Source organism: Oxalobacteraceae bacterium OTU3CINTB1, from assembly GCA_024123955.1.
Lineage (GTDB): Bacteria > Pseudomonadota > Gammaproteobacteria > Burkholderiales > Burkholderiaceae_D > Rugamonas.
Map to the genome: position 1 here is coordinate 6,559,727 of CP099652.1, position 57,671 is coordinate 6,617,397.

At 64.4% G+C, this 57,671-nt stretch carries 47 protein-coding genes (1 of these 47 cut by a window edge); 5 read left to right on the forward strand and 42 right to left on the reverse strand.

Annotated features, from left to right (window positions below; genetic code table 11):
• The first annotated feature begins 8 nt into the window (after positions 1–8).
• Positions 9–887, forward strand: a complete 879-nt coding sequence (gene panB / locus NHH73_28620; GenBank protein USX26471.1) for a 3-methyl-2-oxobutanoate hydroxymethyltransferase — start codon at positions 9–11, stop codon at positions 885–887.
• Here the strand turns inward: panB and NHH73_28625 are convergent.
• The gene (locus NHH73_28625) at positions 847–4,215 is read right to left on the reverse strand and encodes an AAA domain-containing protein (GenBank protein USX26472.1); all 3,369 of its coding nucleotides are present in this window, start codon (positions 4,213–4,215) and stop codon (positions 847–849) included. The two genes, panB and NHH73_28625, sit on opposite strands and share 41 nt — an antisense overlap.
• 179 nt (positions 4,216–4,394) lie before the next feature.
• On the opposite strand from NHH73_28625, the gene tkt reads away from it, so the two are divergent.
• Positions 4,395–6,461, forward strand: a complete 2,067-nt coding sequence (gene tkt, locus NHH73_28630) for a transketolase (GenBank protein USX26473.1) — start codon at positions 4,395–4,397, stop codon at positions 6,459–6,461.
• A gap of 120 nt (positions 6,462–6,581) precedes the next feature.
• On the opposite strand, the gene tal is transcribed toward tkt, so the two are convergent.
• The 31 genes from tal to NHH73_28785 form a co-directional block, all read right to left on the reverse strand.
• Positions 6,582–7,652, reverse strand: a complete 1,071-nt coding sequence (gene tal, locus NHH73_28635; protein ID USX26474.1) for a transaldolase — start codon at positions 7,650–7,652, stop codon at positions 6,582–6,584.
• Positions 7,649–8,332, reverse strand: coding sequence for an HAD family hydrolase (locus NHH73_28640; protein USX26475.1), 684 nt, complete (start codon positions 8,330–8,332; stop codon positions 7,649–7,651). The genes tal and NHH73_28640 overlap by 4 nt, the downstream gene beginning before the upstream one ends.
• Positions 8,329–9,348: a decarboxylating 6-phosphogluconate dehydrogenase gene (gene gnd, locus NHH73_28645; GenBank protein USX26476.1), complete on the reverse strand. Its 1,020-nt coding sequence runs from the start codon at positions 9,346–9,348 to the stop codon at positions 8,329–8,331. Before gnd ends, NHH73_28640 begins: the two co-directional genes overlap by 4 nt.
• A gap of 171 nt (positions 9,349–9,519) precedes the next feature.
• Complete coding sequence (locus tag NHH73_28650; protein ID USX26477.1) at positions 9,520–10,881, reverse strand: aspartate aminotransferase family protein; 1,362 nt, start codon at positions 10,879–10,881, stop codon at positions 9,520–9,522.
• A gap of 10 nt (positions 10,882–10,891) precedes the next feature.
• Entirely contained in the window at positions 10,892–12,229 is a 1,338-nt protein-coding gene (locus NHH73_28655) for a glutamine synthetase family protein (GenBank protein USX26478.1), read from the reverse strand.
• A gap of 17 nt (positions 12,230–12,246) precedes the next feature.
• Entirely contained in the window at positions 12,247–13,734 is a 1,488-nt protein-coding gene (locus NHH73_28660; GenBank protein ID USX26479.1) for an aldehyde dehydrogenase, read from the reverse strand.
• Between the two features lie 24 nt (positions 13,735–13,758).
• A complete protein-coding gene (locus NHH73_28665) occupies positions 13,759–15,096 on the reverse strand; it encodes an aspartate aminotransferase family protein (protein ID USX29742.1) in 1,338 nt (445 codons plus the stop codon).
• A gap of 142 nt (positions 15,097–15,238) precedes the next feature.
• The gene (locus NHH73_28670) at positions 15,239–16,609 is read right to left on the reverse strand and encodes a glutamine synthetase family protein (protein ID USX26480.1); all 1,371 of its coding nucleotides are present in this window, start codon (positions 16,607–16,609) and stop codon (positions 15,239–15,241) included.
• Positions 16,610–16,733: 124 nt separating this feature from the next.
• Positions 16,734–17,492 carry a gamma-glutamyl-gamma-aminobutyrate hydrolase family protein gene (locus tag NHH73_28675; protein USX26481.1) on the reverse strand — a complete coding sequence of 253 codons (759 nt, stop codon included), beginning with the start codon at positions 17,490–17,492 and terminating at the stop codon, positions 16,734–16,736.
• An 83-nt stretch (positions 17,493–17,575) separates the two neighbouring features.
• Positions 17,576–18,421 (reverse strand): ABC transporter permease subunit, encoded by an 846-nt coding sequence (locus tag NHH73_28680; protein USX26482.1) that lies wholly within the window; start codon positions 18,419–18,421, stop codon positions 17,576–17,578.
• The gene (locus tag NHH73_28685; GenBank protein USX26483.1) at positions 18,418–19,326 is read right to left on the reverse strand and encodes an ABC transporter permease subunit; all 909 of its coding nucleotides are present in this window, start codon (positions 19,324–19,326) and stop codon (positions 18,418–18,420) included. The genes NHH73_28680 and NHH73_28685 overlap by 4 nt, the downstream gene beginning before the upstream one ends.
• Before the next feature lie 12 nt (positions 19,327–19,338).
• Entirely contained in the window at positions 19,339–20,466 is a 1,128-nt protein-coding gene (gene potA, locus NHH73_28690; protein ID USX26484.1) for a polyamine ABC transporter ATP-binding protein, read from the reverse strand.
• 93 nt (positions 20,467–20,559) lie between these two features.
• Positions 20,560–21,930 carry a glutamine synthetase family protein gene (locus NHH73_28695; GenBank protein USX26485.1) on the reverse strand — a complete coding sequence of 457 codons (1,371 nt, stop codon included), beginning with the start codon at positions 21,928–21,930 and terminating at the stop codon, positions 20,560–20,562.
• A 51-nt stretch (positions 21,931–21,981) separates the two neighbouring features.
• The gene (locus NHH73_28700; protein ID USX26486.1) at positions 21,982–24,705 is read right to left on the reverse strand and encodes a molybdopterin-dependent oxidoreductase; all 2,724 of its coding nucleotides are present in this window, start codon (positions 24,703–24,705) and stop codon (positions 21,982–21,984) included.
• A 24-nt stretch (positions 24,706–24,729) separates the two neighbouring features.
• Positions 24,730–25,968, reverse strand: coding sequence for an FAD-dependent oxidoreductase (locus NHH73_28705; protein USX26487.1), 1,239 nt, complete (start codon positions 25,966–25,968; stop codon positions 24,730–24,732).
• Positions 25,965–26,312: a nitrite reductase small subunit NirD gene (gene nirD, locus NHH73_28710; protein ID USX26488.1), complete on the reverse strand. Its 348-nt coding sequence runs from the start codon at positions 26,310–26,312 to the stop codon at positions 25,965–25,967. The genes NHH73_28705 and nirD overlap by 4 nt, the downstream gene beginning before the upstream one ends.
• 11 nt (positions 26,313–26,323) lie before the next feature.
• Positions 26,324–28,855, reverse strand: a complete 2,532-nt coding sequence (gene nirB / locus NHH73_28715; protein ID USX26489.1) for a nitrite reductase large subunit NirB — start codon at positions 28,853–28,855, stop codon at positions 26,324–26,326.
• Positions 28,856–28,872: 17 nt separating this feature from the next.
• The gene (locus NHH73_28720; GenBank protein ID USX26490.1) at positions 28,873–30,177 is read right to left on the reverse strand and encodes an MFS transporter; all 1,305 of its coding nucleotides are present in this window, start codon (positions 30,175–30,177) and stop codon (positions 28,873–28,875) included.
• A gap of 349 nt (positions 30,178–30,526) precedes the next feature.
• Complete coding sequence (locus NHH73_28725; protein USX26491.1) at positions 30,527–31,189, reverse strand: type IV pili methyl-accepting chemotaxis transducer N-terminal domain-containing protein; 663 nt, start codon at positions 31,187–31,189, stop codon at positions 30,527–30,529.
• Positions 31,189–31,995, reverse strand: a complete 807-nt coding sequence (locus tag NHH73_28730; GenBank protein ID USX26492.1) for an ABC transporter ATP-binding protein — start codon at positions 31,993–31,995, stop codon at positions 31,189–31,191. The genes NHH73_28725 and NHH73_28730 overlap by 1 nt, the downstream gene beginning before the upstream one ends.
• Positions 31,996–32,006: 11 nt before the next feature.
• Entirely contained in the window at positions 32,007–32,903 is an 897-nt protein-coding gene (gene ntrB / locus NHH73_28735; protein USX26493.1) for a nitrate ABC transporter permease, read from the reverse strand.
• A gap of 39 nt (positions 32,904–32,942) precedes the next feature.
• Positions 32,943–34,115, reverse strand: coding sequence for an ABC transporter substrate-binding protein (locus NHH73_28740; GenBank protein ID USX26494.1), 1,173 nt, complete (start codon positions 34,113–34,115; stop codon positions 32,943–32,945).
• 419 nt (positions 34,116–34,534) lie between these two features.
• Complete coding sequence (locus tag NHH73_28745; protein USX26495.1) at positions 34,535–35,158, reverse strand: ANTAR domain-containing protein; 624 nt, start codon at positions 35,156–35,158, stop codon at positions 34,535–34,537.
• A gap of 77 nt (positions 35,159–35,235) precedes the next feature.
• The gene (locus NHH73_28750; GenBank protein USX26496.1) at positions 35,236–36,108 is read right to left on the reverse strand and encodes an ABC transporter permease; all 873 of its coding nucleotides are present in this window, start codon (positions 36,106–36,108) and stop codon (positions 35,236–35,238) included.
• Positions 36,105–36,962, reverse strand: coding sequence for an ABC transporter ATP-binding protein (locus NHH73_28755; GenBank protein USX26497.1), 858 nt, complete (start codon positions 36,960–36,962; stop codon positions 36,105–36,107). The genes NHH73_28750 and NHH73_28755 overlap by 4 nt, the downstream gene beginning before the upstream one ends.
• A gap of 4 nt (positions 36,963–36,966) precedes the next feature.
• Complete coding sequence (locus tag NHH73_28760; GenBank protein ID USX26498.1) at positions 36,967–37,986, reverse strand: ABC transporter substrate-binding protein; 1,020 nt, start codon at positions 37,984–37,986, stop codon at positions 36,967–36,969.
• Between the two features lie 26 nt (positions 37,987–38,012).
• On the reverse strand, positions 38,013–38,882 hold the full coding sequence (locus tag NHH73_28765; GenBank protein USX26499.1) for a TauD/TfdA family dioxygenase: 870 nt from the start codon (positions 38,880–38,882) through the stop codon (positions 38,013–38,015).
• A 105-nt stretch (positions 38,883–38,987) separates the two neighbouring features.
• Entirely contained in the window at positions 38,988–39,542 is a 555-nt protein-coding gene (locus tag NHH73_28770) for a YceI family protein (GenBank protein USX26500.1), read from the reverse strand.
• A gap of 82 nt (positions 39,543–39,624) precedes the next feature.
• The gene (locus NHH73_28775; protein USX26501.1) at positions 39,625–40,119 is read right to left on the reverse strand and encodes a 2,4'-dihydroxyacetophenone dioxygenase family protein; all 495 of its coding nucleotides are present in this window, start codon (positions 40,117–40,119) and stop codon (positions 39,625–39,627) included.
• A complete protein-coding gene (locus tag NHH73_28780; protein USX26502.1) occupies positions 40,116–40,499 on the reverse strand; it encodes a nuclear transport factor 2 family protein in 384 nt (127 codons plus the stop codon). Before NHH73_28780 ends, NHH73_28775 begins: the two co-directional genes overlap by 4 nt.
• 261 nt (positions 40,500–40,760) lie before the next feature.
• On the reverse strand, positions 40,761–41,384 hold the full coding sequence (locus NHH73_28785; protein ID USX26503.1) for a glutathione S-transferase family protein: 624 nt from the start codon (positions 41,382–41,384) through the stop codon (positions 40,761–40,763).
• Between the two features lie 131 nt (positions 41,385–41,515).
• Between NHH73_28785 and NHH73_28790 the strand changes: the two genes are divergently transcribed.
• Entirely contained in the window at positions 41,516–42,439 is a 924-nt protein-coding gene (locus tag NHH73_28790; protein USX26504.1) for a LysR substrate-binding domain-containing protein, read from the forward strand.
• 39 nt (positions 42,440–42,478) lie between these two features.
• Here the strand turns inward: NHH73_28790 and can are convergent, their stop codons facing one another.
• From can to NHH73_28840, 10 genes are all read right to left on the reverse strand, one after another.
• Positions 42,479–43,156, reverse strand: a complete 678-nt coding sequence (gene can / locus NHH73_28795) for a carbonate dehydratase (GenBank protein USX26505.1) — start codon at positions 43,154–43,156, stop codon at positions 42,479–42,481.
• A gap of 104 nt (positions 43,157–43,260) precedes the next feature.
• On the reverse strand, positions 43,261–44,394 hold the full coding sequence (dnaJ, locus tag NHH73_28800) for a molecular chaperone DnaJ (protein ID USX26506.1): 1,134 nt from the start codon (positions 44,392–44,394) through the stop codon (positions 43,261–43,263).
• Between the two features lie 127 nt (positions 44,395–44,521).
• Positions 44,522–46,477 carry a molecular chaperone DnaK gene (gene dnaK / locus NHH73_28805; protein USX26507.1) on the reverse strand — a complete coding sequence of 652 codons (1,956 nt, stop codon included), beginning with the start codon at positions 46,475–46,477 and terminating at the stop codon, positions 44,522–44,524.
• Positions 46,478–46,598: 121 nt separating this feature from the next.
• Complete coding sequence (grpE, locus tag NHH73_28810; GenBank protein USX26508.1) at positions 46,599–47,138, reverse strand: nucleotide exchange factor GrpE; 540 nt, start codon at positions 47,136–47,138, stop codon at positions 46,599–46,601.
• Between the two features lie 280 nt (positions 47,139–47,418).
• A complete protein-coding gene (hemH, locus tag NHH73_28815; protein USX26509.1) occupies positions 47,419–48,528 on the reverse strand; it encodes a ferrochelatase in 1,110 nt (369 codons plus the stop codon).
• 172 nt (positions 48,529–48,700) lie between these two features.
• Positions 48,701–50,671: a hypothetical protein gene (locus tag NHH73_28820; GenBank protein ID USX26510.1), complete on the reverse strand. Its 1,971-nt coding sequence runs from the start codon at positions 50,669–50,671 to the stop codon at positions 48,701–48,703.
• Between the two features lie 97 nt (positions 50,672–50,768).
• Positions 50,769–52,709: a hypothetical protein gene (locus NHH73_28825; GenBank protein ID USX26511.1), complete on the reverse strand. Its 1,941-nt coding sequence runs from the start codon at positions 52,707–52,709 to the stop codon at positions 50,769–50,771.
• 289 nt (positions 52,710–52,998) lie between these two features.
• Entirely contained in the window at positions 52,999–54,651 is a 1,653-nt protein-coding gene (gene recN, locus NHH73_28830; GenBank protein ID USX26512.1) for a DNA repair protein RecN, read from the reverse strand.
• A gap of 17 nt (positions 54,652–54,668) precedes the next feature.
• Positions 54,669–55,577: an NAD kinase gene (locus NHH73_28835; GenBank protein ID USX26513.1), complete on the reverse strand. Its 909-nt coding sequence runs from the start codon at positions 55,575–55,577 to the stop codon at positions 54,669–54,671.
• A 190-nt stretch (positions 55,578–55,767) separates the two neighbouring features.
• Positions 55,768–56,661 (reverse strand): DUF3667 domain-containing protein, encoded by an 894-nt coding sequence (locus NHH73_28840; GenBank protein USX26514.1) that lies wholly within the window; start codon positions 56,659–56,661, stop codon positions 55,768–55,770.
• A 135-nt stretch (positions 56,662–56,796) separates the two neighbouring features.
• On the opposite strand from NHH73_28840, the gene NHH73_28845 reads away from it, so the two are divergent.
• A complete protein-coding gene (locus tag NHH73_28845) occupies positions 56,797–57,048 on the forward strand; it encodes a hypothetical protein (protein USX26515.1) in 252 nt (83 codons plus the stop codon).
• Positions 57,049–57,150: 102 nt separating this feature from the next.
• Positions 57,151–57,671 carry the 5' end (the start) of a sorbosone dehydrogenase family protein gene (locus tag NHH73_28850; GenBank protein USX26516.1) on the forward strand. The gene runs 814 nt beyond the window's last position, so 521 of the gene's 1,335 nt are visible here — the first part of the coding sequence; the start codon lies at positions 57,151–57,153; its stop codon lies off the right edge, out of view.

Below are 57,671 nucleotides of genomic sequence, written 5' to 3' on the forward strand. Positions count from 1 at the left end.
GAACCACCATGTCTGGTTATTTGCAAGGAAACGAACTGGCCGCGAGCCAAAAGCCCGCCGCCACCACCTCACCTGCACCGGCCAAAGCGGCCGCCACCAAGGCTGTCACCGTCCACACGCTGGCCAACCTGCGTTCGACGGGCGAAAAAATCTCCATGCTGACCTGTTACGACGCCAGCTTCGCCTCGCTGATGGACCGCTGCGGCGTCGAGATGCTGCTGATCGGCGACTCGCTCGGCATGGTCTGCAACGGCCACCAGTCGACGTTACCGGTCACCGTCGCCGAAGTGGCGTACCACACGGCGTCTGTCGCGCGCGGCAGCAAGTCGGCGCTGATCGTCGCCGACCTGCCGTTCGGCGCCTACGGCACGCCGGAAACGGCCTACGCCAACTCGGTGCAGCTGATGCAGGCCGGCGCGCACATGGTCAAGCTGGAAGGCGGCGCATGGCTGGCCGACACGGTGCGCTTCCTGACCGAGCGCGGAATTCCGGTTTGCGCGCACCTGGGCCTGACGCCGCAATCGGTGCACCAGCTGGGCGGCTACAAGGTGCAGGGCAAGACCACCGACAGCGCCGACCTGCTCAAGGCCGACGCATTAAAACTGCAGGCCGCCGGCGCCTCGGTGCTGGTGCTCGAAGCGATACCGTCGGCGCTGGGCAAGGAAGTCACCGACCTGCTGGCGATACCGACGATCGGCATCGGCGCGGGTCCCGACTGTTCGGGCCAGGTGCTGGTGATGCATGATTTGCTGGGCGTCTTCCCTGGCCGCAAAGCGCGCTTCGTCAAGAACTTCATGGAAGGGCAAACCAGCATCGACGCCGCCATCAGCGCGTATGTCGCGGCGGTCAAGGATGGCAGCTTCCCGGCGCTGGAGCACTGCTTCTAAGCGGAGCCGTGGCCTGCGGGGCGTGCGGGATCGCCACCGCCCCCACGCCGGCCATGAAATCGGCGGCGCCGACCATCGGTAACTCCCCGCACACGGCGCCGAAGAAAGCCTTTTCGCGCCATACATCGGCCGCGCCAACCATGTAGAAGTACTGCTGCGCGCGCGTCAGCGCCACGTTAAGCAAATTCGCCTTGGATGCCGCCCACTGCGCCGACCCGGCATGTTCGGGGTCCACTCCCAGCACCATCACCACCACCGCCTGCTCCTTGCCCTGGAAGGTGTGCACCGTTCCGACGCTGGTCTTGCACCACTTCTTCAACGCGGCGGGCTTCGGCGGCTTGTCCGGCCAGTCGACTTCCTGCAAGCGCTTGCGCACCGCGTCCCTGACCGCCTTGAACGGTGAAATCACATATAGCGCCGGCAGCGTGCCGCTGCGCCGGTACAACTCCACGATCAAGCCGGCGACAAACTCGATCTGCGCCGGCACCACCTGCTTGAACGCGGCCGGGCCGCCGATATCGATCCAGGCGCTTTCCCCCATCGGAATCTCCAGCGGCGCAGGGGTGCGCCGCGGCTCCTCGATCACCATCTTGCTGCCATATGCGATCAGGTTCGCCAGCTTGAACATCGGATCGGCGCAGCGCCTGTGCACCCGCAGCGGACTGCCGATCCACAGTCCGGGGCCACCCTCCTCCGGCGCCAGCGTACCGTGGCGGTTGGCGTCGTCGGCCAGCCGCTGCACCGAGACCTTGTCCGGCGCATAAGCCTCGCCGGCGGTGTGCGGCGAGCGCTTGGACAGGGCCCGGATCAGCGCCAGCGGAACCGTGAACACCGGCTCGATCTGGCGCGGATCGCCCACCACCACCGCGCGGCGCGCGCGCCACAAGCCGCCCACCGCCGCCTGCGGAACCGCCTGGCCCGCCTCGTCGATGAACAGCCAGCCGATCGAACCGGCCCCCATGCCGCGGAACTGCCGCGCCAGCGAGGCGAACGTGGTCGATACCACCGGCACCACCATGAACAGGCTTTGCCAGATCAAGGCGACGTTGGCGTCATCGTCCGGACGAATATTCGTCAACAGGCGCGGGATCGCGAACAGGTTGCCCCCGAATCCGCCGTCCTTGCGCCCCACCTCCGCCAGCCAGGCCTCGTGCAGCGCCAGCGCGGCGGCAAAGAGCGCCGAGCGCAAACCGGCGACCGCCGGGTCGTGCCACAGTCCCTTGATTTGAAAACCGTCGCATTCCAGCTCCTCGGCGCAAGCCGGCAACTCGAAACCGTAGCGCTCCTGCATCGACGCCAAGCGATGCTTCCGCTCCTCCCAGATCCGCAAGCGCTCCGACACGGCGTCGCGCGCCGCTTGCACGGCGCCGGCCGCCCGCGTTGCGGCATCGGCGCATGCCGCCTGCTCCGCCCTGGCGGCGCTCACCTGCGCCAGCACCTCGCGCTGGGCGGCAGCGTTGGCGGCGCATTCGCGGCGGTGCAGTTGCGCCGCTGGCAGCTGCAGCCAGCGTGACCAGAACACGGGCGACTGCCGATCGAGCAAGCGCTCCTCCTCGCGCAAATGCGCCTGCCGCTCTAACAGTGCTTGCAGCCGGCGCCCGGTTTCGGCTTCGTCGGCTGCAGCCCGCGCGGCGCCCGACGTGGCCGATGCCAGCGCGGCCTCCGCGTCCGCGCAGAACTGCCCGCGATCCACGCCCAGCTGCTCACGCCACAGATCGGCGCATTGGGCCAGCCGCGCCACCTCGCCCTCGACGCGGGCTTCCAACTCGCGAAACGCGGAAGCGGCCTGCCGGAACGACGGTCCTTTGTAGGCCGCCAACCACTGGTGGATGTTCTGGCAGCGCGGGTCTGGTTGAACCTTCTCGTTCCAGTTCTTATCGTAGAATTTGGAGACAAAATGCCGACGATTGGCGCTGTTTCCCAACGCGCAGGAGATCAGGCCCCACGGCGCGATCTCCGGCGACGGATGGAAATAGCCCTTCTTGTCTTCCGCCGCGAGGCGGTAGGCCACCGAGCGCAGATACTCGACATGGCGCCAATCTTCGCCAAGGGATTTGAGCTTGGGCAGATCGCTCGATATGTTTTCGACAGCGGCGTTGTTGGACGAGGCGACCACCATTTCAAACCCGGTCAACTCCGGCTTCAGGCAGGCGATCCACGTCGAATCGCCGTTGCGGAAATGGACCTGGGTTTTACGCGGCAAGAAGGCGTCCTTCGCCACCTCGCAGCGTGACAACACCGCCGCGCGGCGGACGATATTTTCCGCGAACAGCTCGCGCAGCAAAGTGGTCTTGCCCGTGCCGGGCGGGCCGTTGACGGCGAACAGGCCGCCGTCGAGCAGCGCCTCGAGTCCGGTGTTGATCGCAAACTGCTGCATCAGGCTCATACTGTGCGCCGGTTGGCTTAGCCAGTGCCCGCGATTGGCAAGCGCGGGATGCAATTGCCGCAGCAGCGCGGCGCGGCCTTCCGGCGTATAGACGTCGATGCGGCGATCGTGCGCCAGCGGCTCCAGATACGCCGCCAGCATCGGCACCTCATCCTCGCGCAGCGACCGCATCGCGCGCTCAAGGTCTTCGATGTAAAAGCTGTTGAGGATATCGATCACCGGTTCGTCGGCGACCGCGTCATCGTCGTCAGAGGCGTCCTCCGTCACTTCGCCGATGGCCTCATCGCTCCCAGGCTTCTCTTTCGGCTTCGGCCCGATGCGCACTTCGAGCAGCAGCGGTTGCGCGGCGGCGGGCGAAAAACCGGCCCAGTCGGCAAACAGCGCGCACAGGCGCGCCATGTCGATCCCGCTCAACGGCGCGCCAAAGGCACGCTCGGCGTCGAAGTCCGCCAGACGGTCCTTCAGCTCGCACAGCGACAAATTGAAGGCGTCCAGCGTCAGACCGTCGGTCCCGTGCGATGCCATGCGCCCGAGGGCCCACGGCACCGTCGACACCGACAACGGATCGAACATCGGTTCGCCCCCCGCCCCCAACGCCACCCGGGCGAAGCAGGTGCGTCCCTCGCCGAGGCCGCGTTGCTCATCCTCGTCCGCTTCCGCCGCCGACAGCGCGGGCAATGCCCGCTTGCACACCGTGGCGATCTCGGCGCGATCGAACAGCCCGAGATACAGCTGAAAGCCGGTGACACGCATCGTTGGCGGCGCCTCGAAGCGGGCGAAGTAATCCGGCGGCAGGCTCGCGAGTTGCTCGGGACGGATAAAACGCAACCTCGACTTGTCTTCAACGTCGGTGACTTGATCCAGATCAAACGGAACAAAGAATTCGATCGTATGCCAGTAATCAAGAATGTCGATCAATTTTTGCCGCGATGATTGAGTCATGGAAATCCTTGAATGCGCCGCACGGTATTGAAACAGTATCGCAGGGGGAACTCTCGGTCAACCGCCACGGCAGTGTGGCATGCCGCACAGAGAGGATGTCACGGCAGAGCTAGTCTGGGTGAGGCGGCCGCCCCATTCCGGCGTCGGCCTCCTTTGTAATCCGCTACGAGGAGTCATGCATGAACAACACCGATCAGCTCAGCGTCAACACGCTGCGCTTCCTGGCCGTCGACATGGTCCAGCAAGCCAACAGCGGCCACCCCGGCCTGCCGCTCGGCGCCGCCCCCATGGCCTACGTGCTGTGGACGCGCTTCCTGAAACACCACCCCGCCGATCCGCACTGGTTCGACCGTGATCGCTTCGTGCTGTCGGCCGGCCACGGCTCGGCCCTGCTCTATGGCCTGCTGCACCTGAGCGGCTACGACCTGTCGCTGGAAGACCTGCGCCAGTTCCGCCAGTGGGACAGCCGCACGCCCGGCCACCCGGAGCGCGGCCACACGCCCGGCGTGGAGATCACCACCGGCCCGCTGGGCCAGGGCTTCGCCAACGGCGTCGGCATGGCCATCGCCGAGGCCAGCCTGGCCGCGCGCTACAACCGCGAAGGCCACAACGTCATCGACCACCACACCTACGGCATCGTCAGCGACGGCGACTTGATGGAAGGCGTGGCCTCGGAGGCGGCCTCGCTGGCCGGCCATCTCAAACTGGGAAAATTGATCTACCTGTACGACGACAACCAGGTCACGCTGTCGGCCGGCAGCGATATGACCTTCAGCGAAGACCGCGCCGCGCGCTTCGCCGCCTATGGCTGGCATATCCAGACGGTGGACGACGCCAACAATATCGAGGCGATCGAGCAGGCACTGGCCACCGCCCGCGCCGAGGTGCACAAGCCGTCCCTGATCCTGGTGCGCAGCAATCTGGGATTCGGCTCGCCCAACAAGCAAGACAAGATCGACGCCCACGGCTCGCCGCTGGGCGCCGACGAAGTGGCGTTGACCAAGCGCGCGCTGGGCTGGCCGGAGCAGCCGCCGTTTTTGATTCCCGACGGCGCGGCCAGTCCCTTCACCAACGGCGGCGCGCATGGCGCGCGCCACCAGGCCGAATGGATGGACCGTCTGGCCGCCTACGAGCGCGCCTTCCCCGACGAGGCGCGCGAACTCAAACAGCTGATGCAAGGCGGCGCAGGCGCCGGCGCGCTGCCGGCAGGCTGGGACGCCGACATACCGGTGTTCCCGGCCGACGCCAAGGGCGTGGCCACGCGCACCGCCGCCGGCAAGGTGGCCAACGCCATCGCGGCCAGGCTGCCGGCGCTGATCGGCGGCTCGGCCGACCTCGATCCGTCAACCTTCACCGCGCTCGCCGGCTTCGGCGACTTCCAGCCGGACGGCATGGACGAGAGCACCGGCGACCGTCAGGGATCGAACGGCGGCGGCTGGAGCCGGCGCGGACGCAACCTGCACTTCGGCGTGCGCGAACACGCGATGGCGGCCATCAGCAACGGCATCGCCGCGCATGGCGGCGCGCTGCCGTTCAACGCCACCTTCTTCGTGTTCTCGGACTATATGCGGCCGGCGATACGGTTGTCGGCGATGATGGGATTGCAGGTGGTGTACGTGTTCACGCATGACAGCATCGCGCTGGGCGAGGACGGCGCCACGCACCAGCCGATCGAGCATCTGGCCAGCCTGCGGGCGATACCGGGGCTGGTGGTGATACGGCCGGCCGACGCCAACGAGACGGCCGCGGCGTGGAAGGTGGCGGTGGAATCGGCCGGCAGGCCGGTGGCGCTGGTGCTCACGCGCCAGCATGTGCCGACCCTGGACCGCGAGCGGCATGCGGCGGCGGAGGGCTTGCGGCGCGGCGCGTATGTGGTCAGCGAGGCGGCCGGCGGCAAGCCGGAACTGGTGTTGATCGCGACAGGATCCGAAGTGGATCTGGCGTTGCGGGCGCAGGCGCGGTTGCTCGAGGACGGCGTGTGCGCGCGCGTGGTATCGATGCCGAGCTGGGAGTTGTTCGAGGACCAGCCGCAGGCGTATCGCGACGAGGTGCTGCCGCCGGAGCTCGATGCGCGGCTGGCGATCGAGGCCGGCGTGGCGCAGGGCTGGCATCGCTACGTGGGGCCGCGCGGAAAGGTGCTGTCGATCGAGGGTTATGGCGCGTCGGCGCCGGGTGACAGGCTGCTGAGGGAGTATGGGTTCGGGGTCGAGAATGTGCTGCTGATGGCGCGGCAGGTGCTGGGCTGACGGAATCGTTCAACCCGCACTGCGGCGAATTGGGGTCGTACCCCGTACGGGGTACGACCCCGCCCTGTGCGGGTTGGCGGCCGGCTCAATCGACCGGCGCCGGGTTCCACAACATAGGAGTTACCGACCGCTCTTCTCCGCGATCACCTCTAACAGCTTCGCCCACGACTTGCTGAACGCCTCCGCGCCTTCTCGCTGCAAGCGTTCCGCCAACTCATCGCCATCAATGCCGGCATCGGCGAACTTCGCAATCACCTTCTCCGCATCGCCACCCTCCGGCGGCATGCTGCCATTGACGATGCCATGATCGGCAAAGGCCAGCAAGGTCTTCTCCGGCACCGTGTTGATCGTATTCGGCGCCGTCAGCGACGTCACGTACAGCACATCCGACGCCTCCGGGTCCTTGGTCCCGGTACTAGCCCACAGCAGCCGCTGGGCCAACGCACCCCGCTCCGCCAACAGCTTCCATCGCTGCGACGCCAGCAACTCGCGATACGCCACATAGGTGCGGCGCGCCATGGCGATCCCCAGCGTGTTATTCGAGCCCTCCGGCCCCTCGTCCTTCACAGCGGAATCCCATCTGCTGACAAACACAGACGCCACCGAAGCCACCTTCGGATCGAGCCCCTTTTCAAGCCGGCGCTCGACGCCGCGAATATACGCCTCGGCCGCCGCCAAATACTGCTCCCGCGAGAACAGCAAGGTCACATTGACCGGAATTCCGGCGAAGATCGCCTCCTCGATCGCCTTCACCCCTTCCGGCGTGCCGGGGATCTTGATGAACGCGTTGGGACGGTCCAGGCGCTTGTGCAGCGTCTTCGCTTCGCGCAGGGTGCCTTCGGCATCGTGCACCAATAGCGGCGAAACCTCCATCGACACCCAGCCGTCATGTCCTTCCGACTCTTCGTACATCGGCAGGAACAGATCGGCGGCGGCGCGCAGATCCTCCAGCGCCAGCTCGAGGAACAGCGCCTCGCCCGATTCGCCGGCGGCGCTGCGTTGCGCGATCGCCTTGTCGTAGAAGTCGGCGCCGTGGATGGCCGCCTCGAAAATGCTCGGATTCGACGTCAATCCTTTCAGGTCGTACTCGTGGATATACTTCTCCAGCGTACCGCTGGTGAGCAACCCGCGCGTGATATTGTCCAGCCACAGGCTTTGCCCGAGCTCATACAGACGCAATGCAGGGTTCATGGTGTGCTCTCCTTTTCACGGCCGGCGAACGCCGGCAACTGGTGCTGCAAAAGATCGCCGATACGTTCGACGGTCAGGTCCGGGGTGGTGAAGCTGGCGACATCGGGCGCGGTGGCGTAGTGCCCCTGGCGCGGGAACACTGTGGTCAGCCGGTCGCCCCAGCCGGACTTCATCGCCGCCAGTATCCTCACCTTGTCATCGACCATTACATAGTGGCGCGCCGGGTAGGCTTTCTCGACCTCGCACAGCATCGTCTCCTTGTGGATGTAGATCAGCACGCGGCCGTCGACGGCGTCCCACAGCCCGGAATACTCCACTTTGCGCGGCTGGAAGACCACGTCGCCGTCAGACAGGATCACCACCTTGCCCCACTGGCCCAGGTGCTTGATGACCTCCAGCGCCTGCGGATACAGGCGGTCGGCGAAGCGATAGTTCATCAGCCAGCCGGCCATCAGCAGCAGCCGCGGTTCGTTGAGCGATTCGACGCGGTAGCGCTGCAGCGCGCCCAGATAGTCGACATAGCCCAGCTCCGAGCGCAGCTCCTCGAAGATCGCCCAGTAGCGGTCGCGCGCCTCGATGCCGAACTCGCGTTCCAGATGGTCGCGCAGGTCGCGCTGTACCGCGTCGTTGTCCATGAGCGTGTTGTCGCAGTCGACCAAAAAGACGATATCGTCCATCATGGCTTGGCCGGTTTCTCGGCGTGGCCGCCGAAGCCGGCGCGCATCGCGGACAGCACCTTGCCGGAGAATTCGCCGTTGCCGCGCGAGCTGAATCGCTCGAACAGCGCGGAACTCAGGATCGGCACCGGCACGCCCTCGTCGATGGCGGCGTTGATGGTCCAGCGGCCCTCGCCGGAATCGGAGACGCGGCCGGCGAATTGGTCCAGATGCGGATCCTTGAGCAGCGCGTCGGCGGTCAAATCCAGCAGCCATGAGCTGATCACGCTGCCGCGCCGCCATACTTCCGTGATCTCGCCCAGATCGAGGTCGTACTGGTAATGTTCGGGGTTGCGCAGCGGCGTGGTCTCGGCGTCGACCTCGTGTTCGAGTTTGCCGATGTTGGCGTTGCGCAGGATGTTCAGGCCCTCGGCGTAGGCGCCCATGATGCCGTACTCGATGCCGTTGTGGACCATCTTGACGAAGTGCCCGGCGCCATTCGGCCCGCAATGCAGATAGCCCTGTTCGGCACTGCTATTGGGCTTGTCGCGGCCAGGTGTCGGCGTGGCCGCCGCGTGGCCCGGCGACAGCGACACGAACAGCGGCTCGAGATGGCCGACGATCTCCTTCTCGCCACCGATCATCAGGCAGTAGCCGCGCTCCAGGCCATGCGTGCCGCCGCTGGTGCCGACGTCGACGTAGTGCAGCCCGAGCTCCTTGAGCTGCGCGCCGCGCCGGATATCGTCGTGGTAATGCGAATTGCCGCCGTCGATGACGATGTCGCCCGCTTCCAGCAGTGGCTTGAGCGTGTCGAGCGTGGCGTCGACCGATGCCGCCGGCACCATTAGCCATAGCACGCGCGGCGTCTCCAGCTGCGAGACCAGATCCTCCAGCGAGGAAGCGCCGGTGACGCCTTCGCGCAGTACCGATTTCACCGTCTCCGCGTGCCGCGCATAGGCGACGCACTGGTGACCGTCCCTGGCGAGCCGCCAGACCATGTTGGCGCCCATGCGCCCCAGACCTACCATGCCGATTTTCATATCATATCCTCGCACTGTCAAAGTGCGCGGGCATGTCGAATGCAGGCCCCGCGCTCTGACGAGGGTAGACCTGCCGGACCGTCGCATCGGTTCGGTGGAGCACATAGCGGGCTCATCAATTAGCCCGATAGCGGGTCAATTTGTATCGCGATTGTTTCAGCGGTGGCTTGGTTAACCCAGCTCGCGCAGGCAATCGTCGAAAACGGATAGCAAACGGGCGACATCGGCCCCGGTGGTGTCGGGGCAGACCAGCAGCATGTTGTGGAAAGGAGTGATCAACAGGCCGCGATTGAGCAGGTACAAATGGATGATCTGTTCCAGCTCGCCGTCGAGGATCTTCTGCGCCTCGCCGCCGTTGCGCGGCGCTGTGGGCGCGAACTGGAATTCCGTGCGGGCGCCGACCCGCGTCACGCACCATGCCAGCTGGTGGCGGGCGATGACGTCGCGCAGCCCTTGCGCCAGCGTCGCCGCCAGCGCGAACATGTGCCGGTAGGCCGCGTCGGTCATCACCTGTTCGAGATTGGCGCGCATCGCGGCCATCGCAAACATGTTGGCGCTCAACGTGGTGCCGACGCCCGAGTGGCCTGGCGGCGCGCCGCGCTTGGCCTGCTCGACCCTGCGCGCCAGCACTTCGGTAAAACCATACACCGCGCAGGGGATTCCACCGCCGACGGGTTTGCCGATCACCAGCGCGTCCGGCCGCATGCCGTGGGCCTGCGCATAACCTCCGGGGCCGCTGCTGATGGTGTGCGTCTCGTCGATCACCAGCAGCGTGCCGTGACGCTGGATGATGCGCTGCGCCGCTTCCCAATATCCAGGCTCCGGCAGCACCATGCCGATATTGGTCATCACCGGCTCGGCCATCACGCAGGCGACATCGCCCGGCGCCAGCGCCGCTTCCAGCGCCGGCAGGTCGTTGAACTCGACGACCACGGTGTGATCCGTCAGCGCGTGAACCTGCCCAAGAAGGCTGTCACGCTGCGTCGGCACGCCGTCGACCAGATCGACGAACACGTCGTCCACCGTGCCGTGATAGCAGCCATTGAAGACCAAGACCTTGTCGCGCCCCGTCGCCGCGCGCAGCCAGCGCAGCACAAAACGGTTGGCGTCCGAAGCCGACAGCGCGAACTGCCAGTACGGCAACCCGAAACGCCGCGCCAGTTCGGCCGCCACCGGCGCCGCGTCCTCCGACGGCAGCATGGCCGTGTAGCCACGCGTGGCCTGCCGCGCCACCGCCTGCGCCACGGCGGGCGGCGCATGGCCGAACATCGCGCCGGTGTCGCCCAAACAGAAATCGACATACTCGTGGCCGTCGACATCGCGGAAGCGCGCGCCGGAAGCCTCGGCCACCGTCAGCGCGAAAGGCGTCGACCAGTCGTTCATCCAGTGCATCGGCACGCCGAACAGCAGGTGCCGCGCCGCCTCCCCCGCCAGCCGTGCCGATTCGGGATTGCGCGAGATGTAACTGGCGCGCTCCCGCGCCGCCAGCGCCTGCGCGCGCTGCCAGTTCACTCCATCGCGGGTGTTGTACATCGCGCCCTCCTCACACCAGCAGCATCAGATGCTCGCGCTCCCAGGAACTAATCACGCGGCTGTAGGTGGCGAATTCCAGCTCCTTGACTTCGCAGAACGCCTGCACGAACAACTCGCCCAATATCTCGCTCAGGGGTTTGCATTCACGCAGCCGCAAAATCGCATCCTCCAGATTGCGCGGCAGCTGGTCGTGCACATGCTCCGCGCTGCCCTCGGTCGGCTCGGAAGGCGTCAGGCCATCGACCATGCCAAGGTAGCCGCACGCCAGGGTCGCGGCCATCGCCAGATAGGGATTGACGTCCACGCCGGGCACGCGGTTCTCCACCCGGCGATTGGTCGGCGTGGAGTTGGGGATGCGGAAGCCGCAGGTGCGGTTGTCATAGCCCCAATGCACATTGGTCGGCGCCGACATGAAGCGTGACAGCCGCCGGTAGGAATTGACATGCGGCGCAAACAGCAAGGTGGCCGCCGCCGTGTAGCGCTCCAGGCCCGCGATATAGTTGAAGAACAGGGGACTCGCCTCACCTTTTTTATCAGTGAAGATGTTGTTGCCGGTCGCCGCATCGAGGATGCTTTGATGAATATGCATCGCGCTGCCCGGCTCCGTCTCCATCGGCTTGGCCATGAAGGTGCCGAAGATGCCGTGCCGCAGCGCCGTTTCGCGCACCGCGCGCTTGAACAGGAACACGCGGTCGGCCAGTTCCAGCGCGTCACCGTGGGTGAAGTTGATTTCCATCTGGCCGGCGCCCGCTTCGTGAATCAGCGTCTCCACACCCAACTGGTGCTGCTTGCAGAACGTGGAAAGCTCAAGGAAGAAGGGATCGAAATCGTTGACCGCGTCGATCGAATACGATTGGCGGCCTGATTCGGTCTTGCCGCTGCGGCCCAGCGGCGGCGTCAGCGGCTCGTGCGGATTGCTGCTGCGGGCGACAAGATAGAACTCCATCTCCGGCGCCACCACCGGCTGCCAGCCACGGTCGGCATACAGCTTGAGGACCTTGCGCAGCACCGCGCGCGGCGACAGGCCCACCGGCGTGCCGTCGAAGTTCTGGCAATCGTGGATCACCAGCGCGACGTTTTCCGCCGCCCACGGCACCTGCCGCAAGGTGGCCAGATCCGGTACGCAGATCATGTCCGGATCGGTGGCGCCGGTGTAGGGCAGATTATTCGGCTGCTCGCCATTGACGGTGTTAAGCAGGACGCTCTTGGGCAGGCGCATCTCGCCTTCGCTGAGGAACAGGTCCTTGGGCAGGATTTTCCCGCGCGCGATGCCGGTCATGTCGGCGATCACGCATTCCACCTCGTGGATATTGCGGTCGCGTAGAAAATCCTTCATTGCCTGGCTCATCGCCGTCTCCCTTTTCGCTAGCCGATCTGAATCCAGGTGGTTTTCAGTTCGGTGTATTTATCGAACGCGTGCAGCGACTTGTCGCGGCCATTGCCGGACTGCTTGTAGCCGCCGAACGGCACGGTGATGTCGTCGCCGTCGTACTGGTTCACGTGCACGGTGCCGGCCCGCAGCGCGCGCGCCGTTTGTATCGCCTTGGTCATGTCGGACGTCCATACCGCCGCCTGCAAGCCGTAAGGCGTCGAATTGGCCTGCCTGATAGCCTCCTTCAGATCGGTAAAGGCCAGCACCGACAGCACCGGCCCGAAGATCTCTTCGCGCGCAATGGTCATGCCGCTGTCGACCTGGTCGAACAAGGTCGGCTCGACGAAGAAGCCGCCGGTCTCGGTGCGCGCCTGGCGCCCGCCCGACAACAGCTTGGCGCCATCCGCCTTGCCGGCTTCGATGTATCCCATCACGGTCTTCAGTTGCGTGGCGTCGACAATCGCCCCCATCACCGTGTTCTCGTCGAGCGGATCGCCCGGCTGGAAGTCCGGCATCATCGCCAGCGCCTTCTCGATGAATTGGTCCTTGATCGAGGCCTCTACGAACAGGCGCGAAGGCGCGTTGCAGCTCTCGCCCTGATTGAAATAGATCGAGCCGATGGCCGAGGCCACGGCCGCATCCAGGTCGGGACAATCGGCGCAGACGATGTTGGCAGACTTGCCGCCCAATTCGGTCCACGCGCGCTTGAGGTTCGACTGGCCTGCCATCTGCAAAATCTGCTTGCCCACGCGGGTGGAGCCAGTGAAGCCGATGCAGTCGACGTCCATGTGCAGGGCCAGCGCGGCGCCGGCCTCGTGGCCGTAGCCGGGCAGCACATTGAATACGCCGGCCGGAATGCCCGCCTCCAGCGCGATGTCGGCCAGCCGCAGCGCCGTCAACGGCGACTTCTCCGAGGGCTTGAGCACCACGCTGTTACCGGCGGCGAGGGCCGGCGCGATCTTCCACGCGGCCATGATCATCGGGTAGTTCCACGGCACGATGGCGGCGACCACGCCGACCGGCTCGCGCGTGATCAGCGCCAGACTATTTTCGGCGGTCGGCGCAATCTCGTCGTAGATCTTGTCGATCGCCTCGCCGTACCAGCGCAGGCAGTTGGCGGTCGCGCCCACGTCCACGCTCTGGCTGTATTTGATTGGCTTGCCCATGTCCAGCGTTTCGAGCAGGGCCAGTTCGGGGCCGTACTTTTGCACCAGGTCGGCGAACTTGATCATGATGCGCTTGCGCTGCGCCGGCGACTTGCCCGCCCAGCTGCGCGCCTCGAAGGCCTCGCGCGCGCTGGCGACCGCCGCGTCGACATCGGCGCTGTCGCAGCGCGCGACCATGCCCAGCTTGCGGCCGTCGATCGGCGACAGGTTTTCGAACTGCTGCGCGTTCTTCGCCCACACGCGCTGGCCGCCGATAAAGGCGCGGTTGTCCATCTGCAGGCTTGCCGCCCGCTCATGCCACGATGTTGTAGTCATTTTGCGCTCCAATCCAATTCAGGTTTAGACCCAGCCGCGTTCCTTGATGTCGGCGTAGGTCAGGTCCAGGCACTTGCGGATCAGCGTCACCATCTCGTCGATCTGGGCCACGGTCATGACCAGCGGCGGCGCGATGATCATGCGGTCGCCGACGGCGCGCATGATCATGCCGTTGTCGAACATGTAGCCACGGCAGACCATGCCCACGCCCAGCGCCTCGTCGAACGTCACGTTATCGTGCGGTACCGCCCCCTTGCTGCGCACCAGATTGAGGCCCGCGACGAAGCCGCAGCTGTCAGCGTATCCAACCAGCGGATGGTCGGACAGTTCCGCAAAGCGCTTCTTCAAGTATGGCCCGGTTTCGTTGGCAACGCGCTCGACCAGCTTCTCGTCTTCGATGATGCGGATATTTTCCAGCGCGGCCGCGCAGGCGACCGGGTGGCCGGAATAGGTGAAGCCGTGATTGAACTCGCCGCCCTGCCCGATCAGCACATCGGCCACGCGGTCGCCGACCAGCACACCGCCGAGCGGCACATAACCGGACGTGACGCCCTTGGCGAAGGTGATCAGGTCGGGCTTCATGCCGAACAGCTCCGACGCGAACCACTTGCCGAGGCGCCCGAAGCCGCAGATCACCTCGTCGGCGATCAGCAGGATGCCGTATTTGTCGCAGATGCGCTGGATCTCGGGCCAGTACGTCGCGGGCGGGATGATCACGCCGCCGGCGCCCTGCACAGGCTCACCGATGAAGGCCGCGACCTTGTCGGCGCCGACCTCCAGGATTTTCTTCTCCAGCCACGACGCGGCCTCGATGCCGAATTCGTCCTCGGTCATGCCGTGCCCAGACTCCAGGTAGTTCGGCTGGCCGATATGGACGATGCCGGGAATCGGCAAACCGCCCTGCGCGTGCATGCCGTCCATGCCGCCCAGCGAGGCGCCGGCCACGGTGCTGCCGTGATAGGCGTTGTGGCGGCTGATGATGGTGTGGCGTTCCTTGTAGCCCAATACGTCCCAGTAGCGGCGCACCATGCGCAGATTGGTGTCGTTGCCTTCCGAGCCGGAGCCGGTGAAGTAGACGTGGTTGAACTGCGGCGGCGATATCTTCGCCAGCTTGGCGGCCAGTTGCACCGCCGGCACGTTGGTGGTGTTGAAGAAGCTGTTATAAAACGGCAGCGTCTCCATCTGCTTGTACACCGCTTCCGAAATGCTGGTGCGGCCGTAGCCGACATTGACGCACCACAGGCCGGACATGCCGTCCAGGACCTTCTTCCCCTGCGAGTCCCACAGGTAGATGCCCTCGCCGCGCACCATCACGCGCGCGCCCTTTTCGCCCAGCGCCTTGTGGTCGGTGAACGGATGCATGTAGTGGGCCGTGTCCAGCTTTTGGATCGCGGCGGTGTCGTACACCTGCGGCGCGGCCGGATTTTTTACCGATGCGACCAGCGCGGCGCTTGGTGCCAATGAGTTGTTAGGCATAGTGATTCCTTGTTGGAGAATTGGATGATCAGACGTGCAGCAGCAGGTGTTCGCGTTCCCACGGGCTGATGACGGTCATGAATTCCTGGTGCTCCAGGTCCTTGATGGCGGCGTAGACATCGATGAAGCGCCCACCCAATACGCTGCGCAGCTTGTCCTCGGCGCGCAGATGCTGCAGTGCCTCCGGCAGGCCTTGCGGCAGTTCGACTTTGAGGTCGTAGGCGCTGCCCACGGTCATCGGCGTCGGCTCCAGCTGCTCGGTCATGCCGAGATAGCCGCAGGCTAAGGTGACCGCCAGCGCCAGGTACGGATTGGCATCCGCGCCAATGATGCGGTTTTCGACGCGGCGATCCTGCACGCCCGACTCCGGCACACGGAAACCGACGGTGCGGTTGTCCATGCCCCACTGAATATTGATCGGCGCCGCCGTATGGCGCACCAGGCGGCGGTACGAATTGACATACGGCGCGACGATCGCCATCGCCGACGGCATGTAGCGCTGCAGGCCTGCGATGTACTGCTTGAAGATCGGCGCGGCCGATCCGTCCTCGGCGCTGAAGATGTTCATGCCGGTTTTGACATCGACCACGCTCTGGTGCACGTGCATCGCGGAACCCGGTTCGCCCGCCATCGGCTTGGCCATGAAGGTCGCGTACATGTCATGCTTGAGAGCCGCCTCGCGCAAGGTGCGCTTGAAGAAGAACACCTTGTCGGCCAGCCCCAATGGATCCCCGTGCAGGAAATTGATCTCCATCTGGCCGGCGCCGATTTCGTGAATCAGGGTGTCGACGTCGAGGTTCATCAATTCGCAGTAGTCGTAGATGTCCTCGAACAGCGGATCGAACTCGTTGACGGCGTCGATGCTGTAGACCTGGCGGCTGGTCTCCGCGCGGCCGCTGCGCCCGATCGGAGGACGCAAAGGCAGGTCCGGATCGGTGTTCTTGGCGGTCAGGTAGAACTCAAGCTCCGGCGCGACCACCGGCTTCCATCCTTTGTCCTCATACAGCTTGAGCACCCGGCGCAGCACGGAGCGCGGCGCGAAGTCCACCAGGCGGCCATCCGAAAAATAGCAGTCGTGGATCACCTGCGCGGTCGGGTCGCTGGCCCACGGCACCATGGTGATGGTGGTGGGATCGGCCTTCAGAATCATATCGCGGTCGGTGCTGGAGATGGCGCGGTCGTAGCCCGCGTCCTCGGTCGGATAATTGCCGGTCACGGTCATGCCCAGCACCGCTTCCGGGATGCGCATGCCGCGCTCCTGGGTGAATTTACCGCGCGGGAGGATCTTCCCGCGCGCCACGCCCGTCAGATCGGGCACCAGGCATTCAATTTCGGTGACGTGTTTTTCGTTCAGCCACAGATCCATATCTGTGTACGTAAAGTTCTCGCGGATTGCCATGTAATTCTCTCATTGTTGTTTTGATCGTGCGCGGGGCCGCGTGCGGGCCGCCGTTGCCGTGGTCCTGTGGGATGACGCAAAAAGGGGCACTAAGGGACCCGCCGCGCCCACTGTTCGTAGGTCTTCATGCGTCCCTCCCTTGCTTGTAGATGCGGCAGGCCTCACCGAAGGCCTGGAACAACTTGATCGAGTCGGGGTTCTCTGATAACCGCCACTCGGGGTGCCACTGTACCGCGAGCACGAATCCCGTGTCGCCCGGCAGGCTGTAGGCCTCGACCAGGCCATCGTCGGCGCGGGCCTCCACCACAAGCGACGGCGCAAGTTTGGCGATGCCCTGCCCGTGCAGCGAATTGACCATGATCGTCGATACGCTATCGAGTATTTGCGCCAAACGGCCGCCCGCCTCCAGGGTCACGCTGTGCGACGCCGCGTACTGCTGCTCCAGCGTCAGCGTCTTCTGCTCGCGATGGTCGGACATGCCCGGCACGTCGTGCACCGCCTGGTGCAGCGTGCCGCCCAGCGCCACATTCATCTCCTGGAAGCCGCGGCAGATCGCTAGCAGCGGAATGCCGCGCTCGATTGCGGCGCGTATCAGCGGCAGCGTGGTGGCGTCGCGCGCGGGGTCGCGCGGCAGCAAGGGATCGAGCACCGCTTGCCCATACAGGGCAGCGTCGACATTTGAGGGGGAGCCGGTCAGCATAATGCCGTCGGCTAGATCGAGCAGCGCGTCGAAATCGGTGGTCGCGCCCAGCGCCGGCACGATCAGCGGCGTGCAGCGGGCGCCGTCGGCCACGGCGGCGACGTATTTGAGATGCGCGGTGTGGCTGGCGTGGACGCCAACCAGATTGACGCAAGCGGGAACGAGAACGATAGGGCTGCGCATGTTTATCAATTTAGCATGAATTACATGATCATATTCCTATTTCGGTGTTCGCCCCCGCTGGTGAAGTTAAATGAATTGGTGGGTCAACCTTTGGCCGCCGATGAAATCTGCTTCTGGCGCAGCCGCTCGTTGCGGGCGATGTAGAGGCTCGACGCGATCACGCCGATGGTGACCACCAGGATGGTCAGCGCGGCGACCGCGTTCACGCGCGGGTCCAATCCGAGGCGGGCACGCGAGAAGATCACAATCGGCATCGTCGACGATCCGGGGCCGGACAGGAATGCCGAGAGCACCACATCGTCGAGCGACAAGGTGAACGTCAACAGCCACGCGGAGCCCAGCGCTTGTTTGATGTTCGGCAGCGTCACCAGAAAGAACACCTGATACGGCCTGCAACCCAGGTCCATCGCCGCCTCTTCCAGCGACTTGTTCATCTCCTGCAGGCGCGATTGCACCACCACCGCCGCATAGGCCATGCCCAGCAAGGTGTGGCCGATCCAGATCGTCATCATGCCGCGCTCGGGGAAGCCGAACACCTTCTGCACCGACACCAGCATCAGCAGCAGCGACAGGCCGATGATCACCTCCGGCATCACCAGCGGCGCGCTGACCATGCCGGCGAACAGCGTGCGGCCGGTGAAACGGTGATAGCGATTCAGCACGAAGGCGGCGAAGGTGCCCAACACCACCGACGCGCAAGCCGTCATCAGCGCGATGCGCAGCGACAGTCCCAGGCCGCTGATGATCTCCGCGTCGTTCATCAGCGCCGCGTACCATTGCAGCGAGAAGCCGGTCCACACCATGTCCTGGCGCGAGCTGTTAAACGAGAACATCACCAGCACGAAGATCGGCAGATACAGGAACAGATATCCCATCGACAGCCAGCCGCGCCCGAACCAGCGCTGCATAAAAGTGGTATTGCCTTTCATGAGCGGGCCTCCTGCTCTGCCTTGTATTTATTGAAGATCGCCATCGGCACCAGGATCAGCAGGATCACCACGACCGTCACGGAAGACGCCAGCGGCCAGTCGTTATTGGTGAAGAATTCGTCCCACAGTTGGCGGCCGATCATCAGTGTCTCGGGACCGCCCAGCAGTTCCGGGATCACATATTCGCCGATGGCCGGAATGAACACCAGCATCGAACCGGCGATGATGCCGGACTTCGACAACGGCACGGTGATGCGCCAGAACGCTTGCAGCGGCGTCGCACCCAGGTCGGCGGCCGCCTCCAGGAAGCGGGTATCCATCTTCACCAGGTTGGCGTAAAGCGGCAGGATCATGAACGGCAGATAGGCGTAGACCATGCCGATGATCAGCGAAAACTGGGTGTTCATCAGGTGCAGCGGCTCGCTGATGGCGCCGATCCCGATCAGGAAGTTGTTGACGATGCCGTTGGTGGCCAGGATGCCCTTCCACGCGTAGATCCGCAGCAGGAAGGAAGTCCAGAACGGCAGCATCACCAGCATCAGCAGCACCGGCCGGACGGTCGGCTTGGCGCGCGCCATGAAGTAGGCGAACGGGTAGCCGATGACCAGGCATAGCGCGGTGGTGATGGCGGCGAACTTGAGGGAGCTGAGATACGTCAGCACATACAGCTCGTCCTCCGCGATGAACAGGTAGTTCGAGATTTTGACCTTGAACGTGATGATGCCGTCGACGAGTGTCATCAAGGTGCCGAACGGATTGCCCATGTCCGACTCGGTGAAGCTGATGCGAAGGACGATCAGGAACGGTACCAGGAAGGCGAACGTCAGCCACAGGAACGGCACGGCGATGACGAAGCGGCGGCCGGTCAGCCATCGCAAGGTCAGTAAATTCTTCAGGAAGTTCATGACGGTTCCGCCTTAGCTGGTCAGCACGACGACGTCGGCGCCGTCCCACCAGGCGTAGACGCGCTGGTCGCGCTTGAGCGCGGCGTCGTCGTGGCGGGCGGCGTTGGTGCGCGAAACCTTGATCTCCATGCCGCTGTCCAGGCGCACGTGGTACAAGGTCTCGTTGCCGAAGTAGGCCATCGCCGTGATCGCGCCCTGCACGCAGTTGTAGCCATGCTCGCCGGCGTTGGCGCGCTGCTCCAGGGTCGGCGCCTCCGTTTGCAGGGCGATCTTTTCGGGCCGCACGGCCACCGCGACCGGCATGCCCATCACCCCGGTGATGCCGTGGGTGACGTAGTGACGGCCCTCGGGCGTGTCGATGATCACGTGGTCCGGCTCATCGACCGTGACGCTGCCGTTGAACAGGTTGACGCTGCCGATAAAGTCCGCCACGAAGCGGCAGTTCGGCGTTTCATAGATTTCGCCCGGCGGGCCGACCTGCAGGATGCGGCCTTCGCTCATGACGGCGATGCGGGTCGCCATGCTCATCGCCTCGTCCTGGTCGTGGGTGACCATCACGCAGGTCACTCCCACTTCCTCGATGATGCCGACCAATTCCATCTGGGTGCGCTCGCGCAGCTTCTTGTCCAACGCGCCGAGCGGCTCGTCGAGCAGCAGCAACTGGGGACGCTTGGCCAGGCTGCGCGCCAGCGCCACGCGCTGCTGCTGGCCGCCGGACAGCTGGTGCGGCTTGCGCTTGCCGTAGGCGGTCAGTTGCACCAGATTGAGCATCTGTTCCACGCGCGCGGCGATTTCGTCCTTCGGCAGGCCATCGCGGCGCAGGCCGAAGGCGATGTTGTCCCACACCGACAGGTGCGGGAACAGCGCGTACGACTGGAACATCATGTTGATCGGGCGCTGGTACGGCGGCACGCTGACGATGTCCTTGCCGGCGAGCGTGATCTGACCCTGGGTCGGGGTCTCGAATCCCGCCAGCATCCGCAGCAGGGTCGATTTGCCGCAGCCCGAGCTGCCCAGCAAGGCGAAAATCTCGCCCTTGTTGATGGCGACCGACACGTCGTTGACAGCGCGGACACCGTCGAATTCCTTAACCAGATTGCGGATCAGGAGGAAGGGTTCAGCAGCTCGCTCTATGGTCATGTTATAAAATAATAAATGATTTTAATAATATATCTGAAACGACCATCCGCCGGTCGCCCGATTTTTGGGACACGTGATTATAAATGCTGCCAATTACACGTGCAGCAATAAGTGTTCCCGCTCCCACGGGCTGATGACGGTCATGAACTCCTGGTGCTCGACCTCCTTGATGGCCGTGTAGACGTCGATGAAGCGCTCGCCCAGCACCTCGCGGATGCGGTCCTCGCGGCGCAGCCATTCCAGCGCCTGGGGCAATCCCTGCGGCAGCTCGGAGGCGTGGTCGTAGGCGCTGCCGGAGATCATCGGCGTTGGCTCCAGCTTGTCGACCATGCCCAGATAGCCGCAGGCCAGGGTCACCGCCATCGCCAGATAAGGATTGGCGTCGGCGCCGATGATGCGGTTCTCCACGCGGCGCTGCTCGACGCCGGAAATGGGGATGCGGAATCCGACGGTGCGGTTGTCGTTCCCCCACTGGACGTTGATTGGCGCGGCCGTATGGCGCACGATACGGCGGTACGAATTGACGTACGGCGCCATGATCGCCATCACGGCGGGCGTATAGCGCTGCAGGCCGCCGATGTAGTGGCGGAAGTCCGCCGATGGCGAGCCATCCGGCGCGCTGAAGATATTGCGGCCGGTAGCGGCGTCGCTCACGCTCTGGTGCACATGCATCGCCGACCCGGGTTCGCCGGCCATCGGCTTGGCCATGAAGGTGGCGTACATGTCGTGCTTGAGCGCCGCCTCGCGCAAGGTGCGCTTGAAGTAGAAGACGTTATCGGCCAGCGCCAGCGGATCGCCGTGCTGGAAGTTGATGCCCATCTGGCCGGCGCCCGTCTCGTGGATCAGGGTGTCGACGTCGAGGTTCATCAGCGCGCAGTAGTCATAGATATCCTCGAACAGCGGATCGAACTCGTTGACGGCGTCGATGCTGTAGACCTGGCGGCTGGTCTCGGCGCGGCCGCTGCGGCCCACCGGCGCCCGCAAAGGCAGATCGGGATCGATGTTCTTTTCGGTCAGGTAGAACTCCAGCTCCGGCCCCACCACCGGCTTCCAGCCCCGCTCCGCGTATAGTTTTAAAACGCGGCGCAGCACGGAGCGCGGCGCGAAGTCGACCAGCGTGCCGTCGGCGAAGTAGCAATCGTGGATCACCTGCGCGGTGGGATCGACCGCCCACGGCACCGTGGTGATGCTGCCGGGGTCCGCGCGCAGGATCATGTCGCGGTCGGTGGAGGAGATGGCGCGGTCGTAGGCCGCGTTTTCAATGGGGTAGTTACCGGTGACGGTCATGCCCAGCACCGCCTCGGGGATGCGCATGCCGCGCTCCTGGGTGAATTTCGCACGCGGCAGGATTTTGCCGCGCGCGACGCCCGTCAAATCGGGCACCAGGCATTCAATTTCAGTGACTCGGTTCTCGTTGAGCCACTGGTCCATATCGGCGTCGGAGAAGTTTTCACGGATAGACATGTTCGCTCTCTGTAGTCATGATCAAGCGATCGATAGTCTAATTTACCATATTTACAACCTTGCTTCCGCCGCCTCCACGCGCGTTTGCACAAGAATCTTCTTGATTTCGGGGACGCAGGAACCGCAATTGCCGCCCGCCTTAAGGCAGGACGTCACCTGCGCGACCGTTTGCAAGTCCTTCTCGATGATCGCGTTGCAGATCGTGTTGCGGCCCACGCCGAAGCACGAGCACACGGTAGGGCCGGTGTCGGCGCCCTTCTCGACCGGCATGCCGACCAGCAGGCCGACGCGGTCGATTTCGCTCAACTGCTCCTTGACGAACAGGCTGGCGAGCCACGCGCGCGACGGCATGTCCTGGCGCGGCGACAGGAAGATGCACTGTTCAATGCGATCGTTCACCACGTGCACGGCGCGGTACACGCCGGCGGTGCGGTCTTCGTATTCGAGCCAGTCGGCGTCCAGATCCCGCACACCCAGCACGCCACGCGCCCACTGGCCGAAATCGGAGATGGTGTTGCGGCCGGCCAGCTCGTAGCGCGCGAATTCGCGGCCCTGGATGCGGGTCCAGTGAGCGACGCTGTCCAGATCCACTTCCGTGCGGCTCAGGATGAAACTGTGCCAGTTGACGCGGAACTGCTCGATGCGCACCGGCGTATGTTTGAATTCCGGCTCGCCCGACACCGGATCGACCACCGGGTTGACCAGCGCGCCGACGCGGGCGTCGGACGAGGTCTGGCTGGACCAGTGGATCGGAATGAACACCGTGCCGCGCGGGATGCCGCCGCCGTGCTGCACGCGCGCCACCATCGCGCCCCATTCGGAGCTGACGCGCGCCAGATCGCCCTCGCGCACGCCGTGCAGCAGCGCGTCCTGCGGGTGGATGTCGACGAACGATTCGGAGATGTGATCGGCCAATGTGAAGGATTTACCGGTGCGCGTCATCGTATGCCACTGGTCGCGCACGCGGCCGGTGTTGAGCGCCAGCGGGAAGTCCTCGCTGATGGCGTTGGCCGGCGCACGCGGGACGGTGACGATGAAGCGCGCCTTGCCGTCGGCATGGGCGAAGCGCTTGTCGGCGAACAGACGCTCTTCCACCTCCATGCCGCCGTCGGCACCACGGCGCACCGGCCACTGGATCGGTTCCAGACCGTCGTACTCGTTCTTGTTCAACTGCGCCAGGCCGGACATGTCGAAGGCCCGCGGCACGTCGGCGGCGCTGTTGCGGAAGCCGCTCAGGCGCGCGTGCTCGTCGAACACCGCGCCCGCACCGTCAAAATCGAAACCGCTAAAGCCCAAGCGCTGCGCGAACAACGCCAAAATCTTCCAGTCGGCCATCGCCTCGCCTGGAGCGGGCAGGAAGGCGCGCTGGCGCGAGATGCGGCGCTCGGAATTGGTGACCGTGCCCTCTTTCTCGCCCCAGCCCAGCGCCGGCAGCAACACGTCGGCATAGGCGTTGGTGTCCGTGTTTTGCATAATGTCGGTGGCGACCACCAGCTCGCACTTTTCCAGTGCGCGCCGCACCTGGTCGGCGTCCGGCATGCTGACCACGGGATTGGTGGAAATCACCCACACCGCCTTGACCTTGCCGTCCTCGATCGCCTTGAACAGGTCGACCGCCTTCAGGCCTGGCTTGTCGGCCATCGCCGGCGACTCCCAGAAGGTTTGCACGACCTCGCGGTGGTCTGCGCGGTCCAGGTCCATGTGCGCGGCCAGCATATTGGCCAGGCCACCCACTTCGCGTCCGCCCATGGCGTTGGGCTGCCCGGTGATCGAGAAAGGCCCCATGCCCGGCTGGCCGATGCGGCCACCGATCAAATGGCAGTTGATGATGCTGTTGACCTTATCGGTACCGGACGACGACTGGTTCACGCCCATCGAGTAGGCGGTGATGGTCTTCTGAGTGGCCGCGAACAGTTCGTAGAACTCCATCAGCACCGGCAGCTCGATGCGGCAGATCTTGGCCACGACGGCTGGATCGCTGCAGTCGGCGTTGGCGGTGGCGAGCGCCGCGTCGAAGCCGTTGGTGTGATCGGCCACGAAGGCCGGATCAACCGCGCCAATGCGGTTCAAATAACTGAGCAAGCCGTTGAACAGCCAGACGTCGGCACCCGCCTTCACCGGCAGGTGCAGGTCGGCCAGCTCGCAGGTCGCGGTGCGGCGCGGATCGATGACGACGATCCTCATTTCCGGGCGCTTTTCCTTGGCCTTCAGGATGCGCTGGAACAGGATCGGATGGCACCACGCGGTGTTGGAGCCGACCAGCACCACCATGTCGGCCAGCTCCAGGTCGTCGTAGCACAGCGGCACCAGGTCTTCGCCGAAGGCGCGCTTGTAGCCCGCCACCGCCGACGACATGCACAGGCGCGAGTTGGTGTCGATATTGGCGCTGCCGATGTAACCCTTCATCAGCTTATTGGCGACGTAATAGTCCTCGGTCAGCAGCTGGCCGGAGACGTACAAGGCCACGGCGTCCGGGCCATGTTCGTCGATGATGGCGCGCCAGGTGCCGGCGACCTTGTCCAGCGCCTCGCCCCACGAGACGCGGCGCAGGCCTTCCTCGCCGCGCACCTGCGGGTACAACATACGGCCGTCAAGGCTTACCGTCTCACCCAACGCGGAACCCTTGACGCACAGGCGCCCCTTGTTCGCCGGGTGCAGCTTGTCGCCGGCGATGGAGACCGTGCCGTCGCCCTTGGGGGTGGCGCTCACACCGCAACCGACGCCGCAATATGCGCAGGTGGTGCGGACTGACAGATGGTCTTGGGACAGGTTCAAAATTCGCTCGCTTAGACTATTGGATCACGCGGCCCTGGCGCTGAGCGCCTCGCCGAATAACAGGGTTTGCCGGATCGAGGTGATGTCGGTGTTGTTCTGGATCAGGCCGAAATACCAGGGGCCGTCCTTAACGTCGCCATACAGCACGGCGCCGGTAACGCGATTGTTCTTCAACACCAGCCGCTTGTAGACGCCACGGCGCGCATCCCGCAGCACCAGGTCTTCGGACCCCTCGCCGCCGACAAAATCGCCGACCGAATACAAGTCTACACCGGTGACCTTCAGGCGTGTGGGCGAAGTTTGCTGCACGTAGCGGCGCACGCCGGCGCCGGCCAGATGGGCGCCACAGACGCGGGCCTGGTCCCAGATCGGCGCGACGAGACCAAAAGTGGCGCTGCGGTGCTGCACGCACTCGCCCACCGCGTAGATGCGCGGATCGTAGGTTTGCAAGGTGTCGTCGACGATGATGGCGCGGTCGCAATGCAGGCCGGCCGCCTTGGCCAGTTCGATATTTGGGCGCACGCCGGCGGTCATCACCACCAGATCGGCCGGGATCTCGCTGCCGTCCTTAAAGCGCACGGCCGTGGCGCGGTCGGTGCCGACGATTTCGGCGGTCTGCGCGTTCAGCATGAACGTCAGGCCCTTGTCTTCCAGCGCCCGCTGTAGCAGCTGGGCGGCGGGTTTGTCGAGCTGCTGGTTCATCAGTGCGTCGGTCACGTGGACCACGGTGACGGACATGCCCTGGCGCTGCAGGCCGTTGGCCGCTTCCAATCCGAGCAAGCCGCCGCCGATCACCACCGCGTGCTTGTGGTTGCGCGCCGCCTCCAGCATCGATTCCACATCCTGGATATCACGGAAGGCCAGCACGCCCGGCAACTGGTGGCCCGGCACCGGGATGATGAACGGCTTGGAGCCGGTGGCGATCAGCAGACGGTCGTAACGTACTTCCAGGCCGGAGCGGGCGCGCACGATGCGCTTGCGGCGGTCGATATGCTCGACCGGATCGCCCGCATGCAAGGTAATGCCATGCTGGACGTACCACTCACGCGTGTTGAGCATGATGTCGTCCATCGTCTTCTCGCCGGCCAGCACCGGCGACAGCAGGATGCGGTTGTAGTTACCATGCGGCTCGGCGCCGAACACAGTGATGTCGTACATGTCCGGATCGAGCTTGCGCAGCTCCTCGACCGTGCGCATGCCAGCCATGCCGTTGCCGATGACGACCAGCGCAGGCTTCGATTCCACGCGCTCCGGGGGTTTCATAGGCCGACCCAGACTTTGCCGTCTGCGACGCGGGCCGGATAGGTGCCAACCGAGTTGGCCGGCGCTTCCAGGCATTCGCCGGTTTGCAGGTCGAAGTGCTGTTTGTAGATCGGCGAGGCGACGACGATGCGTTCGCCCAGGCTGCCCACCAAGCCGCGCGACAGCACGGCGGCTTCCGAATTCGGATCGTAGTTATCGATGGCGAACACGCGCGGGCCGCCGTCGTTGACGTGGAAGACCGCGATCTGCGCGTTGTTCAGCAGCGCGCACACGCCGGTATTGGGCACGATGTCGTCCAGGTTGCAGACGGCGATCCAGTTATCAGTTTGAATATCGCGATGCATTTGTATTCTCCTCAAGCTGCGCTGACGGCGATCGGAATCACGCGTTTGCGTTCTTCCACGGTGGCGGGACGAATCTGGCCGCGTTCTTCCATGAAGACGACGTTGTCGTCGCCCTTCTCGCTGTTGACGAAGGTGCGGAAGCGTTTGCGGGTTTCCGGATTCTCGACGGCTTCTTTCCACTCGCACGCGTAGGTGTTGACGACGTGCTGCATGTCGGCTTCCAGGTCGGCGGCGATACCCAGCTTGTCCTGCACCACGACCTGCTTCAGGTAATCGAGGCCGCCTTCGAGGTTCTCGCGCCAGGTGCTGGTGCGCTGCAGGCGGTCGCCGGTGCGGGTGTAGAACATCAGGAAGCGGTCGATGTACTGAACCAGGGTGGCCTTGTCCAGGTCCGTCGCCAGCAGCTCGGCGTGGCGTGGCTTCATGCCGCCGTTGCCGCAAACGTAGAGGTTCCAGCCCTTTTCGGTGGCGATGATGCCGACGTCCTTGCCCTGCGCCTCGGCGCACTCGCGGGTGCAACCGGAAACGCCGAACTTGATCTTGTGCGGCGTGCGCAAGCCCTTGTAGCGGTTTTCCAGTTCGATGGCCAGGCCGATCGAATCGTCGACGCCATAACGGCACCAGGTCGAACCGACGCAGGATTTGACCGTGCGCAGCGACTTGCCGTAGGCGTGGCCGGATTCGAAGCCGGCCGCGATCAGTTCTTCCCAGATCAGCGGCAGCTGCTCGACGCGGGCACCGAACAAATCGACGCGGGCGCCGCCGGTGATCTTGGTGTACAGCTGATACTTCTTGGCGACCATGCCGACCGCGATCAGGCCATCGGCCGTCACTTCGCCGCCCGGCATGCGCGGCACCACCGAGTAGGTGCCGTCCTTCTGGATGTTACCGAGGAAGTAGTCGTTGGTGTCCTGCAGGCTGGCGTGTTCCTTCTTCAGCACGAAGTCATTCCACACCGACGCCAGGATGCTGGCCGCAAGCGGTTTGCACACGTCGCAACCGAGGCCCTTGCCATGCTTGTGCAGCAGATCGTCGAAGGACTTGATCTGGCCGACTTTGATCAGGTGGAACATCTCCTGGCGCGAGTAGGCGAAGTGTTCGCACACGTGGTTGTTGACGGCCATGCCGAGTTTTTTCATCTCGGCCTTCATCACCTGCGTCACCAGCGGCACGCAGCCGCCGCACGAGGTGCCGGCGTTGGTGCAGCTTTTCAGATCGCCGACGGTGCAGGCGCCGGCGGCAACCGCCGCGCACAGCGCGCCTTTGGAGACGTCGTTGCAGGAGCAGATTTGTGCGCTCTCCGGCAGCGCGTCCACGCCTAGGCCTGGTTTGGCGGCGCCGTCCGACTGCGGCAGGATCAGGAACTCCGGCGATTCCGGCAGTTCGATTTTGTTCAGCATCATCTGCAGCAGAGTGCCATATTCGGCGGCGTCGCCGACCATCACGGCGCCTTGCAGATATTTGCCGCAGTCGGAGACAACGATCTTCTTGTAGACCTGTTTGCGCTCGTCGGTGAACTGGTAGGAGCGGCTGCCGGCGGTATTACCATGCGGGTCGCCGATACTGGCCACGTCCACGCCCATCAGTTTGAGCTTCGTGCTCATGTCGGCACCGGCGAATTCGCCGGCCTCGCCCAGCATGTGCTTCGCAGCGACACGGGCCATTTCGTAGCCCGGCGCCACCAGGCCGAAGATCAAGCCGCCCCACAGCGCGCATTCGCCGATGGCGTAGACGTCCGGGTTGGAGGTGACGCAGTTGTTATTGATTTCGATGCCGCCGCGCGGGCCGACGGCCAGGCCGGATTCGCGCGCCAGCATGTCGCGCGGGCGGATACCGGCCGAGAAGACGATCATGTCGGCGTCCAGGTGGCCGCCGTCGGCGAACTCCATGCGGTGGGTTCCATCGACGCCGTCGACGATGGCGGTGGTGTTTTTTCCGGTGTGGACGGTCACGCCCAGTTCTTCGATCTTACGGCGCAGCACGCGCGCGCCGCTGTCGTCGACCTGCACCGCCATCAGGCGCGGCGAGAATTCGACCACGTGGGTGTCGAGCTTCAGGTCGCGCAGCGCCTTGGCGCATTCAAGGCCCAGCAGGCCGCCGCCGATGACGACGCCGGTCTTAGAGCGCTGGCCGCATTCCATCATCGCTTCCAGATCCTCGATGGTGCGGTAGACGAAGCAATCCTTGCGCTCCTTACCCGGCAGCGGCGGCACGAACGGATAGGAACCGGTGGCGATCACCAGCTTGTCGTAGGAGAGCACGTCGCCGTCGCCGGTGGTGACGGTTTTGGCGGCGGTATCGATGGCCGTGGCGCGGGTGTTCAGGCGCAGGACGATGTCGTCGCGCTCGAAGAAGCCCGGCTTGACCAGCGACAGGTCTTCGGCGGTTTTACCGGAAAAGAATTCGGACAGGTGCACGCGGTCGTATGCGGGGCGCACTTCCTCGCACAGCACCGTCACCTGCAGGTTGGTCTTGCCGCTGGCGGCCAGGCTTTCCAGGAATTTGTGGCCGACCATGCCGTGGCCGATAACGATGATTTTCATAGCGGTTCCTTTAAACTTTAAGCTGCCAGTTTGTTGGCGATTGCGGATTCTTCGATGGCGCTGGTGCTGAAGCGCGCCGCCAGTGCGCACAGCGCGGTCGCTGCGACGACGATGCCCAGGATGCTCAAGGTCTGCTGCGTGTCGCCCAGGCCCTTCATCAGGAAGCCTGCTGCCACCGCGCCGACGTTGCCGCCAGCGCCGATGATGCCGGCCACGCCGCCCAGGGCGCGCTTGTCGACGAACGGCACCACGGCGTAGGTCGCGCCGCAAGCCATGTGGGTGAACAGGCCGAAGATCAGCATCGCGCCGATCGCCAGGGCGGCGGAGCCGGCGTGGGCGAACATCAGCAGGCCGGCGCCCTCGCCCAGCATCAGCACGAACAGCAGGGTGACGCGGTTATTCAGGTTGCCCTTGGCGGCGAATTTGTCCGAGGCCCAGCCGCCCAGTGCACGGGCGAACAGTGCCAGCAAACCGAAGCTGCCGGCGGCCATGCCGGCCTGGCCCAGGGTCAGTTTGAAGTGGTCGACGTAGTAGATCGCGGCGATGTTGTGGATGAAGATCTCGATGCCGAAGCAGGCGCCGTAGGTGATGAACAGCAGCCATACGCGGTAGTTCGCGGCGGCCAGCTTGAAGCTCTCCCAGCCACCCTTCTTGCCGCCTTCGATCGGGATGCCGGCGGCGCGCAGCTCGCTGTAGTTACCTTGCGGGCAGTCCTGGGTATAGCGATAGTAGACGCCGGCCATGATGATCATCAGGATGCCCGGCACGATCAGCGCGGCGCGCCAGCCGAAGGTCTCGGACACGCCCAGCATCACCATGGCCGTCATCAGGAGCGGCATGACAGCCTGCGCGACACCGCCGCCGGCGTTGCCCCAGCCAGCCGCGGCGGCGTTGGCGGTGCCGACGACTTTGGGCGCGAACATCACCGACGTATGGTACTGCGTGATGACGAAACTGGCGCCGGCCGCGCCGATCCCGAGGCGGAAGAACAGGAAGCTCTCGTAGCTCTGCGCGAAGGCAACGCCGATCACCGGAATGGAGCCGAGCAGCAGCAGGCCGGTGTAGGCCTTGCGCGGGCCGAAGTGGTCGCACAGCGGGCCGACGATCAGGCGTACCAGGATCGTGATGGCGACGGCGGCGATGTTGATGTTGGCGATCTGCGAGACGCTCAGACCGAATTCGCCTTTAATGACCGGCATCAGCGGCGCGCAGGCGAACCACGCGAAGAAGCAGACGAAGAACGCCATCCAGGTCAGGTGGAACGCCCGCATTTGCGGCGTTGAGATCGAGAAGAGCTTGATGCTGGTAGCTTTGCTGGCCATTTTTTTATCCCGGTTCAGAAAACAAAAAGGCGTCCGCGCAACCAAGGTGTTCTAAACCAGGTCGGGCGGACGCCGTTGTCCTGCCGGTCCGTCTTTGGACCAGCTGTGTGTATTTGGGAGGGATCGCCATTGATCCCCTGCTCCTTCTAATGCAAGAGGCGTGCCAATGGTCGGAAGAGGGGTGCTACAGAGGGAGAATGCGGTTTTGAGGTTTCAGTAAAGAAATAACAAGCTTATCGTGGTGCGATGTTGCGGTGCATGGCGCACGCTGACGGTGCGCGATGGCGGTGCGCGATGGCGGTGCGTTGTCTTGCTCCCATCCCAAGCGGGGTCAGCATCCAAGCGGGGGTCAGCCGGCGGCGGACAGCGCGGCGGCGACCATTTCGTCGATTTCGCCGCTGATGCTGGACAGGACGCCCGCCACCACCGAGAACTCCTTGCCGGCCGCGCCGGCGCGCGCGGCGACGATGCGGGCGTTGAAGGCCACCATCCGCGCCTGGCGGTTGATCGTCTCTATATCAGTGATCACGCCACGCAGCTGCTTGCGCACCAGCCGCGCGTTTTGCTTGGCCTGCTCCTCGTAGATGCCGGTGATCTGGTTCAGGATTCCCAACGTTGGCGTCGTGATGCGCACCAGCTCCGCCAGCAATTCGGCCGCCTGCCCCGAACCGCGCGCGATCGCGTTCAGCGTGCGCTCGCCCAAGTCGGCGAAGGCGACGATCTGGCGGTCACCGTCCATCTTGCCGTAGTAGGCTTCGCGCAGCTCCGGGCAGAACACGCCCGGCAGACCGTCCGCCTCGCTCAAAAGCGATTTATGGGCGCCACGGAATAGCGCCAGCGCCTCCTGCGCCGTCGCCGCTGCGTCCTCCTGCCCCTGCGACGCCAGTAGCGCGTACAGCACGATGCGCTGCGACGTGAAGCGGCGCCGCCCCGACAGGTTGATCAAGGCGCTGAATACCTCCCCGGTCAAGGCCTTGCCGGCCGGGGCCAGGGCGCCCGTGGACATGTCCATTACGCCGCTTCCTTCGCGGGATGCGCCTGTTTCCGGTACAAGAACTCCAGCACCGCCGTGCGGTACTCGGTGTAGCGCGCGTCCTGCGCCAGCGCCACGCGGTCGCGCGGACGCTCCAGCTGCACGTCGACGATCTCGCCGATGGTGGCGGCCGGGCCGTTGGTCATCATGACAATCCGGTCCGACAGCAGCACCGCCTCGTCGACATCGTGCGTGACCATCACCACGGTGGACTTGGTGGCCGCGACGATCTTGAGCAGCTCGTCCTGCAGGTGGGCGCGGGTCAGCGCGTCGAGGGCGCCGAACGGTTCGTCCATCAGCAGCACTTTCGGCTCCATCGCCAGCGCCCGGGCAATGCCGACGCGCTGCTTCATGCCGCCCGAGATCTCGTGCGGACGCTTGGTCTCGGCGGCCGTCAGGCCCACCAGCGCCAGCGCCTGCATGGTGCGCTCGCGCAGCTGCGCCTTCGATTCGGTCTTGCCGAACACCCGTTCGACGCCAAGATGGATGTTTTCATAACAGGTCAGCCATGGCAGCAGGGAGTGGTTCTGGAACACCACCGAGCGCTCCGGCGACGGCCCGGCGATTTCGCGGTTGGCGCACAGCAGCACGCCGTCGGTCGGCTTGAGCAGCCCGGCGATCAGGTTGAGCAGGGTCGATTTGCCGCAGCCCGAGTGCCCGATCAGGGTGATGAATTCCCCCTTGCGCACCGTCAGATCGATTTCACGCAGCGCGTGGAATACACCTTTTTTAGTGTGGAAGACCATCTCCACGCCTTCGACATCGATGAATTTTGGATCGTCCATGACTGTGCTCCTTAGTTGGATACTTGTTCGTAGGTGAAGGCACGGGCCAGCGCCATCAGCGCCTGCTCCAGCAGCAGACCGACGAAACCGATCGCCACGATCGCGATGATGATGTGCGGGACATTCAGGTTGTTCCACTCGTCCCAGACCCAGAAACCGATGCCCACGCCGCCGGTCAGCATTTCCGCCGCGACGATGACCAGCCACGCGGTGCCGATCGACAGGCGCACGCCGGTCAGGATGTACGGCAGCGCCGATGGCAGCAGGATCTTGGTGAGCACCTTCCACTCCGACAGATTGAGCACGCGCGCCACGTTCATGTAATCCTGCGGTACGCGCTGCACGCCGACGGCGGTGTTGATGATCATCGGCCAGATCGAGCAGATGAAGATCGACCAGATCGCGGCCGGATTGGCCGACTGGAACACCAGCAGGCCGATAGGCAGCCAGGCCAGCGGCGACACCGGCTTGAGCAAACTGATTATGGGGCTGAACATATTGCCGATGAACTGCACGCGGCCGATCAGAAAGCCCAGCGGGATGCCCACCAGCGCGGCCAGGCCGAAGCCTATCGCCACCCGCTGCAGGGATGCCAGCAGGTTCCAGCCGATGCCCTGGTCGTTCATGCTGTTGCGGTAAAACGGATCGGAGAACAGCTTGATCGCCTCCTGCAACGTCACCAGCGGTGTCGGGAAGGAGGTGTTTTTCACGGTGATGATCTGCCACACCAGCACCAGCAGCGCGGCGCCCAGCAACGGAGCGACGATCTTCATGGCGGTGGCGGAGACCTGCTTGCGTACCCGCGCCGTCGAATTGGCGGCGAGCGGGCGGCGTGGACGGCGGGCCGGTTTGGCGTCGAGTGCCGCCGCTACCGGGGCGGCGCTATCGGGTTTGAGCATGGCGTTCATGGCGTTCCTCTATCTGGCGATATCTGGCTAGGGAAGAAATCAGGCTTTGATCTTGAACGAGGCGGCGAACGCTTTCGGGTCTTTGCCGTCCCACACCGAACCGTCCATCAGTTTCGAGGAACGCAGCGGGCTTTTTGGAATCGGCGTCTTGGTCATCGTCGCCGCGTCCTTGTACAAATCGATCTGGTTGACCGAGGTGGCCACGGCCAGGTAGTTCGGATCGTCCTTCAGCAGGCCCCAGCGGCGGTGCTGCGTCATGAACCACATGCCGTCCGACAGGAACGGGAAGTTCACCAGGCCGTCGTTATAGAACTTCATGTGATTCTGGTCGTCCCAGGTCTTGCCCAGGCCATTCTGGTAGCGGCCCATGATGCGCTGGTCGATCGCATCCTTGCTGGTGTTGACGTAGGATTTGTCGGCGATGACCTCGGCCATCTTGTTCTTGTTGGCCAGCGAGGCGTCGATCCACTTGCTCGCCTCCAGGATGGCGGCCATCATCGCGCGGCAGGTGTTCGGGTTCTTCTTGGCGAATTCCAGCGTCGAGCCGAGCACCTTCTCCGGGTGGTCCTTCCAGATGTCCTGGGTGGTGGTGGCGGTGATGCCGATACCGTCCATGATGGCGCGGTGGCCCCATGGCTCGCCCACGCAGAAGCCGTCCATGTTACCGACCCGCATATTGGCTACCATCTGCGGCGGCGGCACGGTGATGACCTTGGCGTCCTTCATCGGGTTGATGCCGTTGGCGGCCAGCCAGTAGTACAGCCACATGGCGTGGGTACCGGTCGGGAAGGTCTGGGCGAAAGTGTACTCGCGCTTTTCGGAGTTCATCAGCTTCGCCAGCGAGGCGCCATCGACGGCGCCCTTGTCGGCCAGCTTCTTCGACAGCGTGATCGCCTGGCCGTTGTTATTGAGGCCCATGAGCACCGCCATGTCCTTCTTCTGGCCGCCGATGCCCATCTGAACCCCATACAGCAGGCCATACAGCACATGGGCCGCATCGAGGTCGCCGTTGGCCAGCTTGTCGCGCACACCGGCCCACGAGGCCTCTTTACTGAGCACGAATTTGACGCCGTACTTCTTGTCGAAGCCAAGCACCGAGGCCATGACCACCGACGCGCAATCGGTCAGTGGAATGAAGCCGATCTTGATTTCTTCCTTCTCCGGTTTGTCCGAACCTGCCGCCCACACGCCACCCGTCGATAAACCCAACATACTTCCTCCGGCTACTAAACCCGCACCATGAATCACTTTTTGAATTGCCGCTCTGCGCGACACATTAACGTCGCTGGCGGCTGGTGGCAAGGCGGAATCTGCTGGTAGCTTCTTATCGTTCATGACTATCCCTCTGTAGACAGTAAAACCGTTCGGACAAAAAAAACGCCTACCCCGCATGAACGCATTCATGTTCGGTAGACGTCGTTGTCTGGTGTGCCCCACCGCCGTTGGCAGGGCTCATCGGCGCATCATTGCGCTTGCCTACAGACTATGCAATGTCCGTGCCAGCATTGTTCACAGAGGGAGGAAGAGAAAGCGTGATCGGCCCGCGCACCTCTAAATGACTGGCTCGCGGCGAAAAAAGCGCACCGACGGTGCGCCTCGCATCATTTTGGACGGGGGACTAAAATAAAGTATTAACCTAGCAGGTCTTCGACGTCGAGGATGCGCTGGGCGACCTCGGACAGCTTGAGGTTCTTGCTCATCGCCATACCGCGCAGCTTTTGGTAGGCCTGTTCCTCGGTGAAGCGCTGGCGCTCCATCAGCAGGCCCTTGGCGCGTTCGATGACCTTGCGCTCGGCCAGCTTGCTCTTGGTGTCGGACAGCTCTTCAAGCAGCTTCTGCTCGCGCTTGAAGCGCGCCAGCGCCACCTGCAGCACCGGTTTGATGCGTTCACCCTGCAGGCCGGCCACGATATAGGCCGACACGCCGGCCGCCATTGCCGCCTCCATGCTTTCGGTGTCCGCGCTCTCGGTGAACATGACGATGGGGCGGCGCTCGTCGCGGGTGGCGATGACGATGTGTTCGAGGACGTCGCGCGCGTCCGATTCGGCATCGACGATGATCATATCGGGCTGCAGCTGGGCGATCCGCTCGGGCAGGTACATGTCCGGCGGCAGCGAGGCGACGATGTCGTAGCCCGCCTCCAGCAGGCCGATACGCAGCACCCTGGCCCGTTCGACCTGGGCGCGCAACGACTCATCATCCTCGTCGCCGGCGTGGATGATGGCGTTGACAACCACGATGCGTAAATTCCGCATGGTCATAACAATCCGATAATTTTGATGTGCATGGGCAGATTCTAAGGCACAAAGGCCAAATTCTGCCAGCCCTCAAATTAGCGTTGCATGCCCCAGCGCTTGACGGTGACGCTTTCGAGTGGTCGGAATACCACGTTTTCCACCAGCAGTCCGATGAGGATCACGGCGGCCAGTCCGGCGAACACCTTGTCGGTGTAGAGCTCATTGCGGTTCTGGAAAATGTACCATCCCAAGCCACCCTGCCCGCCGGTTGTGCCGAACACCAGCTCGGCGGCGATCAGGGTGCGCCAGGCGAACGCCCAGCCGATCTTGAGGCCCGACAGGATCGACGGCAGCGCGGCCGGCACCAGGATGTGCAGCACCAGCCGCAATCCGCTCAAGCCGTAATTGCGGCCGGCCATGCGCAGCGTCTCCGGCACGCTCTGGAAACCGGCGTACGCGCCCAGCGCCAGCGGCCACAGGACCGCATGGACGATCACGAAGATCAGGCTACCCTTGCCCAGGCCGAACCACAGCAGCGCCAATGGCAGCAGCGCGATCGCCGGCAGCGGGTTGAACATGGATGTCAGGGTCTCCAGCAGGTCGCGGCCGACGCGGGTGGACGCGGCCAGCGCCGTCAGCACGAAGGCGGCGGCGATGCCGGCCACATAGCCTTGCAGCAGGACGGCCAGCGAGATGCGCACGCGGTCGAGCAGCTCGCCGCTGGCCACACCGCTGACGAAGGCTTGCGCCGTCTGCACGAAACCCGGCAGCAGCAGATCGTTATCCTGCCAGCGGGCGACGCCCTCCCACAGCACCGCCAGCAGGATCAGGATGACGCACTTGCGCAGCCATGCCTGTTGCCACACCTGCCGGACCAGCGGCAGCGGGATATCGACGGCCCGTGGGGCGGCCGGGTTGGTGGTGTAGACATACTCCTGGCGCACCGGCGGATCGAGGACGAGGCTCATGACACGCGGCTCCTTTCATGCGGCGCGCCGGTGAAGGCGGGTGCGGTCGCCGGCTCCGCAGCGGGATGGCCCTGCGCGGGAGCGCCGAACAGCAGTCCGTGGATGCGCTGCGTGGCCGCCTGGAAGTCGGCGCCGCCGGCGCTGTCCAGGCCAAACTGGTGGCTGTTCAATTCCGCCCTCACCTGTCCCGGATGCGGCGACAGCAGCAGGATGCGGTTACCCACCACCAGCGCCTCCTCGATCGAATGGGTGACGAACAACAGCGTGAACCGCAGCTCCTCCCACAGCCGTCCAAGCTCCTCCTGCATATTGCGGCGCGTGAGCGCGTCCAGCGCGGCAAAGGGTTCGTCCATCAGCAGGATCTCCGGCTGCATCGCCAGCGCGCGCGCGATCGCCACGCGCTGCTTCATACCGCCCGACAGCGTGTGCGGATGCGCATCCTCGAAGCCGCCCAGTCCCACCTTGGCGATCCAGTGCCTCGCGCGCTCCTCCGCGTGATGACGGTTCAGGCGCTTGGTCATCAGCAGCGGGAACATGACGTTCTCCTTCACTGTCTTCCAGGGCGGCAGCTGGTCGAACTCCTGGAACACGACGATGCGGTCCGGCCCCGGGCCGTCGATCGTCCGGCCGTCGATGCTGATGCTGCCAGCGGCGGGCTTGATGAATCCCGCCGCAGCCTTCAGCAGCGACGACTTGCCGCAGCCCGAAGGCCCCAGCAACACAAACCGGTCGCCGCGATAGACGTTGAAGCTGACGTCGTGCGTGGCGCGCGTGGCGCCATATTCCAGGCTCACGCCATCGGCGATCAGCAGCGGCGCGATACCGGTATTGGGACGGACCACTTGGAAGGCCATGGTGTCAACCGCCTTTCGTGATGACCGGGTCGTCGAAGAAGTAATCGCGCCAGCTGGCCGGCTTCTTCTTGATCGCGCCCACGCGGTGCAGGAACTGCGCCAGGCCGAGCGTATTTTGCGGCTCGACGCTGAAGCGCACTTCGGGGTTCTTGAAAATCTTCAGCAGCAGATCGCGATCGACCTTGCTCTTCGAGACGCGGATGTAGGCGTCGGCCGCGCCCTCCGGATTGGCGCTCGCATACTTCGCCGCCTCGGCCAGCGCGCCGGTGAAGGCGCGGTAGGTCTTCGGATTCTCGGTGCGGAATTTTTCGGTCGCGTACAGCACGGTGGCCGAACTCGGGCCGCCCAGCACATCGTAGGAGTTGAGGATGATGTGCGCGTTCGGATTGCCGGCCAGTTCCTGGTCCTGGTACGGCGGGTTGCCGAAATGGCCGTTGATCTCCGTGCCGCCCGCGATGACGGCGGCCGCCGCATCCGGATGCGGCAAGGTCTGGGTGAATTTATCGAGCCGCGCGAATTCCTTGTCGCCCCACTGCTTGGCCGCCGCGTACTGCAGGATACGCGCCTGCACCGACACTGTCACCGCCGGCAGGCCAATACGGTCCTTCTCGGTCAGGTCGGCGATCGTCTTCACCTTGGGATTGGTGCTGACAAGGTAATACGGGAAGCTGCCCAGCGACGCCACGCCTTTGACATTCTGCCGGCCGGCGGTGCGGTCCCAGATCGTCAGCAGCGGGCCGACGCCGGCGCCGGCGATATCGACGGCGCCGGACAGCAGCGCGTCATTGACGGCGGCGCCGCCCGACAACTGCTTCCACTCGACCTTGACGTCGACGCCATGCTTCTTGCCTTCCTTCTCGATCAACTGCTGGTCCTGCGCGACGTTGAGCAGCAGGTAGACCACGCCGAACTGCTGGGCGATGCGCAGCGTGCCTTCGGCATGCGCGCTCGATGTCGCGGCAAGGCTCAGAGCTAGCGTGGATGCAATGGCGGCTGCGAGGGTGCGGGGAGTAAGTCTGGACATCGGATTCCTTAATATATGTGGAGATATCAGAAAGGCGCGTCGCCCTCGATGGTGGTGCGATAGAGCTTGCGGCGCAGATGGTCGGGCGTGCCGCCGGCCAGATGCATCAGCGAGCGGTTGTCCCAGAAGACCAGATCGTGCGGCGCCCACTTGTGGCGGTAGATATGCGCCGGCAGCACGCTGTGCGCGAATAGTTCGGCCAGCAGCGCGCGGCTTTCGTCCTCCGGCATGCCGACGATGCGCGTGGTGAAATGCTCGCTGACGAACAACGCCTTGCGGCCGGTTTCGGGATGCGTGCGCACCACCGGATGCGTGACGGGTTTGACCTCGTCGATCTGCGCCTGCGTCAGCGCCGGGCGGAAGGGACTGCGGCGGCGCAGCTCGTCGTACTGGGTCAGGTAGCTATGTTCGGCGCGCGCGTCCTGCACCGCGTGGCGCAGCGCGGCGGGCAAGGTGTCCCATGCCAGATGCATGTTGGCGAACAGCGTATCGCCGCCCTCCGCCGGCAGCTCCTGCGCGTGCAGCAGGGAGCCCAGGCTGGGCTTCTCCTTGTACGACAGGTCCGAGTGCCAGAAGTGGCCGGCGTCGCCCAAGCCGATCGGCAGGCCGCTCTCGATGATGTTGGAGATGATCAGCACCTCGGGATGCGACGGCAGCTGGAAGTTGCGCAGCACGTGGATTTGCAGCGGGCCGAAACGGCGGCTGAAATCGACCTGCTGTTGCGGCGTGATGCGCTGGTCGCGGAACACCAGCAGGTGGTGATCGAGATGCGCTTTGTGGATGCGCTGGAACTGGCGCGGCGACAGCGGACGGCTCAGGTCCAGGCCGAGGATCTCGGCACCGAGCGGCGCATCGAACAATTCGATGTCAAAGGCAGATTGGAGAACGGCAGACATGGCACACGCCCATTGAATGAGTAGTCGCCAGTCTATGCCGTCCTCCATATTTAGAAAACGAAGCTTATCCGATATCTATATGAGGGAAATGTACAAGATGCATCGTTACTGCTTGACGCCTTCAGCCTGGATACGCAAAGTGACCGGCATGGTGAAGCCGTAATCCTTGCCGTAATCGATGCCGAAGTCGGCGCGATTGAACGTGGCCAGAGCATCGGTGCCACATACCTCTTTCTTGATCATCGGATTGGTGAAGCATTTGTACGAGAGGATCTTCAGGTTGACCGGTTTGGTCACGCCATGCAGCGTGAGTTCGCCGATGACTTCAGCAGGCTTTCCGGCAGCGTCGAACTTGACCGAGGTACCTTTGTAGGCAGCGGTCGGAAACTTGGCGGCGTCGAAAAAATTGTCGCCTTTGAGTTGGGCATCAAGCGCCTCGTTGCCGATGGCCGCCGAGGTCATGTCGATCGTGACAGTCAACGTGCCTTTTTTGGCCACCGAGTCGATCGTAAAGCTGCCCGCGCTTTTGGTGAACTTGCCGCGCCACACCGAGATGCCACCGAAGTGGTCGGTCTCGAAGCTTGGATAGGTGTGGGAAGGATCGAGCTGATAAGTGGACGGGGCGGCGCTGGCGCCCGAAACACCGCCAAATGCCAACATTACTGCGATCAATAATTTACTTTTCATTTCTATCTTTCATGGATGGTATGCCGTTCGGCATGGGATAACGCTACAACCGCCGTCACTGAAGCACGTCGGGACCGGGGGCGACAATGTAAGGAACAACGTCGCGGTTCTGGGCCTGCTGGAGGTCCTTGACCAGCTGTTGTATAAGGCCGGCGTCCATAACGCTGTGGAACCGGCCCTGCTCGTCGAAATTCACATTGGCGCCGAACACCGTGAAAATGATTTCCGTGACTTCTGTGTTCTCGGCAGGCGTCTTGAACAAATGGGGGACGCTGCTGGCCGGTTCATAGAGATAGCTACCTGCGGTCTGCGGCTGCTCCGGATGCTCGGCGTAGTACCAATTGCCTGACAGCGTGTACGCATGCACCGGACCGGTGTGCAAATGCGATGGCAACGTGATGCCGGGGCCGAACAGGGCGCGGATGCACCAAATGCCATTGGCGGTATCGAGGAACAGCGGCTGGAAGCCCACACCTGGTCCCAAGGCGTTCTCGAGCACCGGCGATTGGTTGACGTTCAAGGTCAGTAGTTTTCTTGATGCACCTGTCATGGCGTCTCTCCTTCCTCACCGGATGTCGGATCCAAAAACACATACAGCGCAGCGATCTTGCCGTCGCGAACAATGATCACGTCTTCGCCCGTGTAGGCTGGCTGTTCGCCGCGCGGACCGGAACCCCATTGCAGTCGGGCGGCGTGATGGAGAACCTGCGGGGCGCCGTGCGCGGTGTAGGCGAAATGCGGATGCGTTGCCCGCAGCTCACCGGCGAATTTGTCCAGCGCGTCGCGTCCGACAAACACACCGGGAGGCACATACACCTCGCAGTCTTCGGTATAAATTTCTTCGATCGCGGCACGCCGGCGCGCGCCATCGCCTTCGCCAAAAACCTCCTGGAGGTTGCGATGAAGTAGTTCGTGGATCGGCTCACTCATAAGATTTCTCCTGTAGTTTCGGGGTTTCCGGTCAGACCGGGAAAATGTCAATCAGTCCATCGTCGGGCCGGTGGCCACCATGACCAGCTCGGAATCTTCAAGCGCAATCACGTCGATCGCCGGCATATTCGTCAACACCGCGCCGTCCCGCGCGCCCATCGACTCCCCCGCGACGTCGATTCGGCCCGATGCCGAGCTTGTCCAGCGATTCCCAGCTTCGGTGCAAAATCATTTTGTTCTCCCGATAGGACGCGTTTCTGCTTAAGCGAGCGCCAGGGTTTTGTCGATGGCAGTCGCGACCGCTGGCCGTGCGAGCATCTCGCCGTACCAGCGAGCGACGGAGGGGAACTGTTCAAGCGACGCTCCGACCGCCTGGGAGCGCCAGATCCAGCCGAAATGCGCGATGTCCGCGATGCTGTACGTGTCGCCCGCGACATATTGGCGAGACCGCAGGGCTTGATCGAGCACGCCCAGCACACGCTCGACCTCGGTGAGCGCCTTCGCCTTGGCTTCAGCCTGCGGCGGCGATTGGATCCCGACCAGGAATGCCTGCAGGTACGCAGGGCTGACGGCGGAGGCATGGAAAAATAGTTGTTCAAACACTTTGCCGCGCTGCGCGGCATCTTCAGGCAAAAGGTGCCCGGTCTTTTCAGCCAGGTAGACCAGAATCGCGGCCGACTCGCTCAGGACAACGCCCGCGTCCTTGTCGGAACTGTCGACGAGCACCGGCACTTTGCCGTTTGGATTCATCTCCTTGAAGGTGTCCGCCCTCTGTGCGCCTTGGCGCAAGTTGACGGAAATGAGGCGGTAGTCGAGCCCCATTTCTTCCAGTGCGATGGGCACTTTGAGGCTGTTGGGTGTGGCGTAAGCGTAGACGTCGATCATGGTTGTTACCTTTGGGAGTGGAGTTGATGAAGCCATCTTAAATTCGCAACGATCGCTTGCATATCTCCTGGCTGGCAATGCATCGTTGCCGCAGGTAGAATGATCTAAGGATATTATCGGAGCCCGATCGCATGGACCAGATCTCAGACCTCAACGATTTGCGCCTTTTCGCCGAGGTGGTCGAACGCAACAGCTTTACCGCGGCCGCGCGCGCACTCGGGCTGCAAACCTCCAAACTGAGCCGGCGCGTTCGGGCTTTGGAGGAAGAGCTCGGGGTTCGCTTGCTCAATCGCACCAGCCGCAGCCTCTCGCTGACCGAAACGGGGCGTCGGTTCTATGAGCACTGCGTGGCACTGGTGGCCGAATCCCGTGCCGCCAGGGAGATCGTGGACCAAACCCTCACCAAGCCACAGGGCACCGTTCGAATCAGCTGTCCGGTGCCATTGCTGAGTTCGGGAGTAGCCGACATCATTTCCCAGTACGCCCTGGACAATCCCGAGGTCAACGTGCTGATCGACGCGACCAACCGCCAGGTCGATGTCATCGAGGAGGGCCTGGATATCGCGCTGCGTGTGCGGCTTCCACCGCTGGAGGACATCGACCTCGCGGTTCGCCACTTGGGGCTGTCGACATTTGCCCTGGTGGCCAGCCCGCGTCTGATAGAACGACTCGGCGCGGTGACGTCGCTGGAAGAGTTGAAGCATTGGCCGACGCTGGCGTCAGCGAGCAAACGGGAACGCTATGTATGGAATCTATTCGACGCGAGTGGGCAAGCGTTCACACTGGAGCATCGGCCCCGCATGGCAACGGACGACTTGTCGAGTCTGAGGGCGGCGGCCATGCGCGGCGTGGGCGTTACGATGCTACCGAGGGAATTTGTCGATGACGCGCTGCGTACCGGCAGGCTTCAGGTGGTGCTGCCGAATCTGACATCCAAGTCCGGCTTGGTGCACGCAGTCTTCCCCACGCGTAGAGGGATGGTGCCAGCCGTGCGCCACTTGTTGGACGCGCTGGTTGTGGGTTATGAAAATCTGAACAGAAAACAACCGCAATAGGGAGCGGAGAACAGCGTCTCCGCTCCCGCTGGAGGTGGATTAGCCCAGCTGTTCCTCATACTTGCCCAGCCTGACGGCCGAACGCGGCGCCAGCTCATGCGCTGCCGTAACGGTCATGCCCAGATCATGCAGCTTGCCGTCCTCGATACCATAGACCCAACCATGGACGGTGACGTCCTGGCCGCGATCCCACGCATCCTGCAAAATCGTGGTCTGGCAAACGTTGGAGACCTGCTCCACCACGTTCAACTCCACCAGCCGTTTCGACCGCTCCTGGCTTGGCATCACGTCGCCCATATACCGCTCATGCTTCTGGTTGACGTCCTGCACGTGGCGCAGCCAGTTGTCGACCAGGCCGAAACGCTGGCCCGTCATCGCCGCGTGCACGCCCTTGCAGCCGTAGTGGCCGACGATGATCACGTGCTTCACCTTCAGCACATCGATCGCGAACTGCAGCACCGACAGCGCGTTCAGATCCGAATGCACCACCACGTTGGCGATATTGCGGTGGACGAAAACGTCGCCCGGCGCAAGGCCCAGCAGCTCGTTCGCCGGCACCCGGCTGTCCGAACAACCGATCCACAGATATTCCGGCGCCGCCTGCGTGGCGAGCCGGTTGAAGAAGTCCGGATCGCGTTCCACTTCCGATTCGGCCCATTTGCGGTTGTTTTCCAACAGGCCGCGCAGCGGGGATTTGCTGATGTCTTGATCGCTCATGAATGCTCCTCTTGTACATAAGAAGACCGCCGAGCCGCCCAAGATGGGCTGCACGGCGGTCCGATATTACGCGTCCTGTGTGACGACGGGGTTACACAAAACGGTTACTCAAAAAAGTCCTTCACCTTGTCGCGCCAGGTTTTGCTTTGCGGGCTATGCTTGGCGCCACCCTCGGTGGTGAGCTTCTCGAAATCGCGCAGCATGTCCTTCTGCTTCTCGGTCAGCTTGACCGGCGTCTCGACCGCCACGTGGCAGAACAAGTCGCCCGCGAAGCCGGAACGCACGCCCTTGATGCCCTTGCCCTTGAGGCGGAAGGTCTTGCCCGACTGGGTGCCTTCGGGGATCGTGAACGATACTTTACCAGAGAGCGTCGGCACTTCGATTTCACCGCCCAACGCCGCCTTGGCGAAGGAGATCGGCATCTCGCAGTGCAGGTCGTCACCCTCGCGCTGGAACACCGTGTGCGGCTTGATGTGGATCTCCACATACAAATCGCCCGACGGTCCGCCGTTGGTACCCGGTTCGCCGTTGCCGGACGAGCGGATGCGCATGCCGTTGTCGATACCGACCGGGATCTTCACTTCCAGCGTCTTGTTACGCTTGATGCGGCCCTGGCCCGCGCACGCGGCGCATGGCTCGGGGATGATTTTGCCGGTGCCGTGGCATTTCGGGCAGGTTTGCTGGATGCTGAAGAAGCCCTGCTGCATGCGCACCTGGCCGTGGCCCGCGCACGTGGTGCAGGTGACCGGCGAGGTGCCCGGCTTGGCGCCGGAACCGTGGCAGGTGTCGCACTTGTCCCACGACGGCACGCGGATGGTGGTGTCGAAGCCGTGGGCCGCCTGCTCGAGCGTGATCTCCAGGTTGTAGCGTAGATCGGCGCCGCGATAGACCTGCGGGCCGGCGCTGCGGCCGCCACGGCCGCCGCCACCGAAGATGTCGCCGAAGATGTCGCCGAAGGCGTCGCCGAAACCGCCGGCGCCGCCGCCAAAACCGCCACCGCCGCCCATGTTCGGATCGACGCCGGCGTGACCGTAACGGTCATACGCCTCGCGCTTTTCCGGATTGGTCAGCATCTCGTAGGCTTCTTTGACTTCCTTGAATTTTTCTTCCGACTCTTTGCTGTCCGGATTGCGGTCCGGATGGTATTTCATCGCCAGTTTGCGATAGGACTTCTTGATCTCGTCTTCCGACGCGTTTTTTGCGACACCAAGTGTCTCGTAGAAATCACGCTTTGCCATATTGTCGGGACCTTGCTGTATTTATACTGTGTGCTGAATATGCTAAAAAGCCGAGCCGGCACCGCTTACACGGCCGCACGGCTCGGCGCTCGCCGCTCCCCGGGGGAGCGGCGCTTTTACAGACCCATTACTTGGTGTCTTTGACTTCTTTGAAGTCGGCGTCGACGACGTCGTCTTGCGGCTTGGCCTGTTCGGCGCCGGCGCCGGCACCCGGACCACCCTGGCCGCCTTCAGCACCGCCGGCCGCAGCCTGCTGCGCCTGCATGTCGGCATACATCTTCTCGCCCAGCTTCTGCGAAGCGGTCGACAGCGCGGCCACTTTGGCGTCGATGTCGGCCTTGTCGCCCGACTTGATCGAGCCTTCCAGCTCGGTGATCGCCGCTTCGATCGATTCCTTCTCGCCCGCTTCCAGCTTGTCGCCGTATTCGGTCAGCGACTTGCGGGTCGAGTGCACCAGCGCGTCGGCCTGGTTGCGCGATTCGGCCAGCTCTTTCACTTTCTTGTCTTCTTCGGCGTTGACTTCGGCGTCCTTCACCATCTTCTGGATTTCCGCTTCGGTCAGGCCGGAGTTGGCCTTGATCGTGATCTTGTTCTCTTTGCCGGTGGCCTTGTCTTTCGCGCCGACGTGCAGAATGCCGTTGGCGTCGATGTCGAAGGTCACTTCGATCTGTGGCGTGCCGCGCGATGCCGGCGGGATGCCTTCCAGATTGAATTCGCCCAGGCCCTTGTTACCGGCGGCGATTTCGCGCTCACCCTGATAAACCTTGATGGTCACGGCAGGCTGGTTGTCGTCGGCCGTCGAGAACACTTGCGAGAACTTGGTCGGAATCGTCGTGTTCTTGTGGATCATCTTGGTCATCACGCCGCCCAGGGTTTCGATACCCAACGACAGAGGCGTCACGTCCAGCAGCAGCAAGTCCTTGCGCTCGCCCGACAGGACCGAACCCTGGATCGCTGCGCCGACGGCGACCGCTTCGTCCGGATTCACGTCTTTGCGTGGATCCTTGCCGAAGAACTCTTTCACTTTTTCCTGCACCTTCGGCATACGGGTCATGCCGCCGACCAGGATGATGTCGTCGATGTCGGATACTTTGACGCCGGCGTCCTTGATCGCCATGCGGCATGGCTCCATGGTCGCGTTGATCAGTTCCTCGACCAGCGATTCCAGCTTGGCGCGGGTCATCTTCAGTGTCAGGTGGACCGGCGCGCCGTTCGCCATGGCGATGTACGGCTCGTTGATTTCGGTCTGCTGCGACGACGACAGCTCGATCTTCGCGCGCTCGGCCGAAGCCTTGATGCGCTGCAGGGCGATCGGATCTTTTTTCAGATCCAGGCCGTTGATCTTCTTGAACTCGTCGATGATGTAATCGATGACGCGCTGGTCGAAGTCTTCGCCGCCGAGGAAGGTGTCGCCGTTGGTGGCCAGCACTTCGAACTGCTTCTCGCCATCGACGTCGGCGATTTCGATGATCGAGACGTCGAACGTGCCGCCGCCCAGGTCATACACGGCGATCTTGCGGTCGCCCTTTTCGTTCTTGTCCAGGCCGAAGGCCAGCGCGGCCGCAGTCGGCTCGTTGATGATGCGCTTGACGTCCAGGCCGGCGATGCGGCCGGCGTCCTTGGTCGCCTGGCGCTGCGAGTCGTTGAAGTACGCCGGCACGGTGATGACCGCTTCGGTGACTTCTTCGCCGAGGTAGTCTTCGGCGGTTTTCTTCATCTTGCGCAGCACTTCAGCGGAGATTTGCTGTGGCGCCAGCTTCTTGTCGCGCACACCGATCCACGCGTCGCCGTTGTCGGCCTTGGTGATCGTGTAAGGCATCAGGCCGATGTCCTTCTGCACTTCTTTTTCGTCGAACTTGCGGCCGATCAGACGCTTCACCGCGAACAGGGTGTTCTTCGGATTGGTCACTGCCTGGCGCTTGGCCGGCGAGCCGACGAGAATTTCACCATCTTCTTGGTAAGCAATGATCGATGGCGTCGTGCGCGCGCCTTCGGCGTTTTCGATTACCTTTGGCTGACCATTTTCCATGATGGAAACGCAGGAATTTGTGGTTCCCAGATCGATACCGATAATTCTACCCATGATTTTTCTTCCTCTTTGCTAAGTTCAGATGGTACTAATATGTGGAAAAGCTGTATGTTTTCAAGTGCTTAAGTTCGGGTGACGGTGAAATAATTAAATTAATCAACCCCGGCCCCGGACTTTACTTCGCTTGCGCGGCGGTCACGATGGCGGGACGCAGCAGGCGGTCCGCGATCATATAACCTTTTTGCAGCACGGAAACTACGGTGTTGGCTTCCTGGTCGGCCGGCACCACGGCAACGGCCTGGTGCTTGTTCGGATCGAGCTTGTCGCCCTGCGCCGGCTGGATCTCCAGCAGACGGTTCTTTTCGAACGCGGCGGTCAGCTGCTTGAGCGTCATTTCCACGCCTTCCTTCAGCGACTCGATCGAGGGCGACTCGACCTTCAAGGCCATTTCCAGGCTGTCTTTGACCGGCACCATGGCTTCGGCGAAGCTTTCAACCGCAAACTTATGCGCCTTGGCAACGTCTTCCTGGGCACGGCGGCGGATGTTCTCGCTGTCGGCCTTGGCGCGCATGAACGCGTCATGCATTTCCGCCAGACGCGCTTCGGTGCTGGCCAGCTGTTCTTCCAGGGAAGGCTGCTGGTCAGGAGTCGATGGCGCGGCCGGCTCGGCGGCCGCTTCCGGATTAGGTACTGCTTGATTTTCCTGATCTTGCATCTAAAGACTCCTACTATCGTATTTGTTTGACATTACTTTTGTTACCGCACTGGCTGCAAGTGGGGCGATATCCTATGTTTTCAAGGGTTATTCTGCCCACTAAATAATCAGCTTTGGCGCGGGTCCGTGCCGCGCAGGGCGGGCTCGCGCCGATCCAACAGCTGACTATTTTAACAGGCTGGCACTCAACGACCGCAAGTGCTGATTATCGCGGAACGGGGCAGGTGTGGTGTAGTTGTCACTTTTTCAGCGATTCGGGCGGCTGCGCCCCGGCGCGGCCCTAGTCGGCGGCGCCCAGTTGCAGCGCGGCGGCGCGGCCGGTGTCGGCGTCCTTGCGGCGCTCCTCGTGCTGGGCGGGCGACATCTGGGTCGGCCAGCCGATCATGTGCTGCTCGGCGATCTCGCCCAGCGCGGCGATCCAGTCTGGCGATTCGTTCAGGCACGGGATGTAATGGAACTCTTTACCTCCGGCCTGCTCGAAGTCGTGCCGCACCTCCATCGAGATCTCTTCCAAGGTCTCCAGGCAATCGCTGATGAAGCCCGGGCACATGATGTCGATGCGCTTGACGCCGTCGCGCGCCAGCTGGGCGACGGTCGGCGCCGTGTACGGCTGCAGCCACTCGGCCTTGCCGAAGCGCGACTGGAAGGTGACCATGTATTGCTCCGGCTTCAGCTTCAAGGCGGTGGCGAGCAGGCGCGCGGTCTTGAGGCACTCGCAGTGGTAGGGGTCGCCCAGCATCAGGGTGCGTTTCGGTACGCCGTGGAAGCTCAGCACCAGCTTGTCGGGACGGCCGTTGGCTTCCCAGTGGCTCAGCACGGAGTTCTGCAACGCGCGGATATAGGCGTCATGGTCATGGTAGTTGCGCACGAAGCGCAGCTCGGGGATGTTGCGCACCGAGCCGTAGTGCTCGAACACGGCGTCGTAGATCGAGCCGGTGGTGGTGCCCGAGTACTGCGGATAGGCCGGCAGCACCAGGATGCGCTCGCAGCCGTCCGCTTTCAGCTTGGCCAGCACCTCGGGAATCGACGGCGATCCGTAGCGCATTGCCATGGCCACCGTCAGGTTCTCGTGGCCGCGTTCGCCGAGCGCGCCCAGCAGGTACATCGCCTGGGCGGCGGTGTGCACCTTGAGCGGCGAGCCCTCGCGGGTCCAGATGGTGGCGTACTTCTTGGCCGACTGGCCGGAGCGGAACGGCAGGATGATCAGGTTGAGGATGAACCACCAGACCGCGCGCGGGATCTCCACCACGCGTGGATCGGACAGAAACTCTTTCAGGTAGCGGCGCACGGCCGAGCGGGTCGGGGCGTCGGGCGTGCCCAGGTTGACCAGCACGATCGCGCTGCGGCCAACGGTGCCGTGCTTGTAAGGAGGTTCTTTGGAGAAGGTCATGGGGGCCAATGGCGGTTTGAATAGGTCAGGTCGCCATTATAGATAAGAAACCCCAATCACTCCGGGGTCAGGTCCACCAATGCTACACAAGCTGGTCCGTTAAGGCATCAATCGCTCGGTTCGTGTAGAAATGGTGGACCTGACCCCGGAGGTTTATTGTGACCCCGGAGGTTTATTGCCGCAGCGTGAGCCCGCCGTCCACCACGACGGTGCGGTCGGCGCCGGCCGGCGGCCGCGCCGGCTCGTTGTCGTAATCGACCACTTCGGCACCGGTGGCCGCGTCCGCGTGCGTCACCCGCAGCCGCAGGCGATCGAGCCGCGCGCCTTGCACGGCGCCGCCATCGACGGCCTCGAGCACGAAGCGATAGCCCGCCCGGCCGTCGAGCCGGCCGGTACCGGCCACCCGCGCGCGGCCCTCCCCGGTCCTGGTGGCGCGCGTGACCGCGTCGCTGCGGAAGCGGAACGGGCCGGAGAACCAGGCCACGGGCGCGCCGGCGGCGACACCGTCGGCGGGCGCCGCGCCGTCGAGCGGCACCCATAGCGCGAACCGCAGCGGCGCGGAGGAATTGCCGCGTTGCCCGGTCCCGGCCGGTGCGACGCCGCCGGCCAGCAAGCCCTCGCCGCCCAGCGCGGCCATACCGGCCGCCTCGACGAAGACGGTGCGCCGCAGCTCGGTGGAGCGGCCGCCCGAATCGGTGACCACCACCGTGACGGCGTAATACCCGACCGCGCAGAACCGGTGCCGCAGCCGCACCTGGCCGACCCCGCCGGCCTCGGTGACGCCGGGCGCCGGCGACGGGCAGCCGTCGGACCAGGCCGCGCTGGCCTGGTGGGTTTGCGCCCGGGCGTTGTCGACGAAGTTGACGGTCAAGTCCAGCTCCTGGCCGAGCTCGACCACGACGGGCAGGCCGACGACCGGGCCGAGCACCGGCGCGTCGGTGCCGCGCAGGCCGGGGCGCAGCATGACCAGGCCGGCGTTCGATTTCGCCAGGATGGTGCCGTTGTCGTTGATCGCCAGCGCCTCCTGCAACGCCAGGCCGGCCGGCGCGCGGTACAGGCGAGCGGTCAGGTCGACCGGCAGCGCGGTGAACGAGGGCCAGCGCACCGCGCGCTGGATGTGGCCGTCGGCGGTCGTGCGCAGCGTCGATCCGGCGATCTCGCCGCGCTCGTTGATGTCGACCGCGTAGCTGAACAGGCTGGCCTCGACCGGCAGGCGCACCAGGCCGCGCCCCAGGCTCCACTGGAAGGCCTTGCGCTGTGCGCCGACCTCGCCGCTGCCGACCAGTTCGCCACGATTGTTCAAGTCGCCGGGACGGTAGTCGATGCCGGCGTCGATCGACAGCGTGCCCGTGGCGCGGCTCCAGAACAGGACTTTCCACGGGGCGAAAGGCCCTTCGTTGATCAGTCCGCCAACTTCGGTGCGGTCGTTGATGTGCACGCCGTAGCCGAAGCCGCCGGTCACCGGACTGATGTCGGTGGCGGCGCCGGCGCGGTCCCACAGGATCGCGTGCGGCACGGTGTTGCCGGTGGTGCCGGTGGAAACGCCGGTCGCATAACCGGATTTGTTGACGGCCCGGGCTTCGGAATAGTCGGCCAGCGGCGGCCCCAGGCGCGTGCTGCCGCCGCCCGGATTCCAGCGGATCGCGCGCACCATGCCGCCGGCCTCCGTGACCCGGCCGACGATCTCGCCGCTGTCGTTGATATCGGCCGCCGCCGACGGCGCCATGCCCGGCAGCGCGCGCATGCCGCCGGCCAGCGTCCAGGAGTAGGCGATGCCGCCGGCTTCCGCGGCGCTGGCCGAGGCGCCCACCACCACGCCGTGGCTGTTCAAGGCGGTCACGTAGGTGAAGCCGCCGCCGAGCGAGCCGATCGGCCGGATGCGGTCGCCGTCGAAGTAGCGGCTGACGGTGTCGGGGAAACTGTCGTCGGTGAACGCCGCCTGGCCGCGCTCGTTGAGCACGGCCGCGGTCGGGTCCGGCCCGAGGTTGATCACCGTGTACAGGCCGAAGGGAAACTGGCCGGCCTGGTCGTTTTTCGGCGCGGCCGGCGTGGTCTGCGCGCCGGCCCAGAACGGCAGCGACGCGCACAGCACGGCGATGGCGCGGCGGCGCATGGCACCGCCGCAAATCGATGGAGTATGCATGATGGAGCTCCTGGCAAAAAAATGAGCGCAAGCGGGCGCTTGCGCTGACGGCGCCGGCGTGCGTTGCACAGCGCGCCGGCCCGCACAGCCGCCGCCGTTAGCGGCGCAGCGTCAGCCCACCCTGCGCGACGGCGGCGCGGCGGTCGCCGGCCGCCGCGCCCGGGGCGCCGTTGTCGTAATCGACGACCTCGGCGCCAGCGGCATCGGCGTGCGTCACGCGCACCCGCAGGCGGTCCTGCCCGGCGGCGCCGTCGACCGCCTCGAGCACGAAACGGTAGCCGGCGCGGCCGTTGAGCCGGCCCGTGCCCTCCACCCGCGCCTGCTCGCCGGTCGCGCTCGCGTGCGTCACCGACTCGCCGTCGAACTGGAACGGACCGGACAAGCGCACCACGGGCCGGCCGGCGGCCGCCGGCGCGTCGCCCAGCGGCACCCACAACGCGAAGCGCAGCGGCGCGTTGCGCTGCCCCGAGCCCGACCCGGCCGCCGCCGCGCCGGCCACGCCGGCCGCGTCGGCCGCCAACGCGCCCTCGCCGCTGAGCGCGGCCAGCGTCGGCGACACCACCAGGAAGTTGCGCCACGTTTCGGTCGAGCGCCCGCCCGCATCGGTGACCACCACCTTGACGCTGTAATAGCCGGCGGCGCAGAAACTATGTTGCAGCCGCAGCCGGCCGCTGCCGCCGCCCTCGCTGACCGACGACGACAACGACGGGCAACCGTCGCTCCAGACCGCGCTGGCCGTATGGGTTTGCGTGGCGTTGCTGTCGGAGAAGTTGAGCGTCATCGTCAAGTCCTGGCCCAGCTCCACCATGGCCGGCAGTCCGATGATGGGGCCGAGCACCGGCGCGTCGGTGCCGCGCCGGCCGGGTCGCAGCAGCACCAGGCCGGCGTTCGAGTCGGCCAGGATGTCGCCGCGCTCGTTGATGCGGAACGCCGCCCGCACTTCCAGGCCGGCCGGCACCCCGTACAGTTGCGTGTTCAGGTCGATCGGCACGGCGCTGTACGACGGCCACAGCGCCGCGCGCCAGGCGGCGCCCTCGGCGGCGGCGACCGCGCCGACGATCTCGCCGCGGTCGTTGATGTCGTACGCCTGGCTGATGTTGCCGAAGCCGAGCTGCAACGGCACGATGCCGCGCCGCAGGGTCCAATACAAGCCCCGGGGCCGGCCGCCGATCTCGGCGCTGGCGACGATCTCGCCCCGGTTGTTGATGTCGCCCAGGAAGAATCCGGGGCCGGCATCGATGCGCACGGTGCCGCTGTCGCGGCTCCAGAAAAAGCCCTCGGTGCGGCCGGTGGCGGGATAGTTGACCACGCCGGCCACTTCGTTGCGCTCGTTGATGCGCAGGCCGAAACCGTCGCCGCCGTCGAACGGGCCGAGGTCGGTCTGGGCGCCGGCCCGGTCCCAGAAGGTGGCGTGGGCGTGGATGGCGCCGTTGGCGACGGTCGTGTAGCCGGTCGCATAGCCGCGGTCGTTGATGGCGGTGCCTTCCGACGACGAGGCTGGAAGCGGCCCCAACAATGTCGTGCTGCCGTCCGGATTCCAGCGGATGGCGCGCGCCACCACGCCGGGCGCCGACACCCAGCCGACGATCTCGTTGCGCTCGTTGATGTCGAGCGCGGTCGACGGCGCCGCGCCGGGCAGCACGCGGATGCCGCCGGCCGCCGTCCAGGAGAACGCCCGGCCATCGGCCTCGCCGGCGTACCTGGTCCCGCCGGCCACCACGCCACGGTCGTTCAGTCCGGTAACGGTTGTGAAGGCGTCGGCCGGGCCGATCGGCACGAGGCGCTCGCCGTCGAAGAAACGGGCGACAGTGTCGCCGGCATTGAACCCGCTGAACGCGACCTGGCCGCGCTCGTTAAGCACGGCGCTGGCGAATTCCGGACCCAGGTTGATCACCGTGTAGAGGCTGGCGCGCTGCTGCTCGGCCGCCTTGGCGTGCGGCTCGGCGGCCCAGGACGGCAACGATGTGAACAATGCGGCGATGGCGGCGGCGATGAAGCGGCGGCGCGCGCCGGTGTTGCGGATCGATTGGAATGGCATGATGGCTTCCCCTTGCAAGAAAATGCGCGCAAGCAGACGCTTGCACTGCGGCCACACGGATCGCGTCGGGAACGCTGGTCCGGTGCTGCCATCCACTCTAGGCGCACGCGGCGGCGGGGGACTGACGAGGCGCAAACGTACCGGCGACAGCGGCGCCGGTCTTTGGGGCAAGGTTGAAGGGGAGAATTGCGTAGGGCGGATGAGGCGGGACGCCGTAATCCGCCATGCGCCGCCGGCGACGCATGCATGGCGGATTACGCTCCGCTAATCCGCCCTACGTATTTTAGAACTAGGAGGCGAGCAACTCGCGGGCGTGCTTGCGCGTGGTGGCGGTGATTTCCAGGCCGCCCAGCATGCGCGCCACTTCCTCCACGCGCGCCTTGGCGTCGAGCACGTCGATGCGCGAGGCGGTCTTGCCATTGTCCAGCGTCCCCTTGGCGACCTGGAAGTGCTGGCCCGCCTGGCTGGCCACTTGCGGCAGGTGGGTGACGCACAGCACTTGCCGCTCCTGCCCGAGGCGGCGCAGCAGGCGGCCGACCACTTCGGCCACGCCGCCGCCGATGCCGCTGTCGACCTCGTCGAAGATCAGGGTCGGCGTGGTGGTGGCGTTGGACGTGATGACGGAAATGGCCAGCGAGATGCGCGCCAGCTCGCCGCCCGACGCCACCTTGGCCAGCGGCCGCGCGGCCACGCCGGCGTGGCCGGCCACCAGGAACTCGACCTGCTCCAGGCCGTGGGCCGTCGGTTCGCCGGCGTTCAGCGCGACCTCGAAGCGCCCGCCCGTCATGTTCAATTCCTGCATCGCCTTGGTGACCGCCTCGCCCAGCTGGCGCGCGGCCTGCGCGCGCGTGGCGCTCAGGCGCCCGGCGACGTCCATGTAGGCCTCCTTGAGTTTTTCCTCCTGCTTGCGCAGGCCCTCGATGTCGCTGGCGTCGGCGATTTGCGTCAGGCGCTCGGCCAGCTTCGCGTGTTCGTCCGGCAGATCCTCCTCGGTGACGCGGAACTTGCGCGCGGCCGAATGGATCGCCTCCATCCGCGACTCCACCTGGCGCAGCCGCTCCGGGTCCAGCTCGACGCGGTCGAGGTAATCGTTGATCGCGTACACCGCCTCCTGCAGCTGGATGCGCGCCGGTTCGATCAGGTCGACGATGGCCTGCAGGCCGGTGTCGATGTTGGCCAGCTTGCCGAGCTTCTGGTTGAGCGACGACAGCTGCGACAGGATCGGATGGTCCTCCGATTCCGACAGCGCGGCCAAGGCCTCCTGCGCGCCTTCGAGCAGGCTGGCGGCGTGCGACAGGCGGCTTTGCTCATTGGTCACCTCGGCCCATTCGCCCGGTTTGACGGCCAGCTTTTCCAGCTCGTTGACCTGCCACTCCAGGCGCTCGCGTTCATACAGCACGTTGGCGGCGTTGGTCTCGAATTCCTGCAATTGTTTGGACAGCGCGCGCCAGGCCTTGTGGCTGGCCGCCACCGCCTTGACGTCGGCGCCGGCGCCGGCCTGGCCGTCGAGCAGCACGCGCTGCGCCTCGGTTTTCATCAGCGACTGGTGCGCGTGCTGGCCGTGGATGTCGACCAGCATGTCGCCCAGTTCGCGCAGCTGCGAGGCGGTGGCGGCGATGCCGTTGATGTAGGCCTTGCTGCGGCCGGCGTTGTCGATCACGCGGCGCAGCAGCGCGCCGCCCTCCTCCACCGAGAACTCGTTGGCGGCGAGCCAGTCGCGCGCCTGCTCGCTGACGGCGAAATCGGCCGTGATGTCGGCCTTGGCCGCGCCCTCGCGCACCACGCTGGCGTCGCCGCGGCCGCCCAGCGCCAGGGTCAGCGCATCGATCAGGATCGATTTGCCGGCACCGGTCTCGCCGGTGAAGACGGTGAAGCCGGCGGAAAATTCCAGTTCTATCGAGTCGACGATGACAAAATCACGGATGGACAGGGTACGGAGCATGGATGCCTGGAGAATGGTTAATTGAGTTTGCCTTCGCCCGATGGATACTCGTTCCAGTGGAGCTTGTCGCGCAGCGTATTGAAGTAGTTCCAGCCCTCCGGGTGCAGGAAGGTGATCGCGTGCGGCGAGCGCTGGATCACGATCTGGTCCTGCGACTGCAGGCTGGCGAAGGTTTGCATGTCGAAGTTGACGCTGCAATCGCGTCCGCGCACGATCTCGATGACGATCTGGCTCGATTCGGGCAGCACGATCGGCCGGTTCGACAGCGCGTGCGGCGCGATCGGCACCAGCACCACGCCGCCCAGGCTCGGATGCAGCAGCGGGCCGCCTGCCGACAGCGCGTACGCGGTGGAACCGGTCGGCGTGGAGATGATCAGGCCATCGGAGCGCTGGTTGTACATGAAGTGGCCGTCGACGTCGACCCGCAGTTCGGCCATGCCGGCGCCGGCGCCGCGCGCGACGACAACGTCGTTGACGGCCAGGCCGAAGTGGATGTCCTTGCCGTCGCGGCGCACGCGCCCCTCGAGCAGGGTGCGGCGTTCGGCCTTGTAGCTGCCGCCGAGGATCTTGGCCAGCACGTCGAGCATGCCGTCGAGCGGGATGTCGGTCATGAAGCCGAGCCGCCCCTGGTTGATGCCGATCAGCGGCACGTCGAACGGCGCGAGCTGGCGCGCGATGCCGAGCATCGTGCCGTCGCCGCCCATGACGATGGCGGCGTCGCATTCGGCGCCGATCTCGCTGGCGCTGAGCGCGCGCACGCCGTCGAAGCCGCCCGCCAGGTGCTCGGCGGTCTGCTCTTCGAACACCACCGTGTAGCCGCCCCGGCGCAGGAAGTCGACCACGCTGCCCACCGATTCGGCGATGCCGTCGGTGTTGGGGCGCACGACCAGTGCAATGGTATGGAAAACGGCGTGCGTGGCGGTCATAAAAGTCTCGGCAAAAAGGTGGGATCGACGACACGCAGCAGGGTAACCCATAACGCCAGCTTCTGCCATCACCCGTCGGCCCACCCGTTACTGTACGTTTAGACAGTATTTTCCGCAGTATAGTGCGCGGGCCGCCAGACTGCAAGCACCAGCCCGCATTTGAACCGCCGCCGTTTCAGTGCGGCCTCAGTCAGTGCAAGGTCATGATGCCGCTGGCCGCGCTCAGGGCGCTGGCGACGAAGATGCAGATCATGAAGGACGCCATCAGCACCGCCCAGCGCCAGAAGGTGCCGAAGCGGCTGCGATGGTAGACGCGCCGCATCGCCCACGGCAGATACAGCAGCAGCCAGCACCACAGCACGAAGTCGACGATGCCCACATTGATCAGCAACATGGCGCAGAAGACGAAATAGGCAAAGGCGTTGGTGTGCAGCGCGAACAGCACATGCTCGCCGAAGCGCCGCCCCGATCCGAGGTACAGAATCTTGAGGAACAGCGCGAACACCGGCATCAGGCAGAAAATCGCGTACGGCGCATATTTGTAGAAGGCCTCGACGAACACTTTTTTCTGCTGCTCCTGCGGCAGCGCGTCGAAGATATGCCACTGGTGCTGAAGCCGCGGCCAGCGTCCCAGGAAGTCGCCGAACGCCTTCGGGCCCGGCTCGTTGTCCGCCTGCGCTGCGTCGCGCTTGGCGGTGCGCGCCACCTCCGCGCTTGCCGGCCGCGCGTTCTCGTCGATCACCGGCTCGAAACCGCCGGTGAACTTGAGCACCGCGAAAAACAGCAGGCTCAAAGTGAGATAGATCCGCAGCGGCTGCACGAAGCGCACGCGGCGGCCCCGGATGTATTCATTGGTCAGCAAGCCCGGACGGAACAGCAGGCGCGACATCGTGCCCCACAGCTTGCCCTCGATCGCCACGTAATGGCCGACGAACTCGTGCAGGAATTCGCGCGTGCTGGCGTGGTGCAGGTGGGCTTCCTGGCCGCAACTGGCGCAAAAAGCGCCGGTGAGCACCGCCTCGCAATTGGGACAACGGCCGGCCGGCGCGTGGCTGTCCGGGACGGAATGTGCGGCAGTGCTCATGCGATCAACCTTGGCGGAGAAAAAGTAGACTAAATGATAAACGAGTTCTCGCCGATGTTGTCGAAATTCAATCTAGCGACTGACGGAAAACCAACTCGCTAATATCCTTACAACAACGATACGAAGGAGAACGTGATGAAGGACAAACAAATCAACACTACCGAGAAAATAAAGAACGATGACCAGCAGCGCCTGCCGCACGAGCGCGACGAGTCGCCGGACGGCCAGGAGATCGAGCCGCGCAGCGTGGGGAAACAGGCCGCCGCCGACGTCGACAGCGGCATGGTCGATACCGACGCGCGCAACAAGCCCGGCGTCGAGCACGTCAAGACGCCGGTCCCGCGCGACGCCACCGCGCGGCCGCAGCCCAACACCACACGCGACTAACAACGCGATTAATAACACGATTAACAACGTGATTCAAAGCGCGGCCGGGCCTAAGGCTCATGCGCCTACCACAACAAAATTACCAGGGTAACGAACATCACCATGAAAAACACCACCGCAAGCGCACTCCTGATCCTCGGCGCCGTGCTGGCGCCGCAAGCGGTGCTGGCGCAGGGCGCCTCCTATCCGGTCGGCTTCGGCCCTCATCCAACGCTGCCGGAACCGGAAAAATCGCTGATCCCCACCGTTAACGTCGCGCCGGTGGACCGCTGGACCGCGCAGGAAACCCCGCAGCCGGCCGCCGGCTTCGCCGTGACCGCCTACGCGCGCGGGCTGGACCATCCGCGCTGGGTCTACACCCTGCCCAACGGCGACGTGCTGGTGGCCGAAACCAACGCCCCGCCCAAGCCGGACGACAGCAAAGGCATCAAGGGCGCCGTCATGAAACATCAGATGAAAAAGGCCGGCGCGGTGACCGAATCGGCCAACCGCATCACCCTGCTGCGCGGGCTGGACGCCAAGGGCGTGGCGCAGACCCGCACCGTCTTCCTCAAGGGCTTGAATTCGCCGTTCGGCATGGCGCTGGTCGGCAACAACCTGTACGTGGCCAACAGCGACGCCAT

Excerpts from the sequence above, each read along its gene's own strand:
- panB (USX26471.1), top strand. The coding sequence starts at position 9 with ATGTCTGGTTATTTGCAAGGAAACGAACTGGCCGCGAGCCAAAAGCCC.
- NHH73_28625 (USX26472.1), bottom strand. The coding sequence starts at position 4,215 with ATGACTCAATCATCGCGGCAAAAATTGATCGACATTCTTGATTACTGG.
- tkt (USX26473.1), top strand. The coding sequence starts at position 4,395 with ATGAACAACACCGATCAGCTCAGCGTCAACACGCTGCGCTTCCTGGCC.
- tal (USX26474.1), bottom strand. The coding sequence starts at position 7,652 with ATGAACCCTGCATTGCGTCTGTATGAGCTCGGGCAAAGCCTGTGGCTG.
- NHH73_28640 (USX26475.1), bottom strand. The coding sequence starts at position 8,332 with ATGATGGACGATATCGTCTTTTTGGTCGACTGCGACAACACGCTCATG.
- gnd (USX26476.1), bottom strand. The coding sequence starts at position 9,348 with ATGAAAATCGGCATGGTAGGTCTGGGGCGCATGGGCGCCAACATGGTC.
- NHH73_28650 (USX26477.1), bottom strand. The coding sequence starts at position 10,881 with ATGTACAACACCCGCGATGGAGTGAACTGGCAGCGCGCGCAGGCGCTG.
- NHH73_28655 (USX26478.1), bottom strand. The coding sequence starts at position 12,229 with ATGAGCCAGGCAATGAAGGATTTTCTACGCGACCGCAATATCCACGAG.
- NHH73_28660 (USX26479.1), bottom strand. The coding sequence starts at position 13,734 with ATGACTACAACATCGTGGCATGAGCGGGCGGCAAGCCTGCAGATGGAC.
- NHH73_28665 (USX29742.1), bottom strand. The coding sequence starts at position 15,096 with ATGCATCCGTTCACCGACCACAAGGCGCTGGGCGAAAAGGGCGCGCGC.
- NHH73_28670 (USX26480.1), bottom strand. The coding sequence starts at position 16,609 with ATGGCAATCCGCGAGAACTTTACGTACACAGATATGGATCTGTGGCTG.
- NHH73_28675 (USX26481.1), bottom strand. The coding sequence starts at position 17,492 with ATGCGCAGCCCTATCGTTCTCGTTCCCGCTTGCGTCAATCTGGTTGGC.
- NHH73_28680 (USX26482.1), bottom strand. The coding sequence starts at position 18,421 with ATGAAAGGCAATACCACTTTTATGCAGCGCTGGTTCGGGCGCGGCTGG.
- NHH73_28685 (USX26483.1), bottom strand. The coding sequence starts at position 19,326 with ATGAACTTCCTGAAGAATTTACTGACCTTGCGATGGCTGACCGGCCGC.
- potA (USX26484.1), bottom strand. The coding sequence starts at position 20,466 with ATGACCATAGAGCGAGCTGCTGAACCCTTCCTCCTGATCCGCAATCTG.
- NHH73_28695 (USX26485.1), bottom strand. The coding sequence starts at position 21,930 with ATGTCTATCCGTGAAAACTTCTCCGACGCCGATATGGACCAGTGGCTC.
- NHH73_28705 (USX26487.1), bottom strand. The coding sequence starts at position 25,968 with ATGAAACCCCCGGAGCGCGTGGAATCGAAGCCTGCGCTGGTCGTCATC.
- nirD (USX26488.1), bottom strand. The coding sequence starts at position 26,312 with ATGCATCGCGATATTCAAACTGATAACTGGATCGCCGTCTGCAACCTG.
- nirB (USX26489.1), bottom strand. The coding sequence starts at position 28,855 with ATGAAAATCATCGTTATCGGCCACGGCATGGTCGGCCACAAATTCCTG.
- NHH73_28720 (USX26490.1), bottom strand. The coding sequence starts at position 30,177 with ATGGCCAGCAAAGCTACCAGCATCAAGCTCTTCTCGATCTCAACGCCG.
- NHH73_28725 (USX26491.1), bottom strand. The coding sequence starts at position 31,189 with ATGGACATGTCCACGGGCGCCCTGGCCCCGGCCGGCAAGGCCTTGACC.
- NHH73_28730 (USX26492.1), bottom strand. The coding sequence starts at position 31,995 with ATGGACGATCCAAAATTCATCGATGTCGAAGGCGTGGAGATGGTCTTC.
- ntrB (USX26493.1), bottom strand. The coding sequence starts at position 32,903 with ATGAACGCCATGCTCAAACCCGATAGCGCCGCCCCGGTAGCGGCGGCA.
- NHH73_28740 (USX26494.1), bottom strand. The coding sequence starts at position 34,115 with ATGTTGGGTTTATCGACGGGTGGCGTGTGGGCGGCAGGTTCGGACAAA.
- NHH73_28745 (USX26495.1), bottom strand. The coding sequence starts at position 35,158 with ATGCGGAATTTACGCATCGTGGTTGTCAACGCCATCATCCACGCCGGC.
- NHH73_28750 (USX26496.1), bottom strand. The coding sequence starts at position 36,108 with ATGAGCCTCGTCCTCGATCCGCCGGTGCGCCAGGAGTATGTCTACACC.
- NHH73_28755 (USX26497.1), bottom strand. The coding sequence starts at position 36,962 with ATGGCCTTCCAAGTGGTCCGTCCCAATACCGGTATCGCGCCGCTGCTG.
- NHH73_28760 (USX26498.1), bottom strand. The coding sequence starts at position 37,986 with ATGTCCAGACTTACTCCCCGCACCCTCGCAGCCGCCATTGCATCCACG.
- NHH73_28765 (USX26499.1), bottom strand. The coding sequence starts at position 38,882 with ATGTCTGCCGTTCTCCAATCTGCCTTTGACATCGAATTGTTCGATGCG.
- NHH73_28770 (USX26500.1), bottom strand. The coding sequence starts at position 39,542 with ATGTTGGCATTTGGCGGTGTTTCGGGCGCCAGCGCCGCCCCGTCCACT.
- NHH73_28775 (USX26501.1), bottom strand. The coding sequence starts at position 40,119 with ATGACAGGTGCATCAAGAAAACTACTGACCTTGAACGTCAACCAATCG.
- NHH73_28780 (USX26502.1), bottom strand. The coding sequence starts at position 40,499 with ATGAGTGAGCCGATCCACGAACTACTTCATCGCAACCTCCAGGAGGTT.
- NHH73_28785 (USX26503.1), bottom strand. The coding sequence starts at position 41,384 with ATGATCGACGTCTACGCTTACGCCACACCCAACAGCCTCAAAGTGCCC.
- NHH73_28790 (USX26504.1), top strand. The coding sequence starts at position 41,516 with ATGGACCAGATCTCAGACCTCAACGATTTGCGCCTTTTCGCCGAGGTG.
- can (USX26505.1), bottom strand. The coding sequence starts at position 43,156 with ATGAGCGATCAAGACATCAGCAAATCCCCGCTGCGCGGCCTGTTGGAA.
- dnaJ (USX26506.1), bottom strand. The coding sequence starts at position 44,394 with ATGGCAAAGCGTGATTTCTACGAGACACTTGGTGTCGCAAAAAACGCG.
- dnaK (USX26507.1), bottom strand. The coding sequence starts at position 46,477 with ATGGGTAGAATTATCGGTATCGATCTGGGAACCACAAATTCCTGCGTT.
- grpE (USX26508.1), bottom strand. The coding sequence starts at position 47,138 with ATGCAAGATCAGGAAAATCAAGCAGTACCTAATCCGGAAGCGGCCGCC.
- hemH (USX26509.1), bottom strand. The coding sequence starts at position 48,528 with ATGACCTTCTCCAAAGAACCTCCTTACAAGCACGGCACCGTTGGCCGC.
- NHH73_28820 (USX26510.1), bottom strand. The coding sequence starts at position 50,671 with ATGCATACTCCATCGATTTGCGGCGGTGCCATGCGCCGCCGCGCCATC.
- NHH73_28825 (USX26511.1), bottom strand. The coding sequence starts at position 52,709 with ATGCCATTCCAATCGATCCGCAACACCGGCGCGCGCCGCCGCTTCATC.
- recN (USX26512.1), bottom strand. The coding sequence starts at position 54,651 with ATGCTCCGTACCCTGTCCATCCGTGATTTTGTCATCGTCGACTCGATA.
- NHH73_28835 (USX26513.1), bottom strand. The coding sequence starts at position 55,577 with ATGACCGCCACGCACGCCGTTTTCCATACCATTGCACTGGTCGTGCGC.
- NHH73_28840 (USX26514.1), bottom strand. The coding sequence starts at position 56,661 with ATGAGCACTGCCGCACATTCCGTCCCGGACAGCCACGCGCCGGCCGGC.
- NHH73_28845 (USX26515.1), top strand. The coding sequence starts at position 56,797 with ATGAAGGACAAACAAATCAACACTACCGAGAAAATAAAGAACGATGAC.